The organism is Pseudoalteromonas phenolica, assembly GCF_005886345.1.
Lineage (GTDB): Bacteria > Pseudomonadota > Gammaproteobacteria > Enterobacterales > Alteromonadaceae > Pseudoalteromonas > Pseudoalteromonas phenolica_A.
The window spans coordinates 114,694-172,364 of record NZ_PNEC01000001.1; the positions used below are offsets into that span (position 1 = coordinate 114,694).

Annotated in this window: 53 protein-coding genes (2 of these 53 only partly in view); 21 read left to right on the plus strand and 32 right to left on the minus strand. The window is 41.5% G+C overall.

Annotated elements, in window-relative coordinates; translation table 11 throughout:
* The 3 genes in view from trpS to rpe are tightly spaced (at most 26 nt apart) and all read right to left on the minus strand, a layout consistent with a single transcriptional unit that may run on beyond the window.
* Positions 1-430 carry the 5' portion of a tryptophan--tRNA ligase gene (gene trpS / locus CWB72_RS00595; RefSeq protein WP_130254159.1) on the minus strand. 575 nt of this gene lie to the left of the window's left edge, so 430 of the gene's 1,005 nt are visible here — the first part of the coding sequence; the start codon lies at positions 428-430; its stop codon lies off the left edge, out of view.
* Positions 431-456: 26 nt separating this feature from the next.
* A complete protein-coding gene (locus CWB72_RS00600) occupies positions 457-1,122 on the minus strand; it encodes an HAD family hydrolase (protein WP_138628479.1) in 666 nt (221 codons plus the stop codon).
* Positions 1,119-1,802, minus strand: coding sequence for a ribulose-phosphate 3-epimerase (rpe, locus tag CWB72_RS00605; RefSeq protein WP_138567286.1), 684 nt, complete (start codon positions 1,800-1,802; stop codon positions 1,119-1,121). Before rpe ends, CWB72_RS00600 begins: the two co-directional genes overlap by 4 nt.
* Positions 1,803-2,028: 226 nt before the next feature.
* Here rpe and CWB72_RS00610 point away from each other — a divergent pair, with 226 nt between their 5' ends.
* Both CWB72_RS00610 and CWB72_RS00615 read left to right on the plus strand, forming a co-directional pair.
* Complete coding sequence (locus tag CWB72_RS00610; RefSeq protein ID WP_130254161.1) at positions 2,029-2,331, plus strand: hypothetical protein; 303 nt, start codon at positions 2,029-2,031, stop codon at positions 2,329-2,331.
* Complete coding sequence (locus CWB72_RS00615; RefSeq protein ID WP_138628481.1) at positions 2,332-2,517, plus strand: DUF2970 domain-containing protein; 186 nt, start codon at positions 2,332-2,334, stop codon at positions 2,515-2,517.
* On the opposite strand, the gene CWB72_RS00620 is transcribed toward CWB72_RS00615, so the two are convergent.
* The 9 genes from CWB72_RS00620 to CWB72_RS00660 all read right to left on the minus strand — a co-directional run bounded on the left by CWB72_RS00620 (position 2,518) and on the right by CWB72_RS00660 (position 11,654).
* Positions 2,518-3,357: a Dam family site-specific DNA-(adenine-N6)-methyltransferase gene (locus CWB72_RS00620; protein ID WP_138567284.1), complete on the minus strand. Its 840-nt coding sequence runs from the start codon at positions 3,355-3,357 to the stop codon at positions 2,518-2,520. It lies immediately after the preceding gene.
* A gap of 190 nt (positions 3,358-3,547) precedes the next feature.
* On the minus strand, positions 3,548-5,023 hold the full coding sequence (locus tag CWB72_RS00625; protein WP_138628483.1) for an AAA family ATPase: 1,476 nt from the start codon (positions 5,021-5,023) through the stop codon (positions 3,548-3,550).
* Positions 5,023-6,093 (minus strand): 3-dehydroquinate synthase, encoded by a 1,071-nt coding sequence (aroB, locus tag CWB72_RS00630; RefSeq protein ID WP_138628485.1) that lies wholly within the window; start codon positions 6,091-6,093, stop codon positions 5,023-5,025. Before aroB ends, CWB72_RS00625 begins: the two co-directional genes overlap by 1 nt.
* A gap of 19 nt (positions 6,094-6,112) precedes the next feature.
* On the minus strand, positions 6,113-6,631 hold the full coding sequence (gene aroK, locus CWB72_RS00635) for a shikimate kinase AroK (protein WP_130254166.1): 519 nt from the start codon (positions 6,629-6,631) through the stop codon (positions 6,113-6,115).
* 163 nt (positions 6,632-6,794) lie between these two features.
* A complete protein-coding gene (pilQ, locus tag CWB72_RS00640; RefSeq protein ID WP_138628487.1) occupies positions 6,795-8,843 on the minus strand; it encodes a type IV pilus secretin PilQ family protein in 2,049 nt (682 codons plus the stop codon).
* 18 nt (positions 8,844-8,861) lie between these two features.
* Entirely contained in the window at positions 8,862-9,404 is a 543-nt protein-coding gene (locus tag CWB72_RS00645; protein WP_430929783.1) for a pilus assembly protein PilP, read from the minus strand.
* Positions 9,401-10,006, minus strand: a complete 606-nt coding sequence (locus tag CWB72_RS00650) for a type 4a pilus biogenesis protein PilO (RefSeq protein ID WP_130254168.1) — start codon at positions 10,004-10,006, stop codon at positions 9,401-9,403. The genes CWB72_RS00645 and CWB72_RS00650 overlap by 4 nt, the downstream gene beginning before the upstream one ends.
* A gap of 2 nt (positions 10,007-10,008) precedes the next feature.
* On the minus strand, positions 10,009-10,587 hold the full coding sequence (locus CWB72_RS00655; RefSeq protein WP_130254169.1) for a PilN domain-containing protein: 579 nt from the start codon (positions 10,585-10,587) through the stop codon (positions 10,009-10,011).
* Entirely contained in the window at positions 10,575-11,654 is a 1,080-nt protein-coding gene (locus tag CWB72_RS00660; RefSeq protein ID WP_138628489.1) for a pilus assembly protein PilM, read from the minus strand. The genes CWB72_RS00655 and CWB72_RS00660 overlap by 13 nt, the downstream gene beginning before the upstream one ends.
* Positions 11,655-11,785: 131 nt before the next feature.
* On the opposite strand from CWB72_RS00660, the gene CWB72_RS00665 reads away from it, so the two are divergent.
* Complete coding sequence (locus tag CWB72_RS00665) at positions 11,786-14,236, plus strand: penicillin-binding protein 1A (RefSeq protein ID WP_138628491.1); 2,451 nt, start codon at positions 11,786-11,788, stop codon at positions 14,234-14,236.
* Positions 14,237-14,316: 80 nt separating this feature from the next.
* On the opposite strand, the gene metL is transcribed toward CWB72_RS00665, so the two are convergent.
* Positions 14,317-16,665 (minus strand): bifunctional aspartate kinase/homoserine dehydrogenase II, encoded by a 2,349-nt coding sequence (metL, locus tag CWB72_RS00670; protein ID WP_138628493.1) that lies wholly within the window; start codon positions 16,663-16,665, stop codon positions 14,317-14,319.
* A gap of 6 nt (positions 16,666-16,671) precedes the next feature.
* Positions 16,672-17,895 (minus strand): cystathionine gamma-synthase, encoded by a 1,224-nt coding sequence (metB, locus tag CWB72_RS00675; protein WP_138628495.1) that lies wholly within the window; start codon positions 17,893-17,895, stop codon positions 16,672-16,674.
* Positions 17,896-18,194: 299 nt separating this feature from the next.
* On the opposite strand from metB, the gene metJ reads away from it, so the two are divergent.
* The gene (gene metJ / locus CWB72_RS00680; RefSeq protein ID WP_058031143.1) at positions 18,195-18,518 is read left to right on the plus strand and encodes a met regulon transcriptional regulator MetJ; all 324 of its coding nucleotides are present in this window, start codon (positions 18,195-18,197) and stop codon (positions 18,516-18,518) included.
* 80 nt (positions 18,519-18,598) lie between these two features.
* Here the strand turns inward: metJ and CWB72_RS00685 are convergent, their stop codons facing one another.
* Complete coding sequence (locus CWB72_RS00685) at positions 18,599-19,852, minus strand: malic enzyme-like NAD(P)-binding protein (protein ID WP_058031144.1); 1,254 nt, start codon at positions 19,850-19,852, stop codon at positions 18,599-18,601.
* Positions 19,853-20,257: 405 nt separating this feature from the next.
* On the opposite strand from CWB72_RS00685, the gene CWB72_RS20990 reads away from it, so the two are divergent.
* The gene (locus CWB72_RS20990) at positions 20,258-20,392 is read left to right on the plus strand and encodes a hypothetical protein (protein ID WP_289508432.1); all 135 of its coding nucleotides are present in this window, start codon (positions 20,258-20,260) and stop codon (positions 20,390-20,392) included.
* Between the two features lie 57 nt (positions 20,393-20,449).
* Here CWB72_RS20990 and rpmE read toward each other — a convergent pair whose 3' ends face one another.
* Entirely contained in the window at positions 20,450-20,665 is a 216-nt protein-coding gene (rpmE, locus tag CWB72_RS00690; protein ID WP_058031145.1) for a 50S ribosomal protein L31, read from the minus strand.
* A gap of 254 nt (positions 20,666-20,919) precedes the next feature.
* On the opposite strand from rpmE, the gene priA reads away from it, so the two are divergent.
* The 5 genes from priA to CWB72_RS00715 all read left to right on the plus strand — a co-directional run bounded on the left by priA (position 20,920) and on the right by CWB72_RS00715 (position 26,044).
* Positions 20,920-23,091 carry a primosomal protein N' gene (gene priA / locus CWB72_RS00695; protein WP_138628496.1) on the plus strand — a complete coding sequence of 724 codons (2,172 nt, stop codon included), beginning with the start codon at positions 20,920-20,922 and terminating at the stop codon, positions 23,089-23,091.
* A 7-nt stretch (positions 23,092-23,098) separates the two neighbouring features.
* On the plus strand, positions 23,099-23,632 hold the full coding sequence (locus CWB72_RS00700; RefSeq protein WP_130254175.1) for an SPOR domain-containing protein: 534 nt from the start codon (positions 23,099-23,101) through the stop codon (positions 23,630-23,632).
* An 84-nt stretch (positions 23,633-23,716) separates the two neighbouring features.
* Positions 23,717-24,235 (plus strand): ATP-dependent protease subunit HslV, encoded by a 519-nt coding sequence (gene hslV, locus CWB72_RS00705; RefSeq protein ID WP_130254176.1) that lies wholly within the window; start codon positions 23,717-23,719, stop codon positions 24,233-24,235.
* Between the two features lie 9 nt (positions 24,236-24,244).
* Entirely contained in the window at positions 24,245-25,573 is a 1,329-nt protein-coding gene (hslU, locus tag CWB72_RS00710; RefSeq protein ID WP_130254177.1) for an HslU--HslV peptidase ATPase subunit, read from the plus strand.
* Between the two features lie 87 nt (positions 25,574-25,660).
* On the plus strand, positions 25,661-26,044 hold the full coding sequence (locus CWB72_RS00715; protein WP_130254178.1) for a gamma-butyrobetaine hydroxylase-like domain-containing protein: 384 nt from the start codon (positions 25,661-25,663) through the stop codon (positions 26,042-26,044).
* A gap of 114 nt (positions 26,045-26,158) precedes the next feature.
* Here CWB72_RS00715 and CWB72_RS00720 read toward each other — a convergent pair whose 3' ends face one another.
* Complete coding sequence (locus tag CWB72_RS00720) at positions 26,159-28,015, minus strand: methyl-accepting chemotaxis protein (protein ID WP_138628498.1); 1,857 nt, start codon at positions 28,013-28,015, stop codon at positions 26,159-26,161.
* A gap of 130 nt (positions 28,016-28,145) precedes the next feature.
* Positions 28,146-29,165 carry a glycosyltransferase family protein gene (locus tag CWB72_RS00725; RefSeq protein ID WP_138628500.1) on the minus strand — a complete coding sequence of 340 codons (1,020 nt, stop codon included), beginning with the start codon at positions 29,163-29,165 and terminating at the stop codon, positions 28,146-28,148.
* Between the two features lie 261 nt (positions 29,166-29,426).
* On the opposite strand from CWB72_RS00725, the gene rraA reads away from it, so the two are divergent.
* Together rraA and CWB72_RS00735 are read left to right on the plus strand one after the other, a co-directional pair.
* Positions 29,427-29,939, plus strand: a complete 513-nt coding sequence (gene rraA / locus CWB72_RS00730; protein WP_138628502.1) for a ribonuclease E activity regulator RraA — start codon at positions 29,427-29,429, stop codon at positions 29,937-29,939.
* Positions 29,936-30,988, plus strand: a complete 1,053-nt coding sequence (locus CWB72_RS00735) for a formimidoylglutamase (RefSeq protein ID WP_138628504.1) — start codon at positions 29,936-29,938, stop codon at positions 30,986-30,988. The genes rraA and CWB72_RS00735 overlap by 4 nt, the downstream gene beginning before the upstream one ends.
* 10 nt (positions 30,989-30,998) lie before the next feature.
* Here the strand turns inward: CWB72_RS00735 and CWB72_RS00740 are convergent, their stop codons facing one another.
* Both CWB72_RS00740 and hutI read right to left on the minus strand, forming a co-directional pair.
* Positions 30,999-32,774: a GGDEF domain-containing phosphodiesterase gene (locus CWB72_RS00740; protein WP_252371462.1), complete on the minus strand. Its 1,776-nt coding sequence runs from the start codon at positions 32,772-32,774 to the stop codon at positions 30,999-31,001.
* A gap of 31 nt (positions 32,775-32,805) precedes the next feature.
* Positions 32,806-34,029, minus strand: a complete 1,224-nt coding sequence (gene hutI, locus CWB72_RS00745) for an imidazolonepropionase (RefSeq protein WP_138628506.1) — start codon at positions 34,027-34,029, stop codon at positions 32,806-32,808.
* 110 nt (positions 34,030-34,139) lie between these two features.
* Here hutI and hutC point away from each other — a divergent pair, with 110 nt between their 5' ends.
* Positions 34,140-34,859 carry a histidine utilization repressor gene (gene hutC / locus CWB72_RS00750; RefSeq protein WP_138628508.1) on the plus strand — a complete coding sequence of 240 codons (720 nt, stop codon included), beginning with the start codon at positions 34,140-34,142 and terminating at the stop codon, positions 34,857-34,859.
* 7 nt (positions 34,860-34,866) lie between these two features.
* On the opposite strand, the gene CWB72_RS00755 is transcribed toward hutC, so the two are convergent.
* On the minus strand, positions 34,867-35,637 hold the full coding sequence (locus CWB72_RS00755) for an NADP-binding protein (RefSeq protein WP_436409838.1): 771 nt from the start codon (positions 35,635-35,637) through the stop codon (positions 34,867-34,869).
* Positions 35,638-35,762: 125 nt separating this feature from the next.
* Here CWB72_RS00755 and CWB72_RS00760 point away from each other — a divergent pair, with 125 nt between their 5' ends.
* Positions 35,763-37,793 carry a methyl-accepting chemotaxis protein gene (locus CWB72_RS00760; RefSeq protein WP_138628513.1) on the plus strand — a complete coding sequence of 677 codons (2,031 nt, stop codon included), beginning with the start codon at positions 35,763-35,765 and terminating at the stop codon, positions 37,791-37,793.
* A 107-nt stretch (positions 37,794-37,900) separates the two neighbouring features.
* Positions 37,901-39,271 (plus strand): oxygen-independent coproporphyrinogen III oxidase, encoded by a 1,371-nt coding sequence (gene hemN / locus CWB72_RS00765; RefSeq protein ID WP_138628515.1) that lies wholly within the window; start codon positions 37,901-37,903, stop codon positions 39,269-39,271.
* 86 nt (positions 39,272-39,357) lie between these two features.
* On the opposite strand, the gene envZ is transcribed toward hemN, so the two are convergent.
* Complete coding sequence (envZ, locus tag CWB72_RS00770) at positions 39,358-40,659, minus strand: two-component system sensor histidine kinase EnvZ (protein WP_138567268.1); 1,302 nt, start codon at positions 40,657-40,659, stop codon at positions 39,358-39,360.
* A gap of 9 nt (positions 40,660-40,668) precedes the next feature.
* Positions 40,669-41,388 (minus strand): osmolarity response regulator transcription factor OmpR, encoded by a 720-nt coding sequence (ompR, locus tag CWB72_RS00775; RefSeq protein ID WP_130254189.1) that lies wholly within the window; start codon positions 41,386-41,388, stop codon positions 40,669-40,671.
* Positions 41,389-41,570: 182 nt separating this feature from the next.
* Between ompR and greB the strand changes: the two genes are divergently transcribed.
* Together greB and CWB72_RS00785 are read left to right on the plus strand one after the other, a co-directional pair.
* The gene (gene greB, locus CWB72_RS00780) at positions 41,571-42,044 is read left to right on the plus strand and encodes a transcription elongation factor GreB (RefSeq protein WP_138628517.1); all 474 of its coding nucleotides are present in this window, start codon (positions 41,571-41,573) and stop codon (positions 42,042-42,044) included.
* An 88-nt stretch (positions 42,045-42,132) separates the two neighbouring features.
* A complete protein-coding gene (locus CWB72_RS00785) occupies positions 42,133-44,457 on the plus strand; it encodes a Tex family protein (protein WP_138628519.1) in 2,325 nt (774 codons plus the stop codon).
* A gap of 88 nt (positions 44,458-44,545) precedes the next feature.
* Here CWB72_RS00785 and CWB72_RS00790 read toward each other — a convergent pair whose 3' ends face one another.
* From CWB72_RS00790 to bioH, 3 genes are all read right to left on the minus strand, one after another.
* The gene (locus tag CWB72_RS00790; RefSeq protein WP_138628521.1) at positions 44,546-45,451 is read right to left on the minus strand and encodes a putative metalloprotease CJM1_0395 family protein; all 906 of its coding nucleotides are present in this window, start codon (positions 45,449-45,451) and stop codon (positions 44,546-44,548) included.
* Positions 45,452-45,457: 6 nt separating this feature from the next.
* Positions 45,458-45,766 carry a hypothetical protein gene (locus CWB72_RS00795; protein ID WP_138628523.1) on the minus strand — a complete coding sequence of 103 codons (309 nt, stop codon included), beginning with the start codon at positions 45,764-45,766 and terminating at the stop codon, positions 45,458-45,460.
* A 105-nt stretch (positions 45,767-45,871) separates the two neighbouring features.
* Positions 45,872-46,609 carry a pimeloyl-ACP methyl ester esterase BioH gene (bioH, locus tag CWB72_RS00800; protein WP_138628525.1) on the minus strand — a complete coding sequence of 246 codons (738 nt, stop codon included), beginning with the start codon at positions 46,607-46,609 and terminating at the stop codon, positions 45,872-45,874.
* 56 nt (positions 46,610-46,665) lie between these two features.
* Here bioH and CWB72_RS00805 point away from each other — a divergent pair, with 56 nt between their 5' ends.
* Positions 46,666-47,370 carry a ComF family protein gene (locus CWB72_RS00805; protein WP_171037188.1) on the plus strand — a complete coding sequence of 235 codons (705 nt, stop codon included), beginning with the start codon at positions 46,666-46,668 and terminating at the stop codon, positions 47,368-47,370.
* Here the strand turns inward: CWB72_RS00805 and CWB72_RS00810 are convergent.
* The gene (locus CWB72_RS00810; protein ID WP_138628529.1) at positions 47,332-49,887 is read right to left on the minus strand and encodes a M14 metallopeptidase family protein; all 2,556 of its coding nucleotides are present in this window, start codon (positions 49,885-49,887) and stop codon (positions 47,332-47,334) included. The two genes, CWB72_RS00805 and CWB72_RS00810, sit on opposite strands and share 39 nt — an antisense overlap.
* 146 nt (positions 49,888-50,033) lie before the next feature.
* Here CWB72_RS00810 and nfuA point away from each other — a divergent pair, with 146 nt between their 5' ends.
* Positions 50,034-50,609 (plus strand): Fe-S biogenesis protein NfuA, encoded by a 576-nt coding sequence (gene nfuA / locus CWB72_RS00815; RefSeq protein ID WP_138478225.1) that lies wholly within the window; start codon positions 50,034-50,036, stop codon positions 50,607-50,609.
* Between the two features lie 2 nt (positions 50,610-50,611).
* Complete coding sequence (locus tag CWB72_RS00820) at positions 50,612-50,887, plus strand: hypothetical protein (protein ID WP_130254198.1); 276 nt, start codon at positions 50,612-50,614, stop codon at positions 50,885-50,887.
* Here CWB72_RS00820 and CWB72_RS00825 read toward each other — a convergent pair.
* The gene (locus CWB72_RS00825) at positions 50,832-52,163 is read right to left on the minus strand and encodes an MATE family efflux transporter (protein ID WP_171037189.1); all 1,332 of its coding nucleotides are present in this window, start codon (positions 52,161-52,163) and stop codon (positions 50,832-50,834) included. The two genes, CWB72_RS00820 and CWB72_RS00825, sit on opposite strands and share 56 nt — an antisense overlap.
* Here CWB72_RS00825 and CWB72_RS00830 point away from each other — a divergent pair.
* On the plus strand, positions 52,140-53,180 hold the full coding sequence (locus CWB72_RS00830) for a polysaccharide deacetylase family protein (protein WP_252371463.1): 1,041 nt from the start codon (positions 52,140-52,142) through the stop codon (positions 53,178-53,180). The genes CWB72_RS00825 and CWB72_RS00830 overlap by 24 nt on opposite strands.
* On the opposite strand, the gene CWB72_RS00835 is transcribed toward CWB72_RS00830, so the two are convergent.
* The 4 genes from CWB72_RS00835 to CWB72_RS00850 all read right to left on the minus strand — a co-directional run.
* A complete protein-coding gene (locus CWB72_RS00835) occupies positions 53,167-54,198 on the minus strand; it encodes a protein-glutamate methylesterase/protein-glutamine glutaminase (protein ID WP_138628535.1) in 1,032 nt (343 codons plus the stop codon). The genes CWB72_RS00830 and CWB72_RS00835 overlap by 14 nt on opposite strands.
* 8 nt (positions 54,199-54,206) lie before the next feature.
* Complete coding sequence (cheD, locus tag CWB72_RS00840) at positions 54,207-54,824, minus strand: chemoreceptor glutamine deamidase CheD (RefSeq protein WP_138628537.1); 618 nt, start codon at positions 54,822-54,824, stop codon at positions 54,207-54,209.
* A gap of 1 nt (position 54,825) precedes the next feature.
* Positions 54,826-55,638: a CheR family methyltransferase gene (locus CWB72_RS00845; protein WP_138628539.1), complete on the minus strand. Its 813-nt coding sequence runs from the start codon at positions 55,636-55,638 to the stop codon at positions 54,826-54,828.
* Positions 55,639-55,723: 85 nt separating this feature from the next.
* Positions 55,724-57,671: the 3' portion of a methyl-accepting chemotaxis protein gene (locus tag CWB72_RS00850; protein WP_138628541.1), read on the minus strand. Its footprint extends 761 nt past the window's final position; the window shows 1,948 of its 2,709 coding nt (coding positions 762-2,709); its start codon lies off the right edge, out of view; its stop codon occupies positions 55,724-55,726.

Sequence of the window (57,671 nt, forward strand, 5' to 3'; positions counted from 1 at the left end):
CTTGATCTGCTTGATATAATAAGATGTCAGCGGCTTGTAATACTGGGTAAGAGAATAAACCCACGTTTACATTGTTAGCATGTTTTGAAGACTTATCTTTAAACTGCGTCATGCGATTTAGTTCGCCCATTTGTGCATAACAGTTTAACACCCAAGAGAGCTGAGCATGCTCAGGAACTTGCGATTGAACAAACAACGCCGATTTCTCAGGGTCAATACCACAAGCAGCGTACAATGCAACGCCATCTAACACACGCTCACGTAGCATTTTAGGGTCTTGGCGAACTGTGATCGCGTGTAAATCTACTAGCATAAAGAAACAATCATGATCTTGTTGTAACTTAAGCCACTGGTTTATGGCGCCTACATAATTGCCTATCGTCATACCACCGGTTGGCTGAATGCCACTTAACACTACTGGTTTAGTCATGTTGTTCCTTTATTAAATTTACTGATTTATTGCTGATTAATGATTGGGATTATATCTAAGAACCCGTCGCATAGGTACTCGGGTTCAAGCTCTTTTAAGTCGAATCCTTGATTGTAACCATAAGTCAACGCAAGTACATCAATTTCTGCGCTTTTAGCAGCGATAATATCGCTCTTTGAGTCTCCAATCATGACTGCCTTTTCTGGCGAAATATTAAGTGCCTCACAGGCTTTTAAAAGTGGCGAAGGTGAAGGTTTTTTCTCGCCATCATCACCACACACTAAGACTTTAAAATGTGACGTTAGGTTTAACTTTTCTAAAAGCTGCTCGGTAAAAACGCGATCTTTATTAGTCACAATGGCTTTTGGCAGATGCGCTGTAGCCGCTAAGCCTGTTTCAACATGTTGATAAAGAACAACATAGTCACCAGCAAGTTGCTGATAATGATTTTTAAATCTCACGACCGCATCGACGACCAAGCTCGAAGGTAACTCTGGATTGACTGCCATATCACCGCTCAATGCACGCTTCACTAGCATTTCAATACCATTACCGACCCAAGTCGTTACTTGCGCATAGCTAACTACCGGAAACGCCACTTCTGTCAAAGTCAGATTTAGCGCCATATACATATCTTGGGCGCTGTCTATTAATGTGCCGTCTAAATCAAATAGCACACCTTGGTATTTCATCGTGAAACCTTCGCCAGCTCTTCACGCATTTGCGTAATAACTTGCGCATAATCAGGTTGATTAAAGATAGCTGATCCAGCCACGAACATATCTGCACCTGCTGCTGCAATTTCTGCGATGTTATCGACTTTCACACCACCGTCGATTTCTAAACGGATATCTCGACCAGATGCGTCAATACGCTCACGTACTTGCTTTAGTTTATCTAAGGTCTGTGGAATGAAACTCTGCCCACCAAAACCTGGATTTACTGACATAAGTAAAATGACGTCGAGCTTATCCATTACATAATCTAAATAATGTAATGGTGTTGCTGGATTAAATACTAAACCTGCCTGACAACCATGTTCTTTGATTAATGAAATGGTTCTATCAATATGTTCACTTGCTTCCGGATGAAAAGTGATGATACTTGCACCAGCCTTGGCAAACTCAGGAATCAGTGCATCTACAGGCTTAACCATTAAATGCACATCGATCGGCGCCTCAATACCATAATCACGTAAAGCCTTACATACCATAGGACCAAATGTCAGGTTTGGTACATAATGGTTGTCCATGACATCAAAGTGTACGACATCAGCGCCTGATTTAATAACACGCTCAACGTCTTCACCGAGTCTTGCGAAATCAGCAGATAAGATAGAAGGAGCAATAAGGTATTGAGGTTGTTTTTGCACGGTAAACTCTCTTTAAATTATACATCAGTTGTCAGCGTTACTTTACCGCAATTCATGCCTTGTACCCAAGTTTTATTCTCCTCGTTCCTGCATCGAAAATGACTAAAAACTCCAATCATATTTTTTACTTTATGGCGATTAACGCACAAATTCTTACGTTATCTATGTTTGTTTTCTGAACAGTAACGGTGTATTATATCTAGATAACTGTTGGGTGGAGTTACACATGTTTAGTCGGCTTAAAACACGGATGCTTGCGGTGACAGCTGTTGTTACATTATCAGCAGGAGTTTACTCTGTTGATTACAGCAAAGAAATTGCCAGTAGCACATGTTCATGTAGTACAAATACGGTTCAAGTTAGTTATTCTTCTCTTGAACAATGCAAACTTGAAGCACACACTAGTTGGTATGCTTGGTTAACTGGCGGAAGTAGCAGTGCTCAATTCCACTACTTAGACCTGTTAGAACTATTGTTAGGTTCTGAAGAGTCTGAAACCAGTTCTGATAGCTTCACAACTCACTTTTAAATGCGTAAGCTGCTAAACATTGTTCAAAGTGTCTTAGCAGCTATGTTTGGCGTTCAAAGCCAACATAAACGTCAACAAGATTTTTCAAACAAATATCTCTTTATCTCATTCACTCTAACTTCAATTGTATTTGTTTTTCTTTTAGTGGTAGGCCTGATCTGGCTTGTGGGCATAATTACTAGGTGATCACCCCTTATACAATGCCATCACTTCTTCTATCTTACTGCGCACACTGCCTTTACAACTGATGTTGCGCTGAACTTGTAAGGTGGTAATTTTATCTGCACTGCGATAAAGCTGCTTGGTGAAATCCACATAATGATTCGAAATGAGTGTCGATACGCCTCGTTTTTTGGCTGCAATAGCGCACTCAACCAAACGTGCTTGATCTTCATCCGTAAATTTATTACCGGCATAAGCCGTGAAACTTGAAGTCCGGTTTATCGGTGAATAAGGAGGATCACAGTAAACGACGTCGTGCTTATCCGCTTTGCTAAAAGCATGTTCAAAGTCATTACATATAAACGTTGCACGCTTTGCGACTTTGGCAAATTGTAATAACTCTTCTCGAGGGTAGTAAGGGTGTTTGTAACGACCAAATGGTACATTAAAACCGCCTTTTTGATTGTAACGACATAGGCCGTTATAACCATGACGATTAAGATAGATGAACAATAATGAACGTTTATATGGGTCTAAAGTATCGTTAAACTCTTCTCGAAGCTGGTAATAGCGAGCTTCTTCATTATGATCGCCTATAAACAAATACTCGGCTTCGCGAATAAACTCTTTTGGTGAATCTTTAAGAATATTAAATAGGTTAATAAGGTCTTTATTGACATCAAGGAGCAAATATTCTTCAAAATCTATATTTAAAAATACAGAGCCACCACCAACAAAAGGCTCAATTAAGCGTTGCTTCCCCTTTAAAGGTAAGTTTGCTTTAATCTCTTCTATTATCCGTTTTTTCCCGCCTGCCCATTTCAATGGAGAACGGCGATTAATGACCGATGAGCCGTTTGCCACTTTAAACCCTTACATTCTTTTTATTCTTTGCATACACGTCGCCATTAGTAAAAAATGACCGCTTAAGACATTCACAGTGATTCGACACCGTAAATAAAGTAACGTCATATTTAACCATAGATAGTGACATAAAGACCATTTTTGTTGTGATGCATTTAAAGTTGGGCGATTCTACACTAATTCAAGATAATTACCGAGTAACAAGCTGAATTTCCTGTTTGATACGCTCAAATTTCTTAAAAAATGGCTGACCAGCTAAGACACTGTCTGGCAGCTTTTGCCGTGCACTTCTTGCATCGTCAATATTTGCAAATGGTGCTTGTATAACCACCCACCAAGGCACATTGCTTCTGAGCGTTTCATAGATATATACATCCTTTAATTCATTTGCCAAAACAAAGCTATTAGCAATCGCTTTATCTTTGACTGCTAATAGTTGTATAGCCCAGACACTGTCTTGTTGAGTTAATAACCACTCTGTTGGGGATAAATCCAACTCTTGATTTTTTGTTTCAGCCGATTGTTCTATAAGCTCTGATTTATTAGGTAATTCCGTAGCTTCAGGCGCTTCTACTGTTTGTTTATCTAAATTGCGGTTTGCTGAAATGTTGGTTTCTTCAACAAGATCAACTTCTTCCAGTTTAACTGACTGTGAACCACTCTGTAGACTAGTAATCTGAACGTCCTTAGCTGGCAGCGAACTTTCAAGCGCTGTTAAAACGGCAAAGACAGTGTCTGAAGTTGAATCTTTAGGTGCTTCAACTAAAGTTTCTCTTGGCAATTCACCCTTTTTTTCATTAGCTTCTACCGAAGGCTTAACGACAGTAACGTTTTTTTGCTCTAATACTTTCGTTGCTTGTGTTTCCACATTCTCTGCTTTTAGAACCTGCTCGGCAGATAGCACTGTCCCTAGAGGTTCAGCACGATCCACTTGCTCACTAAAATAAAACTGAATCTGCTTTTGGTACATAAAGGCCACAAGTAACAAAGCTAATAGCACGGTCAAAGCAGTTAAATGCCAACGATAGCTCTTTTTAGATTGTGGGGCTCTCAACTGGCTCTGTTGCGAAGCTTGCCACTCAAGCAGTAACGCGGGGTTGCCATGTGACTCCTGCAGAAATGACTGAAAAATAGGGTCTTCTTCCATGGGCAAGTCTTTAAAGAACATCGCCATCAATTGTTTAGACTCAGACAATGACAGGCGTTCTAAATGGATATCAAGTGCCGAAGGCAGCATTCTAGGCGCTTGTGCTGTTACCAAAATAAACAGCTCAACAGGACTTTTTGCTGACAATATTCTCAACTGCTCAATAATTTCATCTGAAAGATGTCTTGCGCCATCTAATACCCAAAAACAAGGATCACAAGGTTGCGTTTGATAAAGTTGAAAAAAATTTTCTGAAAGCGTTTGTGTTTGATCGACCAGCGGCGCTCTAAAGCTATTTTGTAGCAACTGAGTCATCAACTCAGTATCTTTCATCTGTGCCGTTACTTGAATATAGGCTTTGCTAAATTCAGGATACTTTTCAGTGATTAAGGTCTCTGCTAAATAGCTTTTTCCTAACCCTGAAGGACCAACTAAAGCAATGAGGTTTTGCCCATATTCGAATTGCATCGCAATTCTATCAACCAAGGCAGCTCGACTCGGCAATATTTGCGATTGCATTAGCGCCCTATTAGCTGGCTCACGGCTTCGTCAGACACATCATCTACGAGTGCACATTGTCCTAACTGAGTCGGGACAATAAATCTGATCTTGCCTTGTTGGTTCTTTTTGTCTTTGCGCATATGACCGATAAACTGTTTACTGGTCATGGTCTCTGGGGCACTGACTGGTAGATTATAATTTGCAATCAGCGCTTGAACTCGAGAAACTTCAGATTCAGTAACAGAACCTCGCATGTGCGCCAGTTGCATCGCTAACATCATACCCGCAGCAACGGCTTCACCATGCAGCCAATTACCATAGCCCATTTGTGCTTCAATGGCATGGCCAAATGTATGGCCTAAGTTAAGGAGTGCTCTCAAGCCTGCCTCTTTCTCGTCTTGAGAAACGATTTCAGCTTTGATTTCACAGCAACGATAAATCACCTTTTGCAAGACATCGTTTTGTAAATTACTGAGAGCTTCATGTTGCTCTTCTAAAAGACTCAAAAGAGCTAGATCATAAATTAAACCGTATTTAATGACCTCAGCCATACCCGCAGCAAACTCTCTGCTTGGCAAAGTTTGTAAGCTATTAATATCGATAAAAACTGCTTTGGGCTGATAAAAGGCGCCAATCATGTTTTTACCTAGCGGGTGGTTCACTGCTGTTTTTCCGCCTACAGAGGAGTCAACTTGTGAAAGCAAAGTCGTTGGAATTTGAATGAATGGCACACCGCGTTGATAGCACGCAGCCACAAACCCTGTTAAATCTCCAATTACCCCACCACCAAGCGCAATTAAACAAGTGTCTCGACCACAATTGTGCTCAAGTAAAAAAGCGGACACTTTTTCAAACCACTCTAAGGTCTTGAATTGTTCACCATCAGGAAGAATAAAATGGAGCGGGTCTAACTCATTAAGTTGAGTTAAAAGAGGATCTAAGTAAAGAGGTGCAACTGTTTCGTTGCTTATGATCACTGGGCGACATTTACCTATATGTGATAATAATCGCCCACTGTCGTTGAGAAGGTTTTCACCAATATAAATGGGGTAGCTACGCTCGTTTAAATCGACATTCAGTTCAAGCATGGACTACTCCTTTTATGATTTAGAAATCTAACTTCTCAATAATTTGATTTGCTACTACTTTTGCGCTCTGTTCATCAGTACGAACAACAAAGTCAGCAACTTCTTGGTATAAAGGCTCACGCTCTCCTGCTAAGCGCTCTAGTACATCACGTGGCGCTTCTTCTGTTTGTAGAAGAGGACGACGCTTATCTCTTTGAGTGCGAGCAACTTGTTTTTCAATTGGTGTTTCTAGGTAAACAACAATGCCACGCGCTGACAGTTTGTTACGAACCTCTTTGCTCATAACTGAACCACCGCCAGTAGCTAATACAATACCTTGCATCTCAGTTAGGTCAGAAATCACGCCCTCTTCACGACGACGGAAACCTTCTTCACCTTCAAGATCAAACACCCACGCAATGTCTGCACCAGTGCGGCGTTCGATTTCTTGATCTGAGTCGAAGAATTCAAGGTGTAACTGATCTGCCAAATGGCGACCAATTGTGCTTTTACCAGCCCCCATTGGGCCTACTAGAAATATATTACGTTTCTCAGCCATATCTATTTAGTACTAACGAACTCTAAAATTTGAAAATAAACCCCGCCTCACGACCTGGCCCCAAAATTTAAGGAGGGGATTATCTCAGTAATTCGTGCGCAATTTCAAGTCTAATCATTTAAATTAACATAAACGTTGCAAGAATGTACTCATTAATGTGTTGTTACTGACCATCTAACATAATTTTTGGGGTCACGAATATCAGTAATTCTCTTTTCTCGTTAATGTGACGAGTATTTCTAAACAAAACGCCTAAATAAGGCACATCACCTAATAAAGGGACTTTTGTTACAGCGCTGGTGATTTCTTGTTGATATATACCACCGAGTACGATGGTTTGGCCATTTTCGACTAGAACTTGTGTTTCAATTTGTTGGGTATTAATCGCAACTGCAGGACCATTAGGCGTTTGTACATTATCGCCTCGAGTATCTTGGGTAATCACCAAATCTAAAATAATTTTATTATCCGGGGTAATCTGAGGTGTTACCTCTAAACTTAGTACTGCTTTTTTAAAGCTTACAGATGTTGCACCGCTCGATGCAGCCTCAACATAAGGGATCTCAGTACCCTGCTCAATACGTGCCTTTTTCTGGTTCGCCGTTGTAATACTTGGTGTTGCGATTATCTCACCTTTGTTTTCCTGCTCTAATGCAGAAAGCTCAAGGTCAATCAACGTACCATCAGCTAATTTAGCAAGATGAACACCAATGCTACCCGCAGGGTTTGTAACAGGAAGGTTTACATTCAGACGATCGGTAAAAGCTGGAATAACCCCATTCGATAATTGATCAGCACTAGAGAGTTTGCCAGAAATAGCATCTGTACCTTGTTGATCACTAAAGCCCCAGCGAATACCCAAGTCATCAGATACGTTGTCACTTACCGTTACCATTCGGGATTCAATACGAACTTGTTTAACAGGAACATCTAAGGTCTCAACCATACGGCGAACATTTTCGATACTTTTAGCCGTATCTTTGATGATTAACGTATTGGTTCTAACATCTACTGAGACATTACCGCGGTTACTGATAATGCTGTTAATTTCAGTTTTTAGTAAATCAGCAAACTCTTCCGCTTTGGCGTAATTCAACTGCAAATATTCATTATAAAGCGGCTCAAGCTCTTCAACTTGGCGCATAGCTTGTAGCTCTTTCGCTTCTCTTGCGGCTAACTCCTCAGCAGGCGCAACCATCAGAATTGATCCTTCAGTGCGCTTATCTAAACCTTTAACTCTTAATACGACATCAAGCGCTTGATCCCAAGGTGTTCCCTCTAAGCGCAGTGTAATATTACCTGACACAGAGTCGCTAGTGACTAGATTAAAGTTGTTTGTATCAGCGATGATTTGTAGCACAGAACGAATTGGAATATCTTGGAAATTTAAGGTGATAGGTTCCCCTTGATACACTTTCTCTTCACCAAACTTTTTCGTTTTACTGTCTTTTTCCACTGTTAACGTGAAAATATTATCAAGTTGCTCATATTTAAATGAAAAAGCACTATTTGGCTCTATGACTAAACGGCTTTTATTCCATTCAGAGAAAGTTTCAATTTTGCTAACTATAGTGCCAAAATCAACAACATCTAGTTCATACAATAAGTCATCTAAGATATCAATATGATGAAAATCCGCGACGATTTTGCCACCACGCTCTTGAACGTCAATCGCTGCTTGAGAGCTTTCAAGGAACACCAATAGCTTCGCTTCGCCTTTTTCACCTCGGCGAAAATCAATTGATTGAATACGATTAATAAAGTGTGTTAATTCATCTAGACCAGTTTCATTCGATTCTGCAGCTTCATAGATTGGATTCTCAGATATTTGCAGATATACCAAGTTATTTTTTACTTGGGTTTTATACAACTTTAACTGGTCAAGTTCGATGCTTACGATAAAACCGCCTTCAACCATACTGCTTTGGATTCGCTGAATACCTGCTTTATTAACATTTAATTGTTGTAAGCTCTCTTCGTATTCTGCGCCTGAAAAAAATAACTCTAATCTAGCAGGGTCATTTAATACTGATACTTTTGGTTCGATATTAAGCTGCTCATCAAACACCAACTGCAATTCAGTTTCAGAGTTAGAAATAGGGTTGTATCGCACATCGTATAACATGGGCAAAGCATTTACTGCGCCTGATAAAACAAGCAAAAAGGCAGAGAAAATAGTAGTTTTAAGCAAGTTCGCAACCATGCGAGTCATAATGTTTTACCTTTATTGTTATTCGCTTACTGTAAGTTGAGTTGATTCTACAATCTCAACTTTAGTTAATCTTTCTTTCCAGCAACCTGTTCCATCCGGGATCAGCTCTAATAATTCCACATGATCATCATAGATGCCAACTACTTCACCATGATACAAGCCCATATATTCGCCTTCAGTCACTCTAAATAGGCCTTGATCAGCGGCTCGTATCAATGCCCAAGTTGCCCCCGACAAAGCTATAGTTCCCTTCATCACTAGATTATCGATTGGGTATTTTTCTAATGGATCTCTTTCTCGGTTTTGATCAGGTTGCAAACAATTTTTAACTTGCACTAATCGACTTTCTATTACTTCTGGTTTAGGAGCATCGAACGGGCTACGTAACGACCCTGCACTGTAGGGAAAGGACTCAAATGCTTTCATTTGTGGAATAGGCTCAATTTTCGGTGTTGCACTGGCTTGGACTTGATCGATAAACTCTTTTTGCTGAGCTGTATCATCATTACATGCCACCAAAAAGGTGGCGCTCATCACAAGTAAGGTGCATTTTAGCTTCACTTAGCACCTCCTTGCTCATAGCGATAAGTTTTCGCAATAACACTAAACACAAGGTTTCTATCATTCGCCCTTTCAATTCTGAAGTCATGAAGGCTAACAATGCGAGGTAGTTGGGCTACTTTACCCACAAACTCACCAAACTCATGATAAGTCCCCACAACTTCTAGATTAATTGGTAATTCAGTATAAAACTCTTTCTTTACTTCTGGCATCCAGCCGATTTTTAAAAATGTTAAACCACTCGAGGTACCAACATAAGTTAAGTCGTCTAATAAACCAGGGGTCTCATTTGAGGTTGGAAGGCGTTGTAATAGTTGAGAAAACTGCGCTTCCATATCTTGCATTTGCTGCTTGTATAAGTCTAGATTGTTCGCCCTTGCATATTTAAACTTATAAGAATTACGTAATTCTTGCTCTTTACTAACAGCAAAGTCATATTCATCAATAGCTGATGACACTAGCATTGTATAACCAACAAATAGCATTATTATGGTTACCAATACAACACACATGGCCTTAACCGGTTTTGGCCATTCGCCAATATTATCTAACTCTATTTCGTTCCAATCTATTTCTTGAAGTGCTTTGAGATCAAAGTTCATAACTATTCCTTACTTTTCTCTTTCGCATCTTCAAGGTCTTGATAAGATTTTACATAAAAATGCATAGTAAAGTCGCTCAATAAACGATTACTTTGCTCACCAGCGATAATGCCTTGAATCGTAGGGTTTTCCAATAAATATGAAGACTCTACCTGGCGCAGCATTTGCGATAACCGGTTATTAGACTCACTTCGACCAATCACCTTCACCATCTTACCATCCAGCTCCAAACTGGTTAAATATACACCAGAAGGAACTATTCTAGCTATTTCATCAATCACTTGTGTGCCTAAGTTACGATTACCTTGTAGCTCTTCGATTAATCTTATTCTACGCTGTAGATTACCTTTTTGAGTGTTTAGATCATTAATTTCTCGAATACGCGTGTCTAACTTGCGAATTTCAGCCTGCAAATAGTTATTTCTAATTTCCTGACCTGTTCTCAGGCTATCGTAAAAACCGCCAATCAAATACATGATAAACAACGACACACCAACAATACTGCCAATTAAAATCAGAAATTTTTGTTGCGAAGCTTGTCTTTGTTGCTCTCGCCAAGGTAGGAGATTTATATGTGGCATGTGCTAAAACTCCTAAGCGCCAGCCCTGTGGCTAAAGTGAATTGTGGTTTGTGTCTTAACAAGACATTTCTATCAACTTTAGGGGCAATTTCCATATCTGAAAATGGATCGGCTATGATTGTGTGAATACCAAGCTCATCGACTAGCAATCTATCTAACCCTTCGACTAATGCCGTTCCGCCAGATAAGACTAAGTAATCAACATGATCTTTACCACTGGTCGTCATGAACATTTGCACCGCTCGACGGATCTGTTGCAACAACGCTGTTTGAAACGGCGCGAGTACTTCGAAGGTGTAATTTGGCGGTAAATCACCGGTTGTTTTTGCTAGCTCAGCTTCATCGAATGTCTTGTTGTAATAAGCAACAATACTATTCGTGTACTGCTCCCCCCCAAACACTTGATCTCGCGTATAAATTGTTTTTCCAGACTGGATAACACTCATTAATGAAATCACCGCACCAATATCAACAATCGCAACGATTTTATCGAAAGCATCTGATGGTAATTGACCATATAAGGTATCAAGAGAACGACTTAAAGCGTAACTTTCAACATCAACGACTTTTGCTTTATAACCTGCTTCTTCTAATGCACTTACTCTTGCAAGTACACTTTCAGTTCTAGCAGCAGACAACAATACATTTATTTTCGACGGATCGGCGTCATTTACTGAGATCTTTTCAAAATCTAGACTTACTTCGTCCAGGGGGTAAGGTATCAGGCTATCGGCTTCAATGGCGATTTGAGATTCGAGTTCAGCATCCGTTAATGAAACGTCCATAAAGATAACTTTGGTGATAACGGTTTGACCTGATACGGCAACTGCTGCGAAAGGTGAATGTTTTGGAAAGCGCTTTTTTAATTTAGAGATTGCACGACCTACTGCTTCAATATCTTGAATTGCGCGCTCAGTGATTGCACCTTTAGGAACTGGTTCAATAGCGACAGCTTCGACGCGGTAACCGCTGTGAGTTTGTGAAAGCAAGACTGCTTTAACACAATGCGAACCGATATCAATCCCAACCATTAAGGGGGCGTGTGCTTTGAACAATTTATTTAACATACCCTGTATTTTTATCCTTTATTTATATTTAAACAGGTTATTATTTTAGAACAAAAAATATTAATCGAATTTTGTTCAAGCTATACTAGCAGCCTCTACCCACAAATGGGAGTCTAACTAGGGAATATTCCGTGACTTTATTAAAAAGATTTATACAGTTTATCATTGCATGTGGGCTTTTAGGCTTAACCACATTACTAGCACTATATTACTATGTAAAATCTGATATCCCTAGTGTTGAAGTTTTAAAAGAAGTTCAACTTCAAACACCTATGCAAGTTTTTACCAAAGATGGAAAATTAATCAATCAATTTGGTGAAAAACGACGCATTCCCGTCAAAATAGATGAAATTCCTCAACCACTACTCAATGCATTTTTAGCGACAGAAGATAATCGCTTTTATGAACATTTTGGTATCGACCCAATAGGCATAGTACGTTCAGCAATTGTATTGATCAGCACTGGTCAAAAGAAACAAGGTGCCAGTACCATCACTATGCAGCTGGCTAGAAACTTCTTTTTAACCCGCGAAAAGGCTTATATTCGTAAGGTAAAAGAAATATTCATTGCGCTTCACATAGAGCAATTACTATCAAAAGATGAAATTTTAGAACTGTATTTAAATAAGATTGAATTAGGCCACCGTTCATTTGGCATTGGTGCTGCAGCACAGGTATATTACGGTAAAGAGTTACACGAGCTTACATTAGCGCAAATGGCCATGATCGCAGGCTTACCAAAGGCTCCTTCAGCGCTAAACCCTATCAGCAACCCGACTCGTGCTAAATCTCGCAGGAATGTGGTTTTAGGTCGAATGCTGACAGAAAAATACATCTCACGCAGTGAATATAACGAGGCAACACAAGCCCCTATCACTGCAAAACGCCACGGCGCTGAAATAGAGCTTTATGCACCTTATATTTCTGAAATGGTCCGTGCGTATATGGTAGAGCGCTACGGCGCTGACAAAGCATACAACACTGGCTTTAGAGTTTATACGAGTGTTGAATCTGAAATTCAACTTGCCGCACAGCAAGCACTCATTAACAACCTACATGATTACGACATGCGCCACGGTTATCGAGGGCCTGAAGCCGTGTTATGGCAACACGACACAGACCCACCCCCTACCCGAGCTGAGCTACTTAAAACACTCAATAGCGTTAATGAAATAGCTCCTCTCGTCGCAGGTATTGTCACGCATGTTTATGAACAAAGCGCTGAGGTGCTATTAAAATCAGGTCAATCTGTGGTCATTGAGTGGGATGGCCTGAACTGGGCACGCGCATACATCAACGAAAAACGACAAGGTAATGCCCCTAAAGCAGCGGCCGATGTACTTTCGCCTGGTATGCAGATTTGGTTACGAGAAAATAATGGCTGGCAATTAAGTCAGTATCCACAACCATCGAGTGCCATTGTATCTTTAGATCCAAAAGATGGCCGGATCAAAGCCTTAGTCGGTGGTTATAGTTTCGCACAAAGCCAATATAACCGTGCAGTGCAAGCGAAACGTCAGGTTGGTTCAAACATTAAACCTTTTATTTATTCAGCGGCATTAGAAGACGGTTACACGCTTGCTTCAATTATCAATGATGCACCTATCAACCACTGGGATAAAAGCTTAGGGGTTTCATGGCGACCTAAAAATAGTCCTGAAGTTTATAGTGGCCCGATTCGAATTCGTCGCGCATTAGCGCAATCAAAAAACGTCGTCTCAGTTAGATTACTAAGAGGCGTTGGTTTACAGCGCTCTGCCAATCATTTACTTAAATTTGGCTTTGCTGATGAAGACATTAACCGCAGTGAATCTTTAGCATTAGGTAGTGCGGCCATTACGCCACTAGAAATGGCTCGTGGTATGAGTACCTTTGCCAATGGCGGTCACCTAATTGAACCTTATTTTATCAGTGAGATAACAGATGCCTATGGTAATTCACTGGGTAAAGCTCAGCCATTAATCGCATGTGATGAAGAGCTGCGCCTCGAAAATACCATGCAATGTGCACCACAAATTATCAGTGAACAAAATGCTTTTCTTGTCTCAAGTGCATTACATAGCGCGATTTGGGGTGGCGGTAGCTGGAAACACAAAACAGGATGGGTTGGTACAGGTTGGCGAGCGCAAACTTTAAAACGCAGAGACTTATCAGGTAAGACTGGTACCACCAATAACTCAGTGGATACTTGGTTCACGGGCTACAATCGAAATGTATTAACCACAGTTTGGGTGGGCTTTGACGATGCAAGCAAATCTCTTGGTCGCGCAGCCTACAACAATAATCTAGGTAAAGGCCAAGCAGTTGGTGCTGAAGCAGGCGCAATTACCGCACAGCCAGCTTGGGTGCGCTTTATGAAAACAGCACTACAAAATGAACCGCTTGCACCGATTGACCCGGCACCTGGCTTAACTTCTGTTAGAGTTGATTTAAAAACTGGCTTATTAAGTTCGAAAAACGATCACACTAGCCGTTTCGAATACTTTGAGTCTGACACTGTACCGACTAAATATGTGCAGCAAGATAAGTCAAAAACTCCATTCTCTTCTGACTCTTTGCCTGAACAAGATGAGCTATTTTAATTAATAAAAAAATCGCCCTAACAAAAAAGCGAAGTGTTAAAGTCACTTCGCTTTTTTGATTCTAAATTATCAGCTATTCACTACTTAAGATTTTGACATAACCAGAATAAGTCTGAGTGAATACCTGCTGCAGTCACTTCTTTACCTGCGCCAGGCCCTTGAATAACAAGTGGGTTCGCGTCATACCATAGTGTTTTAACTACAAAGATATTATCGCCTGGTGTTAAATTGGCAATTGCAGAGCCTTTCTCAGCAAAAGCAATACCCACTTTTGCGTCCACTTTGCCATCTTCAGTAATACTTAATAATCCTGTATAACGCAGCTCACAATTATTGGCTTTCGCCTGTGCAAACTTAGTCTCATAAAACGCATCTAGCTCGTCTTTCTTAGCTAGAAAATCTTGCCAGCTACCTGCAGCTAAATGTTCAGGCATTAAAGGCTCAAGACCAATATTATCCACATCGAGTGAAAGGCCAAGCTCTCGAGCGAGAATTAACAATTTGCGCTGCATGTCTCGACCAGATAAGTCTTCTCGAGGATCTGGCTCGGTGTAGCCCATAGCTTGCGCTTCTAGTACTAAATCTGAGAAAGCTTTGCTGCCATCATACTCACTACATAGCCAAGACAAAGTACCCGAAAATACCCCTTCAACTTGGGTGATTTTATCACCGCTATTTTGCAGATCAGCTAACGCAAAATTAACCGGTAAGCCCGCGCCAACACTGGTGTTATAACGCCATAGTAAATTACGTTCTTCAAGCTGCTGACGCAAAGATAAATACCAGTCTTGTTTTGCTGTGCCAGCATATTTATTGGCACTGATAAGATGGCAATCACGCTTGACGAACTCTGGGTATAACAAGCTAAATGACTCACTCGCAGTAATATCGATCACCACTTTATGCTCATAATCTAGCTCTTCAATACGCTCTAGTACTTCAGTTTGTTCGTATGCTTGCGCTTCATTTTGCCACTGAGTTTGCCAATTATCTAAATTCAAACCACTGGCAGCAAATAGCATTTGCTGCGAACGTAATAAACCAACGACTTTTAAATCAAATTGCGCTTGTAAACGAGCAACCTGAGTTTGGCACTGCTCAAGGAAAACCTCACCGACATTACCTAGACCCGCAATGATAACCGCCAGCTCTCGGCCTTTATTCACTAGTTTGTCATGTAGAATCGCCAAAACATCGCTGTCAATCGCTTGGTCAGTTAAGAACAGTGCATAATCTTCGTCACTGTGCGCAAACCTGAGTACCACATCTTGCTCTGCCAACACTGATTTAGCCTGTAGCTCTAATGCAGAGATATCGGCTTTTGGTGCAACCAGCGCAAAACCTTGTAAATGGCTTTCAACTAAGGTGAGACGCCCTGTAAAATATTGGCTAACTTGATGTGTAAAAGCGCCTGGTAGCAATAAGAACTCTTCACCATTTTGTACAAAGTGATGAATGCTGTGCTGAATAAGCTGACTCACTTCTCGCACTTCATTTACACCTAAACGATCAACACGCACAAGATCTAAGTTATCAAATGAAGTAATAAAACGTTTCGCCTTGCTGTAACCCGCTTTAACAATTTCAGTACCTGGTGCTTCAGGGTCAAAACTGCTACGAACCTGCAACTTGATGCTGGTATTTTTCAAAGGAGATAAAGTTTTAGCATGCAATACAGGATTACCTAAACGCGCCAACAGATTGGCCTGCTCTCGACACACTTTAGGGTATTTAATTGCATTGCTGACTTTACGAGGATCAGTACTGAATACACCTTGCGTATCGGTCCAGATTGAGACTGCTTCTGCATCGCTATAATTTGCTAACAATGTTGCACTGTAGTCACTGCCATTACGTCCCAACGTCACAGTATTACCTTGGTCATCTGCAGCAATAAAGCCTGTGACCACAAAGATGTGATCTTTATCTAAAGTCGCTAAGCACGCTTGCTTATTTTGCTGATGCACCAACTGACCGTTATGTACAGTAAATAACGTTCTGGCATCAATAGCTTGGGCTTGTAAACCGCTTTCTGATAGGTAGTTCGCTAGAATGCGCGCAGACCATAATTCACCATGTGCTAATAGCTCAGCTTCATTTAGAGTTTTACTGTTCGCGGCTTGGGTGATAACTTGTAATTCAGTCAACAAAGTATCGGCTAGTTGGCGCTGCTTTTCACCCTGGAATAATGCATTAATCAGTTCGATTTGATGGTTCTCAACCTGCAACAAAATATCGTTAAAACTTTGCTGCTCTTGCTGCTGATAGCTTTGCCATAGTTTAACTAGGGTGTTGGTGGTTTTACCTGCGGCTGACACCACAACACAATCGCCCAACTGACACTGGCCAACCACGATTTGTGCGACAGCCTGATAACGCGAAGCCGAGCTTAAGCTCGACCCGCCAAATTTATGTACTACTCTTGTCATTTTCTTTTACCAAAGTGCCGGATGGGCAGGTGTTAATTTACAGGCTTTGCTATCAGCAGACGCAGGTGCCTTTCCTGGCTGTGTTTTAGCAAAAGCCGCTTCTAGGTCTGCAAGTAGGTCTGCTACTTCCTCAATACCAACAGAAATACGGATCAAAGTATCGCCTACACCTGCTTCTAAGCGTGCTTTAGGTTCCATGCCTGCATGTGTCATGGTCGCTGGGTGGCAAATTAAACTCTCAACACCGCCTAAAGACTCAGCCAACGAGAACTCTTTCACTGTTGTTAAGAATGCCGCCGCATCTTCAAGACCACCTGCGATATCAAAACTCACCATGCCACCAAACCCTAACTGCTGCTTTTTAGCCAGTTCGTGTTGCGGGTGTGATCCAAGACCAGGGTAATAAACTTTACGTACGTACTCAGACTGCTCTAAGTACTTGGCGATAGCTAAGGCATTTTCTTCGTGTTGCTTAAGACGCACTTTAAGGGTTCTTAAACCACGTAATGTAAGATAACTATCGAATGGCGCACCAGTAATACCAATGTTATTTGCCCACCAAGCCAGCTCTTCACCTAACGCTTGAGTTTTCGCAATCACCGCGCCACCAACGACATCAGAATGGCCGTTAATGTATTTCGTGGTCGAATGCACCACAATATCAACACCAAATGAAATTGGGTTCTGTAGCGCTGGAGATAAAAACGTATTGTCAGCCCCCACTAAAGCACCCACTGCATGGGCTGCATTCACAACCGCCTCAATATCTGTAAGACGAAGAATTGGGTTACTCGGCGTTTCAATCCAAACCAGTTTAGGTTTGATCTCTGCAATTTGTGCAAGACTGTCAGCGCGGGTTAAATCTAAAACTTTTAGTTTTAACAAGCCACGCTTTTCAAGTGAGGTGAATAATCGATAACTACCACCATAACAATCATGTGGAATAACTAACGTATCGTCGTGATTTAAAAGTTGTGTTACTAGGTGAACAGCTGCCATACCGGTCGCAGTGATGATGCCTTTTTCTCCGCCCTCAAGCTGCGCTAGTGTTTCAGCTAGAATATCGCGATTTGGGTTACCGCTACGGCCGTAATCATAATCACGCTTAGTATCGAAATCAGCGAACGAATACGTTGTTGAAAGATAAAGAGGAGGCACGACCGCGCCATGATGCTTATCGGCTTCGATACCATGTCTGACTGCGACTGTTGATTTATTGCGTTGGCTCATATCACCACCTAATATATGGATGTTTAGACGTCTAAAAGGTTAGATGATCAAATTGGAGAAGTCAAAACATTTATACTGCTAAATGGCTATTTAACTAGAATTTGACTATCTTTTTTAAACCGATAAAATTTCGCCACCTCGTTAACTAATATTGTTAATAAGACTGGGTTTTTGACCATAAATCGGTACATTAACCTTAGTTTGAGTTGGGCGTTAGTCAAACTAAGTCAATTAAAGCCGTCGCAAACGAGCGTAGTCTTATTGGCAGTAATTACTCTAAAGGCATCAGAAAAAATATTATGGCTAAATGGAATGGTGAATATATTCACCCTTATGCAGAGCATGGCAAAAAATCAGAGCAAGTGAAGAAGATCACCGTATCTATTCCTTTAAACGTTTTAAAAGTATTGACCGATGAGCGTACTCGCCGTCAGGTGAACAACTTGCGCCATGCAACAAACAGCGAGTTACTGTGTGAAGCATTTCTGCATGCCTTTACGGGTCAACCGTTGCCTAGCGACGAGGACTTACGTAAAGACAATCCTGAGAAGATCCCTGTTGAAGTGCGTAACATTATGAAAGAGATGGGCTTAGAGATCCCAGAGATTAACGAAGAAGGTTAATCAGCTTTTTTGTTATTACAAAGAAAACATAAAAAACCTCGCCATTGCGAGGTTTTTCATTAATTCAATCTTGCCTAAGATTAAGATTCAAATTGTGCCATGTAGTTTTCTGGTAAATCGATTTGTGCAACGCCAGAATCAATCGCTGCTTGTGCCACAGCTTTAGCTATGCGAGGCAATAAACGCGGATCCATTGGCTTAGGAATAATATACTCAGCACCAAACTCTAGCGACTCAACATCGGCTGCTTTAAGCACTTGCTCAGGCACTGGCTCTTTCGCAATGCCACGGATGGCTTCTACGGCTGCGATCTTCATTTCATCGTTAATCGCTGTTGCACGCACATCAAGTGCACCACGGAAGATAAACGGGAAACATAAAACGTTGTTAACCTGGTTAGGGTAATCTGAACGACCTGTCGCCATAATTAAATCGTTACGTGCACCATGTGCAACTTCTGGATTAATTTCAGGGTCAGGGTTTGAACAAGCAAATACTACTGGCTTGTCTGCCATAAGCTTTAGGTCTTCTGGAGAAAGTAAATCAGGGCCAGATACACCCACAAACACATCTGCTTCTGCAATAACGTCTTGAAGCGTACGCTTATCAGTGTTGTTAGCAAATAGCTTTTTATATTCGTTTAAGTCATCACGACGCGTATGGATAACGCCTTTACGGTCTAGCATGTAAATGTGCTCACGCTGTGCACCACATTTAATCAGCAGTTCCATACATGCGATTGCTGCAGCACCTGCACCTAAACATACAATGATAGCGTCGTGGATGTCTTTACCTTGTACTTCAAGTGCATTCAACATACCCGCAGCAGTTACAATCGCTGTACCATGCTGGTCGTCGTGGAATACAGGAATATCACAACGTTCTATGAGCGCTTTTTCAATCTCAAAACACTCTGGTGCTTTAATATCTTCAAGGTTGATACCACCAAAAGTGTCTGCAATATTCGCAACCGTGTTAATAAAGTCTTCTGTAGTGCGGTGCTTTACTTCAATGTCGATTGAATCTAAGCCCGCAAAACGTTTGAATAGTAGCGCTTTACCTTCCATGACTGGTTTAGAAGCAAGTGGGCCTAAGTTACCTAAACCTAAAATTGCAGTGCCATTACTGATCACCGCAACCATATTGCCTTTACCTGTATATCGGTAAGCATTAGCAGGATCTGCAGCAATTTCTCGAACCGGCTCAGCCACACCTGGGCTGTAGGCCAACGCAAGATCTTTAACTGTTTCGGCTGGTTTAGTTAATTCAACACTGATTTTACCTGGAACGGGATGAGCGTGGTAATGTAAAGCTTGTTCACGAAAGTCTGACATGACGCGATTTTTTCCTGCAAAGAAGTTAAAAGTGAGAGTGAAATAATTCGCAATAACTAAAAGATACTCGCTTTCTAGATATATTCAAGCAATTTCAGGTCTATCCACTTTTTAGCGAAATTTATCTGCAAGATGCCGTAATTTTGCAGATTTTATGAAACATTCTTTTAGCTTTTTTGACATTTCACTGACCTAAAAAAGGGTCAATACGTTTAATAAACCAGCAATTTATACGACTAAAAATGTCACCATACTAAACATAGAAAGAAAACCCAACTTAGCTACATTTACTGCATTTTAGACTCTTTTAAATACATTTAGATAACTTTAACTCTAAAAAAAACCAGTTAAAGCAACCATATCTTTGAGAAAGCTAAAGTCAATCTCGATAAAAAGTGCAAAGTTATGCATTTAGTTATTACGCCATTTTCTACGGCTGTGCTACGAAAAGGGTTTGATGTATCAGAAATAATTTTGCAGAAGAACGATCAGATAAGCAATGCTAAGCAAGCTGGAAATAATGAATATTCAGAAGATTAATGAGATTCAGACATAAAAAAAGCACCCAAATGGGTGCCTTTCTCAAACAAGCGATGCTTATTTCTTGCTGCTAAGAGCACCGAAACGCTTGTTGAAGCGATCAACACGACCACCTGTATCAAGGATCTTCTGCTTACCAGTGTAGAACGGGTGACATGCAGAACATACGTCTAGGTGAATGTCTTTACATAGTGTTGAACGAGTTTCGAATTTGTTACCACATGAACAAGTTGCTGTGATTGACTCGTACTTAGGGTGGATACCTTCTTTCATAGTAAACCTCTAGGTTAGGCCGTATCGCTCTCCAAACCCGAAGTTTGGCACCATACGTAGTTATATTCAAATTAGTGGACGCGTATTCTATTGAAGTAGTCCGAGATCTACAAGCAATAATTGCACAAAAAGTAAATAAATTCGGCGTTCATTGCACCCAATCCATTGAACAGCAATTTACCTCGCGTTTTTCACTGGGATTTCAAGGTCTGCTTTAGTACATTATAACCATCTACTGCCATGTTCGAATATTCATGCTATTTGTTGAAGTTGCCCTAAAAGTCCCACTACATAGAACCTTTGATTATAAAATCGACCCGAATATCACAGTTCAAAAAGGCTGTCGTGTATGGGTGACTTTTGCCAATAGAAAATTGGTCGCCATGGTCGTTGACATCAAGACTCAGTCAGATGTGCCCGATAATAAAATCAAAGCCATTACCTCTGTCATTGATGAGCGCCCTATTATCAGTGATGCTTATCTTACCTTTTTGAAATTTACAGCACGTTATTATTGCCACTCGCTAGGCGAAACCATTTTTACTGCGCTACCCGCATCTTTGCGTCAAGGTGAACACCCAGATAAAACCCAAGTGCCCGATTACACTCTCACTGAGGAAGGAAAGGCATCTCCCAAGCTTCGCGCTAAAAAGCAATTAGCATTGATTGAGCATTTAAAAGGCTCGGGCGTAACGAGCCTCACTGAGTTAAAAGCATTAGGGTTTACAACACAACAAATTAAACCGCTCAAAGAGAAAGGCTTAATCACAGAAGCCATTAACCACTGTGAAGCTTGGTCGTCAGACACACTTGAGATTGCAAGCAAACCGCGCCTCAATGAAGAGCAAGCTGCCATTTGTGCTGCCGTTAATCAACAAGCAGGGTATCGCTCTTTCTTAATTGAAGGGATCACGGGCAGTGGAAAAACTGAAGTTTATTTACAATGTTTAGAGAAAATACTTAATGCTGGTAAACAGGCCTTGGTTTTAGTACCAGAAATTGGCCTGACGCCACAAACTGTCAACCGCTTCAGGCGCCGCTTCCCAAATACTCCCATTGATTTATGGCATTCAAATTTAACCGATAATGAGCGTTTACACACTTGGCGGCGCGCTGAGCAAGGTAGTAGCGCGCTAGTTATCGCAACTCGCTCAGGGATTTTCTTACCTTTAAAAAGCTTAGGCATGGTCGTGGTAGATGAAGAACATGACGGGTCTTTCAAGCAGCAAGATGGACTGCGTTATCACGCTCGAGACTTGGCTGTTTTCCGCTGTGCGACACAGCAAATACCGCTTTTATTAGGCACTGCAACCCCTGCACTAGAAACCCTACACAATGCACTCAGTGACAAATATCAATTAGTGTCGCTGACTAAACGTGCGCAAACCAAAGTAGATAACGCCTACTTGTTGGTTGATATGAAAGGCCAGCCGCATCAAAATGGTTTTGCACCAACCACTTTACAACATATTGAACGTACGCTTGCACGTGGTAAGCAAGTCATGGTGTTTTTAAACCGACGGGGTTATGCGCCAACTTTAATGTGTCATGAGTGTGGCTGGCTCAGCGAGTGTCACCGCTGTAGTGCCAGTGCCACCTACCATAAAGGCATGTCACGCTTAGTATGCCATCACTGTGGTGAGCAAAGCTATGTGCCACCCCAGTGTGTTGACTGTGGCAGTACCAATATTTTGCCAGTGGGTTTGGGCACTGAACAAGTTGAACAGTTTTTAGAATTGCAATTTCCCGACACGCCACTGAGCCGTATAGATCGAGATTCAACCCGCCGTAAAGGCGCACTCGAAGAAGCCCTCAATGAAATTAATGAAGGTGGCGCACGTATTCTGGTTGGTACTCAAATGCTGGCGAAAGGTCACCACTTTGCCGATGTCAGCCTAGTGGTTATCTTAGATGTCGACAGTGGTTTATACAGTAGTGACTTTAGAGCTACAGAACATATGGCTCAATTAATAACTCAAGTTGCTGGACGCGCTGGGCGCAGTGGCGAACCCGGCACGGTATTATTACAGACTCATTATTGCGAACACCCGCTGTTACAAGATCTAGTCAATAATGGCTACGGCGACTTTGCCCGTTATGCACTCAAAGAGCGTGAAGAAGTTGCCTTACCACCATTTTCTTTCTTAGCTTTAATACGCGCCGAAGCTAACAATGCCAAATTAGTCATCGACTTTTTATCGGATCTGGTTCCTGCAAGCCCATTCTCTGGTATACAATTGCTCGGACCAATTCCCGCGCCGATGGAGCGCGTGGCAGGAAAATATCGATATCAATTACATATTCAAGCGCAGGACCGTGCAATTCTTCATAGTTATTTAACTCAGTTATTGGCTTATGTAGATAAACACCCCTTAGCAAACCGACTGCGCTGGAGTATAGACATAGATCCTATGGATACTTATTAAGTAACTTATGGCACAACACGACTTTATAAATAAAAAGCCAAAAGGCAGAAATACCAAAAAAGCGGCGCCTAGCCCAAAACCCGTCTCAAAATTGCTTATCTTGCTGGCCTTACTGCTCGTTGGCGGTTTTGCATATAGTCTTTGGTATATCACACAAAATGCCGATCCTAAAAAAGTAGAAGAAGCCGCCAAACCAATTGCCAAAAAAGAACAACCAGTGGTGAAACCTAAGCCTAAAGATCCTGACTTTATTCAAGAAATTAAAGACGCAGAAATCAAAGTCGAGATTAAAGAAATCAAAAAACGCGGTCCATACCAGATGCAGTGTGGTTCATTCAGAAAACACGAAGACGCAGAGAGCATGAAAGCACAAATTGCTTTTGTTGGCCTAGTTGCTGAAATCCGCAGAACCGAAGGGTCAAATGGTGTCTGGTTTAGAGTACGTCTAGGCCCTTATGAAAATAAGCGACAAGCGGAAAGCGATAAAAATAAGCTCAAGCGTATCAACATCGTAAGCTGTGGAATTTGGGGCTGGACTTGATTTCTCACTAACAGCCCATATACCTACAGCAATCTAAGATATTTAAGTAAGACAAGTGTGAGTTAACGCACAGTAAGGAATTTTATGACTACTATCGTAAGCGTGCGTCGTGACGACAAAGTTGTTATCGGCGGCGATGGTCAAGTGTCACTTGGCAATACAGTAATGAAAGGTAATGCCAAAAAAGTACGCCGTCTTTATAACGGTAAAGTATTAGCGGGTTTTGCCGGTGGTACTGCAGATGCATTTACATTATTTGAGCGCTTTGAAAGCAAACTAGAAATGCACCAAGGCCATTTAACCAAAGCAGCTGTGGAAATGGCGAAAGACTGGCGTAGCGACCGCGCGCTTCGTAAACTAGAAGCCCTGTTGGCAGTTGCTGATGAAACCGCTTCATTGATCATCACAGGTAACGGTGACGTAGTGCAACCAGAGCATGATTTAATCGCCATTGGTAGTGGTGGTAACTTTGCACAATCTGCTGCAACTGCACTGTTAGAGAATACAGAGCTAAGTGCACGTGAAATTGTAGAAAAAAGCCTAAAAATTGCTGGCGATATTTGCGTATTCACTAATAATTTCCAAACCATCGAAGAACTATAGAGGATTGCCATGACTGCGATGACCCCAAGAGAGATCGTGCACGAGTTAGATCAGCACATTATCGGTCAAGATAAAGCCAAAAAAGCCGTGGCAATTGCACTTCGTAACCGCTGGCGTCGTATGCAACTTAACGATGATTTACGCTCTGAAGTTACACCAAAGAATATTCTAATGATCGGCCCAACAGGTGTCGGTAAAACGGAGATTGCACGCCGTTTAGCAAAACTTGCAAATGCGCCTTTCCTGAAAGTTGAAGCAACTAAATTCACAGAAGTGGGCTATGTAGGTAAAGAAGTTGAAACTATCATCCGTGATCTTGTTGACATCTCAATCAAAATGACGCGTGAGCAACAAGCGAAAAAGCACCAACACCGTGCTGAAGAAGCCGCTGAGGAGCGCATTCTTGATGCGCTACTTCCACCTGCGAAAGACGCCTGGGGCGAAGCTCAGCCTGCAGAAAATAGCAGCACACGCCAAGTATTCCGTAAGAAATTACGTGAAGGTCAGCTAGACGACAAAGAAATTGACATTGATGTTGCTGAAGTTGCACCTCAAGTTGAGATCATGGCACCACCAGGTATGGAAGAAATGACCAACCAACTACAAGGTCTATTCCAAAACATGAGTGGCGACAAACGCAAGAGCCGTAAGCTGAAAATCAAAGATGCGTTCAAGCTTCTTGTTGAAGAAGAAGCCGCTAAAATGGTGAATCAAGAAGAGCTGAAAGAACAAGCTATTTTTGCCGTAGAGCAAAATGGCATTGTGTTCATTGATGAAATCGACAAAATCTGTAAGCGTGGTGAAGCACAAGGTCCAGACGTGAGTCGCGAAGGTGTTCAACGTGACTTACTGCCTCTAATAGAAGGTTCAACGGTCAGCACGAAACATGGCATGGTTAAAACTGACCACATTCTTTTCATAGCCTCTGGTGCATTCCAAATGGCAAAGCCGTCAGACTTAATCCCTGAGTTACAAGGCCGTCTACCTATTCGTGTAGAACTTGAAGCTCTATCTGCAGCTGACTTCAAGCGCATTCTTACTGAACCACATGCGTCGCTTACTGAACAACAACAAGCACTACTTGGCACTGAGCAAGTGACTATCGACTTCACAGATGATGCGCTCACTAAGATTGCAGAAGCAGCATGGCAAGTAAACGAGAAAACAGAAAACATCGGTGCACGCCGCCTTCACACTGTGATGGAAAAGCTAATGGAAGAAATCTCTTTTGATGCTTCTGAGAAGACAGGCACAACGCTTTCTATCGATGCAAGCTATGTTGAGCAGCATTTAGATATGCTGGTACAAGATGAAGACTTAAGCCGCTTTATTCTTTAAATTTAGTAAAGATTATGCGCTACTATTAAGCGGGGCCTGTGCCCCGCTTTTTGTAAGATATAAATAAAATACTCATTGAGAACAGTCATGTATATTGTCAATAAACTTCACTACCATACTGTATCTAAAGCGCTCGACATTTATTTCGATGATGAGAAAGTATTCACGTTAAGCTGTGAGTATTTAAGAACTCACTCTCCTTCTGCTGAAGTGCAAGGACATGGCAATCAGTCTAAAGATCCACTGAACTTGGTGTTAAATAAGCAAGATGTAGCCATCAAAAAACTTGAGCCCGTTGGACATTATGCTGTGAGACTTATTTTTGATGATGGCCATGACTCCGGGCTGTATAGCTGGCAGTACTTACGTGCACTATCAGAAGAACAGACTGAACGTTGGCAAAGATACCAAGCAAGAATTGAAGACTATCACGCCAATCAAGATCGTATTCCAATCAAGTTCACGCCCTAGCCTAGAGCGCTAAAACATAAATATAAAAAAACGCAGCAAACGCTGCGTTTTTAGTGCTCATTAACAAGCTAGTGGCATTACTAAATAACGGTACTTTTTTAATATCGATGCTAATTAATAACGGTATTTAGCAACCGCCTCATGTAGTACTTTAGCTTGCTCTGAAACCTCTTCACTACTTTGAGCATTACTCTGTGCATGCTCAGATGCAACTTGAGCAATATCACGAATGCGAACTACGTTCTTATTCACCTCAGAAGCAACTTGGTTCTGTTCATCAATAGCTGTTGCGATGTGCGTGCTCATTTCCATAATGGTTTGTACATCTGCCGTAATAGAGCTTAGTAACTCACCCGCTTTTTCGGCCTGCGAAACACTTTCACTTCCTTGGGTGCGACACTGTTGCATGATGCTCACAACGGACTGCGTTCGCTCTTGAAGCGTTGAGATGATACTTTCAATTTCTTGTGTCGAATCTTGCGTTCGCTGAGCTAAAGAGCGAACCTCATCAGCAACCACAGCAAAACCTCGGCCCTGCTCACCCGCACGCGCAGCTTCAATTGCCGCATTTAACGCGAGTAAATTTGTTTGCTCTGCAATACCACGAATAACGTCTAATACCGAACCAATTGTTTCAGCATCACGCTCAAGTTGCGAAACAACATCTGATGCACCACCTAATGAATCAGATAACGCCATAATACGCTGAATTGTCGCGTCGACTTCAACTCGACCCTGTTGCGCATTACCATTGGTTGACTCCGCTTTATTTGCAGCAGCTTCAGTGTTGTGCGAAATATCTTGAATCGTTGCCTGCATCTCAGTTGCAGCAGTGGCCACCATATCCGCTTCATGCAACTGCTCATGCATACCCGCACTGGTTTGTGCTGTGGTTTCACTTAAATGATGCGTCGCTTCATTAATCGTGCCTAAAGCTGTATTTACCTCAGAGATCAGAATCTTAAAGTCACCTATCAAGCTATTAAAGTCTTCTGTCATCGTTGTAATTTCATCATTACCCGTCGACTCAATTTTAATCGCTAAATTGTTTTCACGGCGAATTCGTTCAATGGTTTGATATACTCGCTCCACAGGCCCAATAATTGAACGACTGGTAGAAAGTACTAAAATCATTACGATAATCGCTGCTACTACAAATATACCTATGGCAACCGCTTGCGTTGCTCTAGCATTGCCTTCGATAGCTTGCTTTGTTTGTAGTACAATATTTTCAACGGTTGCATCACCTTGCTTAACCACAGTAACCATTTCACCTAGCGCGCCGCTGTCTAGATTCAATCCTAGTTCAACCTGAGCGTCCACAAGATTTGTAAACTTGTTTTTATACTCTAAAAGCAATGGAGCTAATCCATAAGGCTGTAGTTTGGGATAAAGTTGATCGTAAGTTTTGTTAAATTTACCTAGATACTTGGTATCTAAACGCAGCATAAAGTCTTTTTCAGCTCGTCTTAATTGCAACATCAAACTGAGCAGTTCATAGCTATTTTGATTTTTCAATTCCGTTTCAACTTCATGAACTGCAGCTCTTAAAGCGCCATATAAGGCATCTTTTGGATGAAGGCCGATCCTCTTTTGTAGACTAACGACTTGTTCAAACTTTCCTTTGTAGTCTCGGCTCAAACCTCTAAATTTATTAAGTTCACCTTGATCGATAGATAGATCTTCTAACAGAGTACTCAATAAATCTATTTTAGTAATTAATTGCTGATATTCTTTATCAAATTGACTAAGCGCGTCCGTGTCCTTATAAAATAGAAAATTCTTCTCGTACTTGCGCATTGATAACTCATGAATTTCAAGCTCTTCAGCGTACTGAATAGATTCATTAAGCTTTAGCATTGTGCGAGCTTCAAAGATAATCACCGCTAGCATTACCAGCATTGCAACACCAACAACAATTGCATTAAGCTGTAAACGCCTTTTGATGGTTAAATTTTCTAATAAGGCCATACTCTTACCTAAGGTTGTAATACATACAACTAGTATAGACCAAGGCTGAGAAATAGGCCTTTAATATCTAACAAAAAAGCAATAAAAAAGTGCCAGTTTGCTCAATAATAAACCGTTTATTTTATTGGAACTATCCAACTTTCAAAGTTTTCCATGCAGAATCGTGTAGTGAATTAATTTCATGCCACTTCTCAGCTTTAATCCATTCAACTAAAAAACATGGATCTGATGAAAAATCAACCGTTTGTTGCGCGTCACTCTCTAAGAAATCTTCAACCGCATTGGCATTTAAATAATGCATTTGCTTAGCCCAACCTAGCTTTATTAACAAACTTGCATCAATAGTTTGGGATAATTCATCTTCTAAAGGTTTAATTAATATGCTTTTCCCCATTTTTAAGGCAGCATTAAGGACCTCAAATTGAGCATGTGCAATCACACCTTTACAACTTTTCATATCTTGCACAAGCTGTGAGTAATCATCTTCCCTAAAATGAATGTTCCCAACAGATTTATTTTTGCAGCTAGAATGAAAACAATAAAACTCAGTGTTAGGAAAGCTCTCCAATAGCCTTTCGATTGCACTCAACGATTCATTCGGAAGGTAAACAACCACTTTATTTTTGATACATGTAGTATGATAACTCGGTACTATGGGCGGCAAAATATTCTCAGCAAAAGGGATCCAATGAAACCCTAAGCGATAGTCTGCAGGTATCATCCATTGCTGCCAAATACGTGTTAAGTTTGCACCTTCAAATGGTAACTGGTGGTGATTGACTGCCACATGGTGACCTAAAGCCATGACAGGAATACCGCTTAGCTTAGCTGACCAAGCAACAATAGATTCATTATCCGTAATCACTAAATCATAGTTGGCTAGCTTGAAATGTGCCCGGTTTGAAAATATATCAGACACTTTTTGCCTAAACGTTTTAGTAAAACGCATCGGTTTATGCCTAATTAAGCAACTACCAGCTTGCAGTTGCTCGATCTGTTCAATGAGTATTTTGCTAGCTGGCTTGGACAAACAGTCACCAGCTAAAATTACGTCCGTGTCGACTTGGTGTGCCTTAAAGCATTTAATCAATAACTGTGCCTGTTGCAATTGTGCATAATCGATAACTTTCGCTGCATATAGAACTTTCAATGCCTTTCACCTTATTCATTCCATGTAACTGCCTGCACCTAGAAGTTGTTTTACTGGATACAGGTGTACAAAATAAACGCCCATTAATTAAACTCTAGTCGCAAAAAATAACAGCGAGGTGAACTTTTTAAGACACTATTATTGAATTTCTTGGATGTTTGATTAACCGCACAAAGTGCCTGCTTTTACAGCAATTTTGCCATTGCTATGACTAGGCAGGAGAGTATACTGAAACAAATACATACTCTCTGGAGAACTCATATGGACTACAGCACATCAGATCTATGCGATCACTTTGCAGACTCAATTGATGTACTTGAACCCATGTTCATTAACTTTGGTGGTCACTCAGCATTCTGTGGCCGTATCGTCACAGTAAAATGTTTTGAAAATAGCGAACTTATTCAAAACATGTTGGAACAGGACGGTACGGGCAAAATCTTACTCATAGATGGCGGCGGTTCTACTCGCAGAGCGCTTATTGATGTTGAATTGGCTGAACTTGGGGCTGAAAACCACTGGCAAGGCATCGTTGTCTATGGTGCTGTTAGACATGTAGATGAACTAGAAGAGTGTGAATTAGGTATTCAAGCCATCGCTTCTATCCCTGTTGCAGCGGATTCTCAAGGCAGCGGTGAACAAGGTGTACCTGTTAACTTTGCTGGCGTTTCATTTTATGAAGATGACTATTTATATGCCGACAGTACTGGCATTATCATCTCAGGTGAAGAGCTAATACTTGAAGATGTTCTTGAAGAAGCAGACGACGCATGAGTGAATGGTTAGTTCGATACAGTGAAGCTGATATTAATCACTTCACGACAAGTAGAGCCAATGAAACACGTTTTTGGCAATCAATTTCTTTTCTCGATCAATCAGCACCTTTAGCAACGGCTTTAAAAGATGCCGCCGAGTTTGGTATCCGCTATGTACTTGTTGGCATCAATGAAGACATAGGCCCAAGAGCCAACTGTGGCCGAGGTGGCGCAACACAAGGTTGGCAAGCTTTTCTAAAACGCTTTTTAAACTTACCGAGTAATGAATTTCTTGACCCTAAATCGGTGCTATTACTCGGTGAGGTGCAGTGCAGTGATTTACAATCTCAAAGCCAAAAGTTAGATAATTCTATAGCTGATGATTTAACCCATCTTAGAAACCTTTGTAGTGAGTTAGACGAGCGTGTAACTGAAGTCTTAAAACCTATATTTGACTCAGGCTTAGAAGCCATTGTTATTGGTGGCGGTCACAATAATTGTTACCCAATTTTAAAAGCCTTAAGTACCAGTGAAGCTAAACCTTGTAATGCCATAAACTTTGACCCGCACGCGGATTTTAGAGCCATTGAAGGACGTCATAGCGGTAATGGTTTTAACTATGCCTATCAAGATGGTTACTTAAATGATTACCATGTTGTTGGTATGCATGAACAAAAGAATAATCAAACCATTATTAGTGCTTTAACTCATGCAGGCTTTACTTATACCACCTATCAAACTTTGCAGGTCATGCGTAGCAGAACGCTCACCTCTGACTGTCAACATGCTTTGGCTCGTTTCAAAACGGTTAACCCTTTAGGTATTGAACTTGATGTTGATGCCATAAGTGGCATGCCAGTAAGCGCATTTACTAATTGTGGTTTTTCAGTCAGTGATGCTGAACACTTTGTATATTTAGGTGCGACACACAGTGCAAGTAAATATTTACATTTGTGTGAAGCCGCGCCAGAAACACACCCTACAGGATTGCAACAAGGCATTACTGAAGCCGGTCAGGTTTTAAGTGGGTTAGTTTGTAGTTATTTATTAGGTAAACAGCAAGCATAAGCTTTGCTGTTTAGTCGACTAAATGATGATGCTCTAGCTGGTACTGTTTTATCCAAGTCAGCATACCTACACTACTTAATGGGCGCTCAAAATAATACCCTTGTGCCGCAAAGGTATTTAAACTCTGAGCAAATTTGAGCTGCTCTTGATTCTCAACCCCTTCGCAGATCACAGCACAATCTAACTGGTGCTGCATATCCACCAACCCCCGTACAATACCACGTAACGCACCTTGGTGTTGATGGTCACGAGTTAACGATTGTCCGACCTTAACGTAATCGACTGTCAATTTAGGGAGTTTAGCTAATACTAATGGTGCTTCACCAAAACCATCTACACATAAGCGTACGCCTATACTGCGAAGACGAGCGATCATCGCAACGCCTTGAGGATCTAAAGACATAAATAGTGCTGATGGGCATTCTATAATTAAGTCTCCAGCTTCTAGATGATGCGTGAGTAATACATCATCTAAAAACTCTATAAATTCTTCATGCAGCATTTCTGGGCCAAAGACATTCACACTGAGTGCCATTTTAATCCCTTCCATTTTAAGCGCCATTGCAATTTCAGCCGCACGCTCAATCACATATTGCGCTACGGGCAAGGCTAAGCCAGCAATACGAATATCTTCGATGAACTTACCCGCAGCAAGTATGCCTTGCTTTGGATGCTGCCAGCGCAATAGTAGCTCCAAAAACTCAATACCATTATCGCTATGGCGGATAACGGGTTGAAAATATAACTCGAGCTGTTCTTTAAAATCATCATGTGTTAACTCGGCCAAACGCGCCTGCTGCTCTTGTTTGGCTGTTTGCATAGTATTATTGTATTCAGTAACCACCTTTTTAGGCTCTGAATCTAAAGCTAAAAATGCGTAAGTAATGGCATTATCAAAGTCACTCACTCTCTGTGCGCAATTAACAAAACTAGCACGAGCCTTAATCTCAATCGTGCAATTTGCAACATTAAAAGGCTTTAAGGTGCTTTGCACGATAGCGCCAATGACTTGCTCATGAAGGTGCTGTTGATTTACTAAAGAGCAAATAAAAACAAAATGAAGCCCACCTAAATGCGCAAGTTTTGCCGTTTCATTGCCATAATGAATGGAGAGAATATCAGGGCTGTTTAAATGCTGCTTAATGCGGTTTGCCGATTGCGCTAATAATAAATCTCCATATTCGCGACCTAGATGAAAATTTACTTGCTCAAACCCTTCAAGACGAATCATCACTAAAACTGTTGTCGAAGAGGTTTGCTCTGTCAACTTAGCATAAGCTTCTCTTAAGCTTGCTCTGTCAGGTAAACCTAAAATATCAGGTTTACGATTGGCTGCTTGTTCAACCTTCCTCGAAATTTCAGCGCTTTGTTGACTCACACTAAATACATATATTTGTGGAATATAAATTATTAACAGCGGCAGTAGCACTAACTGAATAGGCCAAAACCAAACAATGGCTGAGAATAGCAAGATAAGATAAACGGCTATCGCAGTGAAAGATGCCTGCAATAGTATTTTTGAGTTGGCTTTTAATGCGAGTAATAAATGAGTCAGAAAGATTAAAGATAGAGCATAGCTTGCCAAAATATTCGGTAACAATGCGCCAAATGCCACCAGCATAGTGACAACATGGACTGCTCTCACCGATTGCAAGTGCGTAAGAATAATTGCGGCAATACTGCCCATTAACACCAAACCACCTAAGAACGCGGTAAGTAGTGCCAGCTCCCCCTGTTGCAATCCATTGAATACAGGAAAGCTGGTCAATGCACCTTGTAAGGTCATTACCAACTTTCACCTATAAATTATATACTTCTTATTGAATCAGTTTACCTGAGATCCACAAATTTGATAGCTCATTTACACCAAATTGATAACTTAATTGCGCTGGTGTTGCAATATCCCATAGGGCTAAGTCAGCTCGCATCCCCACTTTAAGCATTCCTCGATCGGCTAACCCAAGCGCTTTGGCTGCATTAACTGTGACCCCTTTTAAAGTTTCTTCTGGTGTTAACCTGAATAAAGTACATCCCATATTCAACATTAGACGCAAAGAACAAAGCGGCGCAGTACCCGGGTTAAAATCACTGGCGATCGCCATAGGGACATTATATTGGCGAAGTAAGTCCATCGGTGGCATTTGTGTTTCTCTTAAGAAATAAAATGCACCGGGTAATAATACAGCAACCGTACCAGCAGCAGCCATCGCTTTTACTCCTGCTTCGTCTAGATATTCAATATGATCAGCTGATAAGCCTTTAAACTCAGCGACTAACTCAGTACCATGCTGATTCGACAGTTGTTCCGCATGACATTTAACCGCCAATCCCAGAGACTCTGCCTTTTCAAATACACGCTTGGTTTGATCATAACTAAAGCCTACATTTTCACAAAATACATCAACAGCTTGCGCTAAGTTTTTCTCAGCGACTTGCGGCAACATGACATCACAAACTAAGTCGATATACGCATCTGCATTATCTTTGTATTCAGGAGGTAAGGCATGTGCGCCCAAAAAGGTACTTTGAATATCGACTGGGTGGTTATCATTTAAGATTTTATTTACTTCAAGCAATTTGATTTCAGTCGCCAAATCGAGACCATATCCCGACTTACTCTCAACTGTCGTAACACCTTCGTTTAGTAAACTATTTAAACGGTTTTTACCCGCAACAAATAATGTTTCTTCGTCTGCTTCTCGAGTGGCACGTACGGTACTCGCAATACCACCACCTTGCTGTGCAATATATTGATAAGATACACCATTTAAACGTTGTTCAAACTCGCCAGCGCGGTTTCCCGCAAACAAAATATGCGTATGACAATCAATCAAACCCGGCGTTAACCATTGTCCCTTTGCGTTAATCACTGGTGTTGCGAGAACATCGAACTCAGGTAAGTCACTTTGCTTGCCAAGCCAAGCAATTTTATCGTCTTTGATTATTAACGCGCCTTGCTCAATAGCACCATAAGGAGCATCTACAATACTATCCATGGTTGCCAAGTTGACATCGGTGATCACTAAATCTGCTTCAAACATCACTGCCTCATTTGAGTTTGTTTAATTGCTATAAGCCTATCATGCAAACTTGTATATACAAGAAATCTGTGCCATTTTTAATGCATATACTCACTATTTAATTATCTAGTATGGCCAACGAACCTAAGTTTGTATTGATAAAACAGCATATCACCGACCAAATTAGTGCCGGCATTTGGAAAGAGGACCAACGCGTTCCCTCTGAAAATGAGCTTGCTGAGCAATTTAGTGTAAGCCGTATGACAGCTAGACGCGCTTTGAGTGAGTTGACTGACAGTGGTGTATTAACGCGGAGTCAAGGTCTAGGTACATTTGTAGCAAGCCTCAAATCACAGTCTTCTATATTGGAAATTAAAAATATCGCCGATGAAGTAAAAGAGAGAAATGGTGCGTACAGTGCTGAGGTCATAGCCCTAGAAGAAATCGAAGCCATGGCGCCTATCGCTATTGCACTCGGTGTTGATATAGACAGTAAAGTCTATCGCAGCGTGATTGTTCACCACGAAAATGGCCAAGCACTCCAGGCTGAAGAGCGCTTTGTCACCCCAGCACTTGCCCCTGATTATTTGGCACAAGATTTTACTATTATCACACCACATGAATACCTTTCGGCAGTGGCACCACTGACCGAAGCTAAACACACCATTGAAGCCATTATGCCAAACCAAGATGTTTGCCAGTGGCTTGGCTTATATAACGAAGAGCCTTGCTTACAAATGATCAGAAGAACATGGAGTGCTAATGGTATTGTCAGCTTTACTCGGCTCATTTCACCAGGAAGCAAATACCGCCTAGGCGGTCATCTCACCTTTAAGAAAAAGGCGAGATGACACACATTTAAATCTCAGCTTGATAGCTAAAACCTAAGGCTTCAATAGCCGAGCCATCAATCACCCTTGCACTGACAATGTCACTTGCAAATGAAGGGGGCTGTGTGCCTAACTTAGCGCACCTTTGCTGGTAATAATCTTGTCGAGTTGGATGGTTTGGGTAACAAATATTATAAATAGCATCAGCTTCTGCCCAGTTGAGTATTAACGTCTCAATGGCAGCAATGACATCGACTTGATGCACCATGTTTACAACCGCCGCACTGCTACTTTTTAGGGTTTTACCAGCAACAAATTGCCCAGGTTCTCGATTAGGCCCCACCAGTCCCGCCAAACGTAAAACCTTACCCTTGGCATCTAGCACTCTTTGTTCGGCTTCTAACAAAATCTTTTTACGCGTGGTTTCATTGTCTAACTCACCATTTTCGGTATAGGTGCCATCCTGCTCTGAATATACCCCCGTACTTGAACATAACAAAAACCCTTTGCACGCTAACTCATCAGAAAGCCTTAACGCAGACGATAAAGTTTCAAGATAATTGCTGTCTGCATGGCGTGCTCGTGGAGGAATAGCGCACACCCAATAGGCACCTTTTAAATCAACAGAGTGAATTAACTCGTCTTCTTGCAATGTAAACTGTCGAATGATTGCATCACTAGGATTTGGGCTTCGACTAGTACCCTGCACTCGCCAATTTATCTGTGTGGCTTTCTCGATTAATGCACTTCCCAGCCAACCTGCGCCCAAAACAACTAGCTTCATCTCATACCTCTGTATTAAATTAAAACCGCAAAGTACCCTTTTAGGTACAATATAACATCAATCTCATGTTAACTGTGGTCAAAGTCTTTCAGATATGCTTTGATTAAGAGTAGTGCGGTTACCAATAAAAAGAATATATCATGCTTAACAACTTATCCCTCAGGAGAAAAATACTCCTACTTATCGGTGGTACAATTTCAGTGCTACTTATTATTGCGTCTAGCTACTTCGTGAACCACCTTGCTACCATATCTCGTGATAGTGTGGAGCGTGAAGCGCAAAGTTATATATATGCTGAAAAGTTGTCGATGGAGTCCTTTTTTGCACAATATGGTGAGCTAGTTAATACGTTTGCCCAAAGTGCACATGTTGTGGACTTTTTCGAACAATATACAGAACGCGAAGCCGAGCTATCAACTCAACCAGGATATGATTTAGTAAACCGAGATTTTGATAGACTCACCACCAATAATGATAATGTTTTATCAACTTTCTTTGCATCTGCGATCACAGGTGAATATTTCAAAGAAAACGAACGAACTTCTCATTTTTCTGATGGTCGCCCTTACTTTGCTTACAAACGAGGATGGTGGCCAGAAGCGATGGCAATTGGCAAACTACATGTAAGCCCTGTTTCAGTCGATGCGAATACAGGCGACGTATCAGCTGTTATCAAACTACCTGTCTACAATTCATCGCGTAAGTTATTAGGTATTGCTGGTATCGATTTACAAATGGAACAAATCAACCAATTGGTTGAGCAGATCCGCTTCCAAGGCCAAGGTTACGGCTTCTTACTAGATAACAACTTAAACGTTGTTCATTTATCAAAGCAAACTGGTCACAAGCTATCTATTACTGATGAAGGTCCAAATGGGAAAGAGGGTCTAGACGGGCTAGAAAAGCAATTTTCAAATACCAGCGGTTTCCGTAAATTAAACTCTGAAATCAAAAACAATGAGTCGGGCACCTCTATCGTTACCTTTAAAGGTCAAGACTACTACGTGGTGTATAATAGCGTAAAACTAGATGAGCCATTACTCGACTGGCATGTAGGTGTTTTGATCCCTGTATCATTCATTGAAGAGCCTGTAAATGAAGCGGTAATGAGTACCGTGATCGCCTTCTTAGTCATTATTACTATTGTTGTCTTAATGATCTTATGGGCAACGCAAATGATCACCAAACCAATAGTATCATTGGCTGACACTATGAGAGACATTGCCTCTGGTGAAGGCGACTTAACGCGTCGCATAAACATCGAAAGCAACGATGAAGTCGGACAACTTGCATCACATATGAATACCTTCATTGAAAAGCTACGTGCCATGATGCAAACCACGGCGCAACAAGCATCTCAACTAGGTCATGCCTCTGAGCAATTAAGCTCTGTGTCTGCTAGTACCAATAGCGAAATACAACAAGAGAAAGAGCAAGTTGATAGCGTTAGCGCTGCTGTGACTGAAATGGCAGCAACCGTGACCGAAATATCACGAAATGCGCAAGAAGCCAGTCAAGCTGCTGAACAAGTTCAGAATATGACAAACGATGGTGCGACTCGTTCTAGCCAGGCTCAGACTGTTATGACTGAACTTGCAAACCACATCGGTGATGCGGCCAAGGTTGTAGCTGGACTTGAGAAAGAAACCACGAATATCGGTGCAGTGATTGATGTTATCAACGGTATTGCAGAGCAGACAAACCTTCTGGCACTGAACGCTGCTATTGAAGCAGCCCGTGCTGGTGAGCAAGGTAGAGGCTTTGCCGTGGTAGCAGACGAAGTACGCTCTCTGGCAAGTAGAACACAAGAGTCCACAGACGATATTCGTAATATGATCTCTCGCCTGCAACAAATTGCACAGCAAGCTTCAACTATGATGCAACAAGGTCAAGATCAAGCCGAAGGATCAGTATCACAAACACAAGAGGTACTCGATTCACTACAAGAAATTGCCAGCTCTGTAGCAACGGTACAAGACCAAAGTCACCAGATCGCCACCGCAACTGAACAACAAACAATTGTGGCTGAAGACATTAACACGAGTTTAAATGCGATTAATGACTTAGTTAACAGTACAGCTAATCATGCCCATACCTTAGCTGATGAAGCGCATGAACTAAATGGTTTAGCCAAATCACTCAATGGCACAGTAAATCAGTTTAAACTTTAACTGTTCTTGGCAGGGCATCATTTATGCCCTGCTTTGCTGCAGATCAAAACCCACTTTCACTTCTCGTCATACACTGCACGCTCTAATCTAATAGATGAGTGCGTATCGTGATTAATTTACCAACATGGGATGAATCCCTAATCAAAAAATATAATGTATCTGGACCAAGATATACCTCTTATCCAACTGCGTTATCTTTAGAAAGCGGTTATAAACAGGCTGATTTACATACCGCTGTGAAGCAGTCAAACAACCAAGCATTATCGCTCTATATTCATATCCCATTTTGTCATCAGCTTTGTTACTACTGTGGTTGCAACAAAATTGTGACGCGTCATCAGTCAAAAGCTGACGTCTATTTAGATCATCTAGAAAAAGAAGTGCAAGCGCAGTCAGCTGTGTTTGCGCATTACCGTGTTGAGCAATTGCATTTAGGTGGCGGTACGCCAACGTTTTTAACTGCCGAGCAAATGACACGACTGATCAATATTGTAGAAGCACACTTCAACTTCACTAAAAACGCACTGCGCGGCATTGAAATCGACCCGCGCTCTATTGCTGACGACATGTTAATTACTTTAAAAAACTTGGGCTTTAACCGTGTTTCATTCGGTATTCAAGATTTCAATGATGAAGTACAAGCTGCGGTAAACCGCCCGCAATGTGTCGAAGAAGTTTTAGCTTTAGTTAAGCAGGCAAGAGAATTAGGTTTTAAATCAATTAATACGGATATGATTTATGGCTTGCCTCACCAAACACCAGACAGCTTTAAAGAAAGTATAGAGCAATTAATCGCTTTGAGCCCTGACAGAGTTTCAGTATTCAACTACGCCCATTTACCAGATAGATTTGCCGCGCAGCGAAAACTAAAAGAAGCGGACATGCCAAGTCCGCAGCAAAAGCTTGAGATCTTCAAAAATACACTACAGCAAATGACTGAGGCAGGTTATCAGTTTATCGGTATGGACCACTTTGCGAAAAAAGACGACGAGCTTGCGGTTGCACAAAGAGATGGTGAACTTCATCGCAACTTCCAAGGCTATACCACACATGGTAATTACGACTTGTTAGGCTTAGGGGTTTCGTCTATTTCACAAATTGGTAATGCGATTTTGCAAAACCAAAAAGAGCTCAAAGCCTATTTCTCAGACATTAACGAAATTAGCTGTGCAACTCACAAAGGGATGTGTCTGAATAATGATGATGAGCTCAGAGCCGATGTTATCAAACAACTAATTTGTCATTTCGAATTAGACATTAAGGCGATTGAGACTAAATATCATATCGACTTTAACGATTACTTTAGTGAAGCCCTAGAAGCACTCAAACCACTTGCAGAAGATGAGCTCGTGACATTGTCAGCGCAACGCATTGAGGTCACAAGTAAAGGCAACTTATTCATTCGTATTATCTGTATGTGCTTTGATGCGTATTTACAGCAGCAGATTAAAAATACACGATTCTCTCGCGTTATTTAATCACTGAATAATTAAAAAAAACCTAAGAGAATAGCAACAAAAAAGGATGGCAAACGCCATCCTTTTTATATTATTCATTAGAGCTCTTAAGCTTGGGCAGGTAAGTAGACCTCTGCACTTAAGCCACCTTCTTTACGATTACGAAGCTTCACTGTGCCACCATGGGTAGCTACTATACGCTTGATGATCGCCAAACCTAAGCCACTGCCCTCACTACCTCGTGCTTGATCGCCTTGCTTGAAAGGCTCAAATACACTTTCTAGTTCAGCTTCAGGAATACCCGGTCCACGATCTTTAACTGTGACAATCACTAACTTCTTTCTAGGGTTGTAGGCTGTGGTTACATCAATCGCTTCATCAGAGTAACGAATGGCATTTTCGATCATATTGGTTACTACACGCTTTAATGCCACCATATTCATCATAACCTTAGGCAAGGTTTCAGCTGCAAACAGATTAATCTCTCTTTGATGTTGCTGCTCAGCATGCACGACTTCAGAGACCAAGCTATTCAGATCTTCTAAGTGCATTTCACCACTATTATGATGACGAAGATATTCAATAAATTGATCGATTATGGCATTCATATCTTCAATGTCATCGACGATCCCTTCTTTAAGATAGTCTTCTTCATCTGACATCATTTCGGTTGCTAAGCGGATCCTAGTCAAAGGCGTTCGTAAATCATGTGATACCCCCGCCATTAGTAAACGCCTATCATTCTCGAGCTCAGCGATGCCTTTCGACATCTTGTTAAACGCTTGTGTTACTTCTACAACTTCCGTTGAGCCTCGCTCTACGAGTCGAGTAGAAAAATCTCCCACACCGACTCGCCCAGCTGCTGTTTGTAATGCTTTTAGGGGGCGGTTAAGATGCCTTGCAAACCACCAGCCCCCCAATACACTTAAAAAGCCAATACTCGACAGGTAGAAGATCAAGAACTCCATTTTTGTTTCACTGAAGCCTGTTAAAGGCACTCTGACCCAATAGCCAGGAGCTTGCGGCGCTTCCACCCAATAAACCACAGGGTCGCCTTGACTGATCCGCACTCTTGCCGAGCCATTGAGCTGTTCAGACATGCTCTTCGACAACAAACTATACTCTTTGGCTTTTTCGAGGCCATTCATATAGGCTTGTCGCTGCGTCATAACCTCGATACCCGTTATCTCAAAAAACTTTTCAGATAACTCTTTGTTTACTTCAACCCCTTCTTCCCAATCAATGAATACCGTTTTAACTTGCTTAGCCAACATCAAATTAACTTGCTCAAATGTTGGCTTAAACACATAAAGTGTCACTGTGATATAAGAAACGATTTGGTTGATAAGCAATAAAGCACCAACAAAGAAGACCGTTTGTCCAAAAGCGCTACGTGGAAAAAAGCTCATAAACGAAACTTACTTCTCACCGTCTGGTACAAACACGTAACCCAGACCCCAAACTGTTTGGATATATCTAGGATTAGCTGCATCTTCTTCGATCATACGGCGCAAGCGAGACACTTGAACATCGATACTACGCTCAAGCGCACTGTAATCACGACCGCGCGCAAGGTTCATAAGTTTGTCACGGCTTAATGGCTCTCTAGGGTGACTTACCAGCGCCTTCAGTACTGCAAATTCACCGCTGGTTAAAGAGATGACTTCATCGCCTTTTTGCATTTCACGGGTCGCCAAATTCAGTTTAAAAATACCAAACTCTACTTCATTTTCTTCGGCAGCTGGCGCACCCGGCACTTCTTTGGCGCGACGACGTAATATTGCCTTAATGCGTGCCAATAACTCTCTTGGGTTGAACGGTTTAGGAATATAGTCATCAGCTCCTAGCTCTAGACCTATAATTCGGTCAACTTCATCGCCTTTTGCTGTCAACATGACGATGGGCATATCATTTTCTTTTTGTCTTAGTCGACGACAAATTGATAAACCATCTTCGCCTGGAAGCATTAAATCTAACACCATTAAATGGAAGTTTTCGCGCTCTAGTAAGCGATCCATTTGCTCACTGTTAGCGGCAGCACGAACAATAAAACCTTGCTCAACGAGATAACGCTCTAACAAACTGCGTAAACGCATATCATCGTCGACAACTAATACCTTGGTAGTTTCATTTCCCATGATTGATTTCTTCTTTTTATCCAATATCTATGCTTAATATAATTGAAAATGTGATTTCTCGACACCATTACTATGAAGAGTTTTGTTACCGAACATTACAATTTTTTAATATTTTGCTAGCTCGACACCCAGATAATTTTTTATTACCGTGTCAGTGGAGTAAAGATGACTCTGATTAATGTATGAAAACCAATTTAATTACCCCTGAGGGTTATAACCAATTACAAAAAGAGCATGACCACCTCTGGTATGAAAAACGTCCTGAAATCACCAAAATAGTGAATTGGGCAGCCAGCTTAGGTGATCGCTCAGAGAATGCTGATTACACTTTTAATAAGCGCTTATTACGGCAAATAGACCGTAGGGTACGCTATTTAAGAAAACGTTTACCCGACTTAAAGATTGTTCAATATGACCCACAACAAGCTGGCAAAGTGTACTTTGGCGCTTGGGTTGAAATAGAAAATGAACAAGAAGAAATAAAACGTTTCAGAATTGTCGGTCCAGATGAAATTTATGACCGGAAAGACTATATTTCTATAGACGCACCAATGGCACGAGCACTATTAGGTAAGGAAGTCGACGACGAGTTTGTCGTGCGAACACCAGAGGGAAAAAAGCTCTGGTATGTAAATACTATCGAATACCTGAAATAAGCTTCTCATTCATAGACGCTATGCTATGATCGCCCACATAAAATACGCTTAGACAGCACGTATACATCTGAATTTATAAGGATTTTGCATGAGCAACATCTCTGCACGTTTGGCACAAGAGCTAAATGCAAAAGAACAGCAAGTCATTGCTGCAACTGCACTTCTTGATGAAGGTGCCACAGTTCCATTTATTGCTCGTTACCGTAAAGAAGTAACCGGCGGTCTAGACGACACGCAATTACGTCTTCTAGAACAGAGACTTGGTTATCTAAGAGAGCTAGAAGACAGAAGACGCTTCATTCTTGATACCATTTCAGAGCAAGGTAAGTTAAGTGATGCCCTTGCTGGCGATATCAACAACGCGCAGAGTAAAACCGAGTTAGAAGATTTATATCTTCCCTACAAGCCTAAGCGTCGTACTAAAGGTCAAATTGCCATTGAAGCGGGTTTAGAGCCACTTGCGGATGCCCTTTATAAGGATGCTGGTTTAGACCCTGAAAGCCATGCGGCTCAATTCGTAAATGCTGAAAAAGGCATTGAAGATGTCAAAGCAGCACTAGACGGCGCTAAATTTATTTTAATTGAACGCTTTGCCGAAGATGCTAAGTTACTAGCAAAGCTTAGAAAACAAATCGACACACAAGGTGTGATCGAAGCCAAAGTAATTAAAGGCCAAGAAGACGCTGGCGCTAAATACCGCGACTACTTTGAGCATTCAGAGAAGCTCACGAAAGTCCCTTCGCATCGTGCGTTAGCTATGCTTCGTGCCCGCAACGAAGGCATATTACAGTTAAACATTAACCCTGAGCCGAGCAGCGAAAACCCAGCACAGTATTGTGCACAAATCATCGCTGATCATTACCAATTAAATGTAAGCTCAGCAACAGCAAGTGCTTGGTTAATGTCAGTGGTTCAATGGGCTTGGAAAGTAAAACTATCTCTGCACCTAGAAAATGAGTTTTTAGGGACCATGCGTGAAAAAGCAGAGACACAAGCCATTGATGTATTTGCCAAGAACTTAAAAGATCTACTGATGGCAGCACCTGCGGGTCCTCGCGTGACTATGGGTATCGACCCAGGTCTGCGTACGGGCTGCAAAGTGGCTGTAGTTGATGCGACAGGTAAGCTGTTAACCACAAATACCATCTTCCCACATGCACCACAGAACCATTGGGACAAGTCAGTACGCACTTTAGAGCAGCTATGTCGACAACATAAAGTAGAGCTAATCGCCATTGGTAATGGCACAGCGTCTCGTGAAACAGACAAACTTGCAGCTGAATTGCTTGCTAACAACAAAGAGCTCAACATGAGCAAAATCATGGTCAGTGAAGCAGGTGCATCTGTTTATTCTGCCTCTGAGTTTGCCGCGAATGAATTCCCAAATTTAGACGTATCGTTACGTGGTGCAGTTTCAATTGCTCGCCGACTTCAAGACCCACTTGCAGAACTAGTAAAAATTGAGCCTAAATCAATTGGTGTAGGCCAATACCAACACGATGTTTCTCAAAGTCAGCTAGGTCAGTCACTGATCTCTGTGGTTGAAGATTGTGTAAACTCGGTGGGTGTTGATGTCAATACCGCTTCGGTACCACTACTTACCCGCGTTTCTGGCCTAAACAAAACCCTGGCTAGTAATATTGTGCAGTTTAGAGACGAAAACGGGTCATTTAACAACCGCGCACAATTGAAAAAAGTCGCGCGTTTAGGACCTAAAGCATTCGAACAAGCCGCAGGTTTCTTACGTATCGTGAATGGTGCAGATCCACTTGATAGCTCATCTGTTCACCCTGAAGCATATCCTGTGGTTAAACAGATCTGTACTGAAAAGAACATTGAAGTGAGCGACCTTATCGGTAACAGTGATGTGTTAAAACAACTTGAGCCAGCTCAATTTACTAATGACAAATTTGGTTTACCAACGGTTACTGACATCATTTCTGAATTAGACAAGCCTGGCCGCGATCCTCGCCCTGAGTTCAAAACAGCGGTATTTAAAGCGGGTGTTGAAACCATTCAAGACCTTAAAGTCGGTATGATTTTAGAGGGTGTGGTATCAAATGTAGCTAACTTTGGTGCCTTTGTTGACGTCGGCGTACACCAAGATGGCCTGGTACATATTTCTGCGATCACCAATAAATTTATTTCTGATCCGCGCGAAGTCGTAAAAGCAGGTGATATTGTTAAAGTAAAGGTACTAGAAGTCGATGTAGCTAGAAAGCGTATTAGCTTTACAATGCGCCTAGATGATGAAGTGCAACAAGCTGCGCCTCAGGGTAAATCTACTTCAAATAAACCTTCGCAAAACAAAACTGCAAACAAGCAAGCTAAAGGACAACGCCCTAAAAAAGATGCTGGTAATGCCGCAATGGGTAATGCCTTTGCTGAGGCTTTTGCTAAATTAAAAAAATAATATCACTGCCAGCCATACTTACTCAAAATGGTTGATAATGAGAAATAAAAAAAGCCGCTCAAAGCGGCTTCTTTTATTTCTAATTATCTTAAACTGACACGTATAAGTTACTATTATTAGTAGGCACGGCAACGTGCTGATAAAAGTCGCTGATCCGTAATGCTCTGGCTTGAACTTCTGGGTCAGGCTCTATAGGTAAAGCAACCGCATAAGGGTCGCCTTCACTTTGTAATGAAGCTCTCTCTAAGGTTTGAATTTCATTATCTGAGCTATCTTCTTCACTTAACCTGCGTGTTTCGTATCTACCCACTGAACCACTTTCAGATTCAGCTTCTTCGTCACCGCTAATCACTTGCTGGGCCAAGTCAGCTTGTGCAGATGCCATTTTTTGAGTTGCATCAGCTGCTATTGCTCTATCGGCACCAGATGGCTCTGCCGGTGCAAGTGCGGCAGCACGCACTGTCTGCATTTTATCTATGGTTGCTTTTGGATCATTGGGTACCTCAGCAACATCAATCATTACCTGACCACCCACGGCATAGTTGTTACCGTCTGGTCCTCGCTGATATTCATAAGTTGGAGAGCCAGCATATTGCCCACCGACACGCGCATGCGCCTGCTCATGCAAACGCACCTCTCTGTCTCGAGCTTTTAACTCTTCTATTTGCTGCTGCTCAGCTTCTTGATTTTGTTTTTCTTGTTCTGAAGTTTCTTCTTGCGAGCCGCCTTTGCTCTGTTGCTCGCGTTGTTCATCATCTTCAGCAATAACCTTATTTTGCTGTAACTGACCAGTACTGTCGTAAGTGCCGCTATCATCGGTAAGATGAGAACGTGACTTCTCACCATCATTTAGCGCTTTATTTTCGGTATGAGTTGCATTGGTTGGGGCTGGTTTAGGTATTACTTCGCGCAGCTGATTATCTCGTCTAGCTGTTTCAGTATAGACGTTAGATGTATTTAAATTAATCGCCGGCTGCGGCGTTAAAATATTCATAACATTTTAAACTGATATGTCTACCAGAGTACCTAGCGCTTCATCTGCGGTGCGGATCGACTGAATGTTTGCTTTGGCGTTAAACTCTTCGACTTTAAGGTTAACTAAAGCTTCATCGATTTTTGCTGGCTGAGATACAGGTTCAGTCACGGCTTCGTCGGGGCTAGCCCCTTGCAACTGACGTTGTTGCGCAAGCTGAGATTCATCTTGCTCAGACGAAGTTGCACGATTTATCTCCGCTGTGGCACGTTCAATACCTTGACTGGCACGGTTGTAACCGTCTATACCATTATTAAGTACATCACCAATTGGCATAACAAGCACCTCTGCAAAAATCTAAAATATGTATAATTATTGCGCAAAAATGGTACAAAATAAAGTTTTCGACAGTAAAAAGCGGCAATTTTTTGCCGCTTTTTACTAAAGTACTGATTTTAGGAAATTTAAACTTTCGGTTCTGTGCGAAATAAAAGGGGCATGTGACGCTTTTGGTAAAATCTCTACCTGGAAGTTGCTATTTAAAGCCTTCATCTTTGCAATACTTCGCCTTGGCACTAAAGAATCCAACTTACCAAATAAGCCATATATTGGCTGTTCAAGTGTGCTAAAAACTTCTCGATAATCATCATTTAAAAGAATATCGAGACCTGCACTCAAGGCTTCGGAATTTGCCTCTGGCGCTTCTAATAACCAAGCTCTTAATTGCTTAACATCTTGCTTAGCGTGTTCTGAACCCATAGCTTGTATCGCTAAAAAACGCTCGATGGTCTTGGCACTATTATCAAGCAATTGCGCTTTAAAGTTTTCTAACACCTCTACCTTAATACCTGACCAATTATCTGATTCAGCAAAAAACGGCGTTGAAGCGATAAATACCACTTTATTTACCTTTTGTGGATAATGCTTTGCAATATGAAGCGCAACTAAGCCACCAAGTGACCAACCGACCAAGGTTGAATTATCAGCTAGTTGTTCAGCAATAAGCGCTGCAGCGGAGGCAAGAGAATAGGATTGTTCAGGCATGTGAGCATGGCCAAAGCCAGGTAAATCCAAACTTTTTACTTGCCCTTCAACAACGCCTTTTAACTCTTGCTCTAATAACTGCCAAACCTGTCGGTTCATACCCCAGCCATGAAGTAGCACTATTTCTTTTTGCATTATTTTTACTCTAAACCAAACTTAAGCGTATGATACTGATACCAAGGATGAACACAATGTCACTATTAAGAAATTTAGCGGATGCCTTATTTCCAAGTCACTGCCATATGTGCCATAACCCACTTTCAAGTAACGAGGGGATCTGTCAATTTTGTCTCTCTGACTTTCCTTTTATCTCATTAGGACAACCAAACTTATTATTCCAGCCTGACATAGCACGCATGTTTAATTTGCCTCATTGCCATGGGTTAATGGCATGTGCTTGGTATCAAGGTGCTGTAAAACAATGGCTGAGTGAATTTAAGTTTACCAAACAGAGCCATTATCAAACGGCTATCAATGCAGTTATTGCGACTCAACTTGCTCATTTTGAAAGTACATCGACCTTCTCACCCGATGTATATATCATTTTACCGCTGCATAAAAACCGCTTTATTAACCGAGGGTTTAACCAAGTTGCACAGTCCTGGTTGAGTCATTTACCTCATACAAAAGTAAGTACTGATACTTTAAGACGCATCAATGCCACAAAAGCGCAAAGCGGTTTAACTCTCAAACAACGCAAGAAAAATGTAAAACGCGCATTTGAAGTGATGCAAAATCTACAAGGAAAGAAAGTGGCGATCATCGATGATGTGATCACCACAGGTTCGACTATCAACGCTGCTGCAAAAGCGTGTTATACAGCAGGCGCTGAAGAGATATGGGCTTATGCTACGGCTTTAACGCCCTTGCACAGCCAAAGTGTGGCCAAAAAATAATGTATTCGTTAGTAAGCGGCTACTGCCTTTCCAGAAACCTCTAAACACAGGGTTGTCAATCATACCAACGACACTGCCTTGCCCATAACGGTGACCTATCAATGCCGCCGTGTTTGCAATTTGAGTAACATTCTCTGTCGCAGCATATCCTGCCAATAAAGGTTTTGACTGATATTGGCTTACCGTTAGAAATGGCTTATCGGGGATCTCAAACAGCTGTGTACTGTTTTTAAATAACGGTAGTAATTCACGCTCATAACCAAAACTGAGTGGGTGTGTTAAATCAAGTTTTGACGCAAAAATGGCGCCCGCAATACGCTGCTTACCTGATAAAACTTCCCTATCGCCATAGCCCAAACCCGCAGTATCAAACTGCTCTGCCACATGCTTAGGCGAAATCAATTGGGCACTCAAAAGTTGATTATCAACTAACCATTTCGCGCCGCCTTTGTGACCCCAGATCACCCCACCTTTACTCACCCAAGCAGCAATTTTAGTTTTGGCTTTTTCTGCCATACGACGATAACTGCCATGAGCTAAAATAATGTGTGTGTATTTAGAGAGATCTGCACGATGCAATCTGTCTTGTTCAATAATAGTGGGTGCTATACCTAACTGTGTATCTAAATGATACCAAACTTCGCCCACTTCATACTGACTGCTGCCTGCTCCCCCTACCAGTAAGACTTTCGGTGCTTTAATTGGCCTTAACTGACGAGAGCCTAGATCAACGCCTTCGCTGGTTAAGCCGCTTTGAATTGCATGAATTTGTACACCATAGTCAGCTTGTGCTCGTTGCATGATGGCTACAATGTTTGATTGCCTTTGCACACCTGAAGCGACAACAATACTACCCGCTTTGAATTCTCGGTTTCCCAGTGCCGTTTTTGCTTTAAAACCTTTAAGTGCAACACGTGCATCAATCCCTTTCTGTAAAAGTGCATTTAATAGCTTAGGCGCTGCGCTTGGCTGCCAATCAAAGGCATAAGCATAACTCTCTTTTACTGCAGAAAAACCAGCATCTTCTGACTGCCAAGCTTGCTTTGATACATCTAGCCCCCAGCGACTAGATACTTGACCAAACTTTAAGTTGTAAGCATGTGATAGTGTCCAACCAGATACATCATAAAAGGTATTATCTTGAAAACTTGTTTGCTCAGAAAAGATGGCTTTAATTAAACGGAATTGAGCTTGTCTCAATGGAATATAAACATCACCCTGAGCGAAGCTTTGATCGGATGCTTTGATGACTTTATTTAAGGCATAGGCTTTAATTTGATGCTGTGACAGTACCGACATAAACTCATTGAAACGTTGTGGATCTTGACCCTTGGCAACGACATAGCCCATAAACTTCTCTTTATCAGCCAAAGTGTCAGCTTGATGGTAGAAGTTATTCTTGTAGTCAATTAATTGCTGCTTGTTTGCCATCGCACCAGCAAAAGTAGACAAGCTGGTTGTAACTTGGTTTTTAATGCTTTGTGCAAACGTCAGCTGACCATTAATGGTCTCTTGGACATGGCCTCGACTACTTGCCTGTTCAAAGAGAATACCCACCGAGCCATTTATATCAGGGTATGTTGAGCCTTTTCCGTAGTAAAAGTCATCAAAGCTTTCTTGTGTAAAATAAAGCTGATTTTGTGCATCTAAAGCTTGCGCGTGAAAACCTGCAAGCGCTGTTGTTAGCTGGGTATTTTTCTTAGGCGTAAGTGGATGAGTCCGCGTCGGGATCCCCGGCTGGAAGAAATACGTGCTGTTAGGGCCCATTTCATGAAAGTCAGCTAAGACATGTGGCTGCCATTTATGAAATGCGGCTATTCGAGCGCGCGATTCAGGATGTTGGAGTAACAACCAGTCCCGGTTCAAATCGAACATATAATGGTTTGTACGACCTGAAGGCCACTGCTCAACATGCTCTCTATGTTGCGGATCTGCAGATAAGGTTTGCCCTCGATTACTATTTGCCCATTGAGCGAAACGCGCCAAACCATCCGGGTTTAAAGCAGGGTCTAGTAACACCACAGAGTTATTTAGCAGTTGTTCTACCTCTTCTCCTTGTGCGGCAGCCAAATAATAAGCAACTAATAAAGCGGCATTACTGCCAGATGATTCGTTGCCATGCACGCTATATCCCATCCAAATGAAAGCAGGTAAATTTTTCGCTGGCTGCTTTGCAAATACTTGTGCGCGATGCTGCTCACGAAGCTGATCTAACTGAGCAATATTCTCTGATTTACTAAACTTTAGTAGCAGTAGCGGTCGCTTTTCATGACTAAAACCTATGGTTTCAATACTCACTCTAGGGCTTTTTTCAGCTAACACCCGCATATACTGAACCAATTGGTCATGACGCACATGCCACTGACCGACTTGATAACCTAATACCTCTTCAGGCTTTGGAATAGCGGGGTCGAACTGGACATTCTGTTGGAAATAATAGGAAACCGGTTTTGCTATTGCACTACTTGAGAGTAAGTAAGTGCAGCAAAACAATGTGAGTGCGAGGAGCGTGCGCATACTAAAACCTTTTGCTTAAAATTGTAGCAAGTAAGCTAACAAGCAAAATCAGATAAGCCAAATTTTTACGTTCAACACTGGCGACAATGCCACCAGCGGAGTATCATAGCCATTAACCGAGTAATTTAGTCAAGTATAGTTCGATTATGATCACAATTTCTGAAACTGCACAAAGTCACTTTGCCAAGCTATTGGCTGATCAAACTGAAGGCACAAACATTCGTGTTTTCGTTGTAAACCCTGGTACTTCTCAAGCTGAATGTGGTGTGTCTTACTGTCCGCCTGATGCTGTTGAAGAAACTGATATTCGCCTACCATTTAATGGTTTCGATGCAGTTGTTGATGAAGAAAGCGCACCATTTTTAGATGAAGCTGAAATCGACTTCGTAACTGACAAAATGGGGACTCAGTTAACACTTAAAGCGCCTAATGCGAAAGCTAAGCGTCTTAAAGATGATGCTTCTTTAGCTGAGCGAGTTGAGCATATGCTAACGACTGAGGTAAACCCACAACTTGCCAATCATGGCGGCCAAGTAAGCCTAGTTGAAATTACAGCTGAAGGTATCGCTGTCGTGCAATTTGGTGGTGGCTGTAATGGTTGTTCAATGATCGATGTAACGTTAAAAGAAGGCATCGAGAAAGAGATGGTTGCTAAGTTCGAAGAGATCACTGGGGTACGTGATATCACAGAGCACCAAGCTGGTGAGCACTCTTACTATTAATTATGTTGAAGCCCATAATTTACCGTCTAGGGCAACAACCTAAACTCAGCCTCAAACGCTTTTTTATCGGTTTGGGGCTGTTTGCTGTCGCAGTTGCTTTTATTGCTTGGGGTTATTATCACCAACCCTGGGTGCAAATAATTGGTCTAATATTTCTCGCGCCAGCAATTTTCTTTGCGGGTTGGGGCTATTTAGGTATCTTTGCTAACCGCTTCTCACAAGTTATTGCAACAATAAACCCTGCCGTTGAATTTGACGATAACGATAAGCCAAAGTAACGCCTCTCAATAACATAAAGCAACTCATGGCAAACCAAAGGCCATGGTTTTCATACTCCAATGTTAGCCAAATAGGCATCATAAACCCAAAAATAGCAGAAAAGAACATGCTGTTACGCATATCTTGAGCTCGGGTTAAGCCGACAAATATACCATCGAATATAAAGCACCACATTGCCAATAGAGGGAGAAGAATGAGCCAGAATAGGTAATTTTTTGACGCACTGATGACTTCAGGAATATTTGTTAAAAGCTTAACGATGCTTACACCAAACACAGCAAAGACTAGGCTATAGAGCAACGCGAACACAGCCCCCCAAAACAAACTTAAGTTGACCCAAATTTCCACTTTTGCTTCTGAGCCTTCACCTTTGGCTTGCCCTACTTTTGCTTCTGCAGCATACGCAATGCCATCTAAAGCAAAACTCACCAACATTAAGAAATTTAATAAAACGGCATTGACTGCTAGTGTCGTTTCGCCCAATCGTGCGCCATAAAAAGTCATAAAACTAAAGCAGAGCTGCAATAACAGTGAGCGAATAAAAATATCTCGATTTAGTGATAATAGTGCCAAAAACTGTGCTTTGTTTGGCAGCAACCAACGCCAATTGACTTGGTGTTGCGCAAGTTGCTTTTTAATTAATACAGTTGCGACTAGTAGCGCCGTGTAGTCAGCTATCACCGATGCCCAAGCGGCTCCAGCCACTTGCCAACCAAAACCAATTACAAATAACACATCTAAAATAATGTTAGTGATATTTGTAAATAGTAGTAAGTAGAATGGCCCTTTTCCGTATTGCATGCCCAGCATAAGACCCAATAGCACCAAGTTCGTCATCGCAGCAGGTGCACTAAATATTCGAATCTCAAAATAGCTTTTCGCCTGGGAAAACACATCAGGAGAAGCATTGGATAGGGCTTTTATGCTATCTAATAACCAAGGAGAGAGCAGGATTAATGAGATTGAAAAAGTCCAAGCAATCAATAAACTGGCTAATAACTGCTGTTGTAATCTAGGCCAGTTTTTCGCCCCAAAAGACTGCGCAAGCACGCCCGTGGCGCTCATCCTTAGAAAGCTTGCAAGCCAAAATAGCAATGAAATACTGCCCGACCCTAATGCGATACCAGCCAGAAAGTGAACTTCTGATAGATGGCCGATCACCGCTGTATCAACTAACCCTAACAATGGCACAGATATATTTGATAAAATCATCGGACCCGCTAGCAATAGCAGACTTATATGGTACGTTTTATGATTTTTAAATATCTCTTTCATTGTTTTGTTTTCGCTTTGTTATTGTTTTCAACCCCATCTCTATCAGCGGTGATTTTACAGTATCACCACGTCAGCGAGAAGTTACCAGCGGTAACATCAGTGAGTGAAGAAACCTTTAAAACCCACTTAATCTACCTAAAAGAAAATGACTTTAATGTTATTCACTTGGATAAGTTACTCCATCATACACAACAAGGTAAGGCACTGCCTGCCAAAACCGTGGCCATCACTTTTGATGATGGTTACGACAATAACATTGAGCAAGCGGCGCCTATTCTCGAAGCATTTGGCTACCCGTATACTATTTTTGTAAACCCTCAGCTTATCGATGAAAACAAATCATATGTGATGACTTGGGACGAACTCAGAGCTTTAGCAAAACGCGGCGCATTAATTGCTAATCACAGCGCTAAGCATGATTACCTACATTTAAAACAAGACGGTGAAACCCAAGCGCAATGGTTGAAGCGCGTCCGTGAAGATATCCTATTCTCAGAAAAACGCATCGAAGAAGAAGTGGGCTATAATGTAAAATTACTCGCCTACCCCTATGGTGAGTTCAATAGACCACTGCAAAACCTCGTTAAAGAAATTGGCTTTATTGGTATAGGACAACACTCTGGTGCGGTGTCAGAATTTACCGACTACACACGTGTTCCTCGATACCCTGCATCGGGCTTTTACAGTAAGTTAGATACCTTAAAAACCAAATTGCACTCTCTGCCTTTTGCTATCTCGGAGCTAGATTACACTGACTCTGTAACAAGCAACCCAACACCTACTATTGAAATAGAGTTTATCGGCAAAGATTTTTACCAATCTCAGTTTGCATGTTTCGTTTCTGGGGTTGGTCGAGCTGATATTGCTTGGAAAAATGAGAAAAGAGTATCGGTTACTTCACCTGAAGACATTAAAAAAGGCCGAACGCGTTATAATTGTACAGCCCCTTCAATTAAACACCCCGGTCAGTTTTATTGGTTTTCACAACCTTGGGTATTACAAGCTAGCGACGAGTAGATTTAAGTAAGTGTACTGCCACATTTTGTAGTGGTAGCACCTTTTGGGCAGCGTTCATATCCACAGCAGCTTTCGGCATCCCCCAAACAACACTGGTTTGCTCATCTTGTGCTGCTGTTTGTGCACCTGCCTCTAACAATCCCAGTAAACCTCTTGCGCCATCACTGCCCATACCTGTTAGAAGTACAGCCGATACATGTTGAGCAAATGGCTTTAATGAGCTGAATAGAACATCTATAGCGGGCTTATGACGGTTAACTAATTTTCCATCATCTAAGTGGCAAACCTTATTTAATCCTTGAGAAACAATGCTCAGATGTCTATCGCCTGGAGCAATATAAACATGACCAAACTGCAGAACATCTCCATGTTCAGCCTCTTTTACCTTCACTGTGCAACTTTTATTCATTCTCGCGGCAAAAGAGCTACTAAATACCGGAGGGATATGTTGAGTTATAACTATTGGAGGAGCATCCTTGGGCATTTGCACTAGAACTTCTTTTATTGCCTCAGTCCCCCCTGTAGAAGCCCCTATTGCTATAATAGCGTTGCGCTCATAGTATTGTCCTTCTAACAATTCCGCTTTATTAAATCCCTTCCCAATACTCCGATAGGGCCTCAATCTTGCTGTCGCTGCTGTGCGAACCTTTTCTTGAACCATTTCAGCATAATGTTGCAATTGCTCAGCAACATTTATTTTAGGTTTAGCAATGAAGTCTACAGCACCAATTTCTAGGGCTTCAAGGGTAATTGGAGAACCCTGTTGAGTAAGTGTAGATATCATAACAACAGGCATTGGGCGAAGACGCATCAAGTTTCTTAAAAAGCTAATGCCATCCATTTTAGGCATTTCTATATCTAATGTAATCACATCTGGGTTCAATGATTTTATCATTTCTCTTGCTTGGTAAGGGTCTTCGGCACTACCTACCACTTCGAGATCATCAGCCTGTTGAATAACTTCAGTTAATATCCCTCTGATCAAAGGGGAGTCATCGACAATTAAAACTTTTATCATGCTAACTCCTAAAACAGCTCAATGTCTGTCTGCGTATCTTGTGCTTCAATATCATGTAGATAACGAACTTCACGCCTTTCGATAGTATCGTTATGCATCTCTCTTAATTTCTTAACTTGTGCACGACCTGTTTGTGGATGAAAGACCACTTTTCTAGGCCAAGGTCCCCCAACATCATGAGAAACTAATTCTAGGCCTTCTTCTTGAATATATGCATGCGCAAAACGAATATTACCAATACCAATATCTGTCATGGAGCGAATTATTTTTCCGCCCCCGAATAACTTGACCTTTAAATTGTCTTTTGAAGCCCCATTTTTTAGCACTTCATTAATAAGATATTCCATAGCCCAATTGCCATAACGACACGTTAAGTCATCAGCATGAATTTCTTTAATACCTTGTGCAGCAGGTAACATAAAGTGATTCATTCCCCCAACACCCAGATTGTCATCGTAGACACAAGCAGCAATACATGAACCTAGTACTGTAGAGATCAATTCATCACTTTTTGATACGTAGAACTCTCCAGGCAACACCTTAGCAATTATCGAATCTCGGCCAGAGTCCCAAAACCGCTTTACGTGCTCAAACCCTCTGATAACCGGTTTAAAACGATTGTCCATACTACACCTTTTGATACATGGTACGGCCTAAATTTTTGAACTCATGATGCTCTTTACCCATGGTTTCTGAATGACCTATAAATAAGTGTCTTTGCTCTCCAAGTATTTGATGATATTTCATAAATAACTTGTCTTTCGTTTCCTTATCAAAATAAATCAAAACGTTGCGGCAAAAAATAACATCGAAAGGCCCTTTCATTGGCCACTTTTCTAAAAGGTTTAGGCGCTTAAAATAAATCAATGATTGTAGAGTTGGCTTTATTTTATATGCATGACCATCTGCACTTTTTAAAAACCATTTTTTCAATACCCTGCCATCAAGGCCAGTAACGTTGCCTGAATCATAGACCCCACTCTGAGCTTTTGATAACACATTTGAATCCAAATCTGTTGCTAATACTTTAACATCCCAGTCCGATGGGAAACGATTAAAGATCGTCATCGCTATACTGTAAGGCTCCTCACCTGTTGAGCAACCAGCTGACCATATACGAACTCTTTTCGAGTGCTTATTTTTTTCTAATAGTTGTGGCACTATCACTTGAGATAAATACTCAAAATGGTGGCTTTCTCTGAAGAATGATGTGAGATTAGTGGTTATTGCATTGATGAATTGACTAAACTCTTGATCTTCATGGTTATCTAAATACTTTAAATAAGTTGAGAAAGAGTCCAGCTGATTGGCCCTGATCCGTCTAGCTAATCTTGAATAGACCATTTCTCTTTTATGCGGCCCAAGAACGATACCACACGCCTTATAAACTTTTTTCGAGATAGTCTGAAAATCCTCATCAGAAAGAGCAAATTCTCTCATGTTCAATCCTGTTTACATGAAGTTACTTGGTAGACGGTATAAAAAGCTAGCTCGAAAATATTAGGGTATCTTCGAGCTTTTTAAGTTAAAACTCTTCCCATTCATCCGAATTATCAGCAAATTGATTAGCTGTTACTACTGAGCTTACTGGTGACTTTATATCAGCTCTTTCAGCTCTTTTAGTGGTTGGTGGAGGAGTGTTTTTCACAGTCTGCTTTTTAGAAATAGAATCAGTGAGCAACGGAGCCGAATCTGCAGCATCATCTATTGTGAAGAAATTCAGTAATCGACGCATATCATTTGCCTGCTCAGCCATAGACTCACCAGCTGCTGAAGCTTCTTCCACCAATGCCGCATTTTGCTGAGTCATTTCGTCCATTTGCGTAACCGCTTTATTTACTTGCTCAATACCTGAGCTCTGCTCTACAGACGCTTCTGCAATGTCTGAGATCATATCAGTCACACGCTTCACCGAAGCAACAATATCTTTTAAAGTTTCACCAGATTCATTTACGAGTAGTGTTCCATCTTCAACTTTACTAACACTATCACGTATCAAGTCTTTAATTTCTTTCGCTGCACCTGCTGAGCGTTGTGCTAGGTTTCTAACCTCACCAGCTACAACTGCGAAACCTCGCCCTTGCTCACCAGCTCTGGCGGCTTCTACAGCTGCATTAAGTGCTAAAAGATTAGTTTGGAAAGCAATCTCATCGATCACCCCAATAATATCTGCAATCTTTTTACTAGATTCATTTATACCCGACATACTTTGCACTGCACGATTCACAACTTCGCCACCTTGCATAGCCTTACTACTTGTTTCTTCAGCAAGTTCATTAGCAACCTTTGCATTATCTGCATTTTGACGAACAGTACTTGTCATTTCCTCCATACTAGAAGCCGTTTCTTCAAGCGAAGAAGCCTGTTCTTCTGTACGCTGACTCAGGTCAGCATTACCTTGTGAGATTTCTTCAGCACCACTGGCTACTAACCCTGCGGACGAACTAATACGATTTATGACTTCTGTTAATTTATCAGCGGTCACATTCGCATCACGCTTAAGTTTATCAAATGAACCTTTATAATCTGCGGTAATTCTCTGGGTTAAATCACCATTTGCCAACGCGTCTAACATTTCAGCTGTATCAGTTACCGCATCGTCAACAATACCTACCAACTGATTCAAACCTTGTGATAAACGCAAAAAGAAACCTTCTTTGCCTGCTTCATCTAGCCTACGGGTCAAATCACCATCAGACGCTGCACTAACTAGGTTATCTACTTCTTGCTCTATGAGCACTTCATTGGTTCTATCATTCCACTCAACAATAGTGCCAATGCGTTCACCTTCATCATTAAATACAGGATTTGCTACTAATGCAAAAGTCCTTCCTCCAACTACAATCTCTGTTTTATATGTTGAAGTCAGTCGTTCAAGCATTGAGCGTTGATGAGCAGGGTTTTTGTGGAAAATATCAATATTGGCACCCATCAATCTAGATGAGTCAAAGTTAGGCAGATCTTTTTTCAGGTCCGCTTCTGCATTTCGCATCATATTTACTACTGCATCATTCAAATAAACGATATTGAATTCAGCGTCGGCAATCATGGCATTCGTTGTAACATTATCTAGGGCACTTTTTACTCTCGAGTTTTCATTGGCAAGTTTGGCTGCAACCTCTTCTTCTGCAAGACGTTGCGTCATATCGTCCCACTCAACCACAGTCCCTACTCGATCGCCCTCCTCATCGTATACAGGTGTGGCAATCAAACCAAATGTAAATCCTGCAACCTTAATTTCAGTCTTATATACATCTGTTAATGCGCCTACCATGTGGCGTTGATGCGCAGGATTTGCATGGAATGTATCTATATTTTTACCGATCAAATTACTTGCATCAAAGCCTGGTAAAACTGTACGCAATTGAGCTTCATTTCTACTTAGCATTTTTAATACTGAATGATTAGCAAAAACAATATTGAAATCATTATCTGCTAACATTACATTAGCTTGACACACTTCCAATGCACTC

Excerpts from the sequence above, each read along its gene's own strand:
- CWB72_RS00650 (WP_130254168.1), bottom strand. The coding sequence starts at position 10,006 with ATGAACTTTGATCTCAAAGCACTTCAAGAAATAGATTGGAACGAAATA.
- hslU (WP_130254177.1), top strand. The coding sequence starts at position 24,245 with ATGACTGCGATGACCCCAAGAGAGATCGTGCACGAGTTAGATCAGCAC.
- hutI (WP_138628506.1), bottom strand. The coding sequence starts at position 34,029 with ATGTTTGAAGCAGATTTAGTGATCACCGATGTCAACTTGGCAACCATG.
- CWB72_RS00615 (WP_138628481.1), top strand. The coding sequence starts at position 2,332 with ATGCGTAAGCTGCTAAACATTGTTCAAAGTGTCTTAGCAGCTATGTTT.
- CWB72_RS20990 (WP_289508432.1), top strand. The coding sequence starts at position 20,258 with ATGCATTTAGTTATTACGCCATTTTCTACGGCTGTGCTACGAAAAGGG.
- CWB72_RS00825 (WP_171037189.1), bottom strand. The coding sequence starts at position 52,163 with ATGAAAGAGATATTTAAAAATCATAAAACGTACCATATAAGTCTGCTA.
- CWB72_RS00790 (WP_138628521.1), bottom strand. The coding sequence starts at position 45,451 with ATGAATATTTTAACGCCGCAGCCGGCGATTAATTTAAATACATCTAAC.
- bioH (WP_138628525.1), bottom strand. The coding sequence starts at position 46,609 with ATGCAAAAAGAAATAGTGCTACTTCATGGCTGGGGTATGAACCGACAG.
- priA (WP_138628496.1), top strand. The coding sequence starts at position 20,920 with ATGCTATTTGTTGAAGTTGCCCTAAAAGTCCCACTACATAGAACCTTT.
- CWB72_RS00700 (WP_130254175.1), top strand. The coding sequence starts at position 23,099 with ATGGCACAACACGACTTTATAAATAAAAAGCCAAAAGGCAGAAATACC.
- CWB72_RS00740 (WP_252371462.1), bottom strand. The coding sequence starts at position 32,774 with ATGACCTTACAAGGTGCATTGACCAGCTTTCCTGTATTCAATGGATTG.
- CWB72_RS00625 (WP_138628483.1), bottom strand. The coding sequence starts at position 5,023 with ATGCAATCGCAAATATTGCCGAGTCGAGCTGCCTTGGTTGATAGAATT.
- aroK (WP_130254166.1), bottom strand. The coding sequence starts at position 6,631 with ATGGCTGAGAAACGTAATATATTTCTAGTAGGCCCAATGGGGGCTGGT.
- CWB72_RS00830 (WP_252371463.1), top strand. The coding sequence starts at position 52,140 with ATGATTTTTAAATATCTCTTTCATTGTTTTGTTTTCGCTTTGTTATTG.
- CWB72_RS00845 (WP_138628539.1), bottom strand. The coding sequence starts at position 55,638 with ATGAGAGAATTTGCTCTTTCTGATGAGGATTTTCAGACTATCTCGAAA.
- CWB72_RS00655 (WP_130254169.1), bottom strand. The coding sequence starts at position 10,587 with ATGCCACATATAAATCTCCTACCTTGGCGAGAGCAACAAAGACAAGCT.
- CWB72_RS00600 (WP_138628479.1), bottom strand. The coding sequence starts at position 1,122 with ATGAAATACCAAGGTGTGCTATTTGATTTAGACGGCACATTAATAGAC.
- ompR (WP_130254189.1), bottom strand. The coding sequence starts at position 41,388 with ATGGGAAATGAAACTACCAAGGTATTAGTTGTCGACGATGATATGCGT.
- hutC (WP_138628508.1), top strand. The coding sequence starts at position 34,140 with ATGGCCAACGAACCTAAGTTTGTATTGATAAAACAGCATATCACCGAC.
- metB (WP_138628495.1), bottom strand. The coding sequence starts at position 17,895 with ATGAGCCAACGCAATAAATCAACAGTCGCAGTCAGACATGGTATCGAA.
- rpmE (WP_058031145.1), bottom strand. The coding sequence starts at position 20,665 with ATGAAAGAAGGTATCCACCCTAAGTACGAGTCAATCACAGCAACTTGT.
- CWB72_RS00735 (WP_138628504.1), top strand. The coding sequence starts at position 29,936 with ATGAGTGAATGGTTAGTTCGATACAGTGAAGCTGATATTAATCACTTC.
- CWB72_RS00835 (WP_138628535.1), bottom strand. The coding sequence starts at position 54,198 with ATGATAAAAGTTTTAATTGTCGATGACTCCCCTTTGATCAGAGGGATA.
- CWB72_RS00785 (WP_138628519.1), top strand. The coding sequence starts at position 42,133 with ATGAGCAACATCTCTGCACGTTTGGCACAAGAGCTAAATGCAAAAGAA.
- CWB72_RS00810 (WP_138628529.1), bottom strand. The coding sequence starts at position 49,887 with ATGCGCACGCTCCTCGCACTCACATTGTTTTGCTGCACTTACTTACTC.
- CWB72_RS00805 (WP_171037188.1), top strand. The coding sequence starts at position 46,666 with ATGTCACTATTAAGAAATTTAGCGGATGCCTTATTTCCAAGTCACTGC.
- aroB (WP_138628485.1), bottom strand. The coding sequence starts at position 6,093 with ATGCTTGAACTGAATGTCGATTTAAACGAGCGTAGCTACCCCATTTAT.
- CWB72_RS00715 (WP_130254178.1), top strand. The coding sequence starts at position 25,661 with ATGTATATTGTCAATAAACTTCACTACCATACTGTATCTAAAGCGCTC.
- rraA (WP_138628502.1), top strand. The coding sequence starts at position 29,427 with ATGGACTACAGCACATCAGATCTATGCGATCACTTTGCAGACTCAATT.
- metJ (WP_058031143.1), top strand. The coding sequence starts at position 18,195 with ATGGCTAAATGGAATGGTGAATATATTCACCCTTATGCAGAGCATGGC.
- metL (WP_138628493.1), bottom strand. The coding sequence starts at position 16,665 with ATGACAAGAGTAGTACATAAATTTGGCGGGTCGAGCTTAAGCTCGGCT.
- CWB72_RS00660 (WP_138628489.1), bottom strand. The coding sequence starts at position 11,654 with ATGTTAAATAAATTGTTCAAAGCACACGCCCCCTTAATGGTTGGGATT.
- CWB72_RS00760 (WP_138628513.1), top strand. The coding sequence starts at position 35,763 with ATGCTTAACAACTTATCCCTCAGGAGAAAAATACTCCTACTTATCGGT.
- CWB72_RS00610 (WP_130254161.1), top strand. The coding sequence starts at position 2,029 with ATGTTTAGTCGGCTTAAAACACGGATGCTTGCGGTGACAGCTGTTGTT.
- CWB72_RS00720 (WP_138628498.1), bottom strand. The coding sequence starts at position 28,015 with ATGGCCTTATTAGAAAATTTAACCATCAAAAGGCGTTTACAGCTTAAT.
- CWB72_RS00820 (WP_130254198.1), top strand. The coding sequence starts at position 50,612 with ATGTTGAAGCCCATAATTTACCGTCTAGGGCAACAACCTAAACTCAGC.
- hslV (WP_130254176.1), top strand. The coding sequence starts at position 23,717 with ATGACTACTATCGTAAGCGTGCGTCGTGACGACAAAGTTGTTATCGGC.
- envZ (WP_138567268.1), bottom strand. The coding sequence starts at position 40,659 with ATGAGCTTTTTTCCACGTAGCGCTTTTGGACAAACGGTCTTCTTTGTT.
- CWB72_RS00795 (WP_138628523.1), bottom strand. The coding sequence starts at position 45,766 with ATGCCAATTGGTGATGTACTTAATAATGGTATAGACGGTTACAACCGT.
- nfuA (WP_138478225.1), top strand. The coding sequence starts at position 50,034 with ATGATCACAATTTCTGAAACTGCACAAAGTCACTTTGCCAAGCTATTG.
- CWB72_RS00685 (WP_058031144.1), bottom strand. The coding sequence starts at position 19,852 with ATGTCAGACTTTCGTGAACAAGCTTTACATTACCACGCTCATCCCGTT.
- cheD (WP_138628537.1), bottom strand. The coding sequence starts at position 54,824 with ATGGACAATCGTTTTAAACCGGTTATCAGAGGGTTTGAGCACGTAAAG.
- pilQ (WP_138628487.1), bottom strand. The coding sequence starts at position 8,843 with ATGACTCGCATGGTTGCGAACTTGCTTAAAACTACTATTTTCTCTGCC.
- greB (WP_138628517.1), top strand. The coding sequence starts at position 41,571 with ATGAAAACCAATTTAATTACCCCTGAGGGTTATAACCAATTACAAAAA.